This is a genomic window from Tellurirhabdus bombi (genome assembly GCF_021484805.1).
Taxonomy (GTDB): domain Bacteria; phylum Bacteroidota; class Bacteroidia; order Cytophagales; family Spirosomataceae; genus Tellurirhabdus; species Tellurirhabdus bombi.
This window is the reverse complement of the sequence record NZ_CP090557.1, coordinates 3632375-3690045: the sequence shown is the minus strand read 5'-3', so window position 1 is coordinate 3690045 and position 57671 is coordinate 3632375. Positions and strand designations below refer to the sequence as shown.

Here is a 57671-nt window from a genome sequence, read left to right as displayed (position 1 = left end):
CGGGCTTTTATGCTCACCTGACGCACCAGTTTATTGATCGTTTTCCACTGAATGATGCCAATACCATTAATTCCTCGGTAGCCCGTTTGCTGAATACAACCGTTGGGTTTCGGAAAATGATTGCCAGACGCTGGACACTGGATGCGTTTGTTAGCGGTGACAACCTGCTGGACGAAACCTATGTTACAGGCTATGATTTGAATGCGTTCGGCGGACGTTATTACAATGCATCACCACGTCGGAATTTTACCGGGGGTGTGCGGGTAGCCGTGAAATGGTAGTGAATAAATCACTCTGGTAAACAGAGTGTTAAAAAGCACTAATTGACATGAATTACCGAAACTATTACGGCGAAAACAAAGGAGCGGCAACCTTATTGCTGCGGTTAGGACTAGGAATTGACCTGGGTATGCACGGGCTGGTCAGGTTGCCGAAGCTCAGTAAATTTGCCGATAAAATGGTCGCCGATTTTTCGGCGACCATTTTGCCAGACCTGGTAGTGCGCTTATTTGGTTTAACCCTGCCTTTTGTGGAGCTAACCATTGGCATTTTGCTCTTCATGGGCGGACGATTCCTGAACTGGGGCGCCATCTTGGGTGGAATAACCATGTCAGCCCTTATTTTTGGCTCGGCGCTTCGTGAAGAGTGGGCAGCGGTGAACATTCAGTTGCTGCACCTGCTGGCCTTTTATTTTCTGCTCCGCGATACAGAACGGCCCTAGTCTTACAACTCAAAACGTTCTTCCTGCTCCTCAAAAAACAGGTAGTTGAGGTAATCGCAGTAGGGTTTAATGAGCAGACAACCTTGCACCACCTCATCGACGAAGCCCGGTTTCAGAACTTCCTTGTCCGTATAGCGATGCATGAAAAAAAGCTCTTTCCGGCGCAGTAACTCAATTTCCGGGTGGTCAGCTGAATAGCCTTTGGGGCTGGTTTTCATCTTTTCCCCCGATATTTCTGGATAATAGTCCTTGAATTTTGGCGCTTCAATAATGCTTTTCAACTCATCGACATTGTAATCAATTTCTTGCCGAAACTTCGCCAGTTGGGGAGGCGTGGGTTGCCACATACCCGCACCCAGGAACGATTCATTACCGGGCTGAATGTGCAGGTAATAGTCGATTCGGCCAGAATGGCGACCGCCTGGCCCCACCGCAGCGGCCAGATGCCGTTTGTACGGAGCCTTATCTTTGGAAAAGCGTATATCGCGGTTAATGCGAAAAATGCAGTCTTTTATTTCCGTATTCGGGAGCGGCTGAAAGGTTTCAATACCCCGCAGCAATTGGCCAACAAACTGCTCAAACTCTGCTTTGAGCGCGTCGTATCGAGGACGATTTGCCGCAAACCATTCCCGGTTGTTGTTTTGAGCCAGATCGCGCATGAAATCAAGGGTCTGCGCCGTTAATTGCCCGTTAGTGACGGGTTTATTTTTCATAATGAAGCCGCAGTTGAGATGCGTATATAGATTAGGTTATTGTTTTCCAATTGAAATCATATTGGCGAAGAGCCGATACGCGCCCGGAACGCCCGCCGGTAACTCGCGGAAGAAAACCAGACCTGTATACATAAAGTGACCTTTGCCATACTTCGCGTAAATTAAACTGCCTTGTTTAGGCGCTTCTCCCGTGTCATTCGCCGAAAAAACTGGCTCGTAAGCTTTGTCCCAATCCACGGCGAAATAAAGTCCTCGCTCCTGAACCCAGCCGGTAAAATCATTCTGGGTGATTTTATTGGGCGTATTCAACAAAGGATGCTGGGGATTCAGAAAAGTCATTTTCGCGTCTTCTTCGGTCACCCGATCCCGGTCAATTTTGAAAGGATAAGGTCCCATGGGTGTCCGTACGCCGGGAGTGACATATTGCACAATGGCGGTGCCGCCTTCTTTGACATAATCCATCAGCCGAGCTTGGTAATTGCGCAACCATTCTTCGGTATTGTACGCCCGAATACCCACCACAATTGCATCGTATTGGCTCAGGTCTTTGGCCAGATCATTAGGTCCCAGCAAAGTCACGGTGCAACCCATTTGCCGGAGCGCAATCGGTACTTCATCGCCCGCCCCCATGATGTAGCCAATCTGTTTCGCGGTTACTTTTACGTCTAGTTTAACCAGTCGAGCCTCAGCAGGAGGGAAGTACGTCTGTGCCGGAATGTGTTTGTATGAGATGGTTCGAATAGCGGTCGAAAATGTACCGTTGCTGGTTTTTAATACGGCGCGAATAGTGCCTTCGCTAGCCGCCGCCGCAGGATAAACCTTGACCATCGCGCGGGTTTCCTGGTATTTATCCTGAATTGAAAAAGGCACGGAGGTCGGTTCTACCCGCCAACCCGCCGGAACCTCCAGAGTCATGGAACCTGAAACGGCGGTTCGGTTGGCTTTCAGGATGATCTCTACTGTTTTGGGCTGGTTATCCGCAAAAACGTATACCTTCTCCGCCAAGTTGGCCGTCACTTCCGGACGAATCTCAAAGGGACGGTAGACTTCTCCGTCGACTGGATCAACAACTTTGTGGCTCCAGGGCCGCGTAAACGTAAATGCCTCCCCATCAATTTCGAACGTAAACTCGGCTGTTTCAGCAGGTGGATTTTCTGGTAAGCCAATCAGTTGCTGGTCATCCACCTGGAAGAACCCTTTCTGAATGGGTTTAGCCAGCCAGTAAGGCTGCGTTATTTTTTGCGATTTTGGAATTGTAACGCTAACAGGAACAAGTTGTAAATCATTGGCTTTCAGCGCTAGGTTTAAGCTAGTGTCTTTGCCAACCTGCGGAAGTTTCAAGTGCGTCCACCGCACCGGAACGCCTGACGACCGGCTAACGGCACTGAGGTTGACGCGCAATCCTTCGCCGGGAGCGGCCGCATAATCCGTCGGATTGGCTTCAAACCACAAGCCCAGACACTGCTGAATCAGTTGTTCCACTTCGCTTTTCTTTAGCACTACGTACGGGTTAGCCGTCCCTATTTTTTGCAGTTCGCGGTAGAGCGTCACCAAGGTTGGAACCGAAGCCGCCGGATTTTCAGGTTTGAAGGTCCCAATGGCCTGGTTAACCAGTTCCTGAACGCGGTTGCTGCCCGGCACGCGCTTCCAGCTCAGATCAACACCGTCGAATGGGTCTTGCGCCGCTAAATCGCCATTTTTCTGCAACAGGTAATCTATGCGCTCCCCGCGATTGGCGGCAGAACCGAAGCCCTGGCTTTTGTGCTGGGTTCGGCTTTCGGCGGCTAGTTCTCCGTATGATTTTCCTAGCAAAGAATTATAAAGCTGGGTTTCAACGCTCAGCATATTTCCCGCTTCGTCGGGACGCTTGTTGCTGCCGAAGGCATTGGGAATGAATACGTTCCAGAAGATGCGTTTGGCTTTCCAAGGCTTCACAAAAGCGAGCTGTTCCGGGAATTTGGTGGCGTCGCCTGAAATCTTGAAAGCTTCTTCGGCCAGATAACCCGAAGCGCTATGGTGACCGTGACCGGCGCGCGCATCGGGCGGAAAGCGGGTAATGATCACGTCGGGTTGGTATTTCCGAATCATCCAGACCACATCGGCCAGAATTTTATCCTGCCCCCAGGTCCGAACCGCTTCGTCGGTTGACTTGGAAAAGCCAAAATCGATGGCGCGGCTGAAAGCCTGCTCAGGACCATCAATCCGCCGGGCGGCCAGCAATTCCTGCGTGCGAATCAGCCCAATCTCAACCCCTTGTTCGGTGCCAATTAGGTTTTGGCCGCCATCCCCGCGCGTTAAGGCCAGATAAGCCGTGCGGACTTTCCGCTCGTTAGCCAGATAGGTCAGCATCAGGGTGTTTTCATCGTCTGGGTGGGCGGCTACATAGAGCGCCGTTCCGACTACATTCAACTTCTTTAAATTTTGGAGAATTTGTCCCGGATGCGGTGGTTTAGCCGATTGAGCGTGCCCCGTGAAGGACGTCCCGATAACCAATAGGAAGGTATAAAAAGCGATTTTATTCATCTTGAAAAGTGAAAAGCGAGCTGTAGCCAGTAAGCAAAAATAGCTAAGCAACCTCACTTTCGGGTAACTGTTTGGGAGAAATCTGGGGGAACATAAGAAGTTAATTACAACCTATTTTAAAATATAATCTTATTGATAAAAAATTTCAATTAAGCTATTCGGTGCGCTTTGTTTTTAAGAGGCAACGTCTATCTTTGAGCGTTCACGTTCCAACTTAACCTTTTAATTTACACATGGATAATAGTCTTTACCTTGTTCCCCTCTTGGGCTTAGTGGGTCTGGTGGTGATGTATACTAAATTTCGGTGGGTTTCGCGACAGGAAGCAGGTGACGCGCGCATGCAGGAAATTTCGACATACATTGCCGACGGGGCCATTGCCTTCCTAAAAGCCGAATGGCGTGTGCTGATTGTTTTTGGTCTGGTAGTTGCCGTGTTGTTGGGCTATTCCGGAACCCTGGTCGAAAATTCTGATTGGGTTATCGGCGTGGCTTTTGCCATTGGTGCCTTTATCTCCGCCCTAGCTGGCTATATCGGAATGAAAATTGCTACCAAAGCAAACGTTCGGACAGCCCATGCGGCGCGAACGAGCCTGACCCGGGCCCTGGACGTATCCTTTACAGGCGGTTCCGTAATGGGCATTGGCGTTGCTGGATTAGCCGTTTTAGGTTTGAGTTTACTTTTTATTCTTTTCTACAATATGTACGTGGCCGGGCAGGGCGAAGTCGATGGGCTGCTGCCGGTTAACGGAGTTCCTATGGAAAAGGCGCTGGAAGTGCTGGCGGGCTTTTCGCTGGGTGCCGAATCCATTGCACTTTTTGCCCGCGTTGGCGGAGGAATTTATACGAAAGCGGCCGATGTGGGGGCCGATCTGGTGGGGAAAGTGGAAGCCGGAATCCCGGAAGACGATCCACGCAACCCGGCTACCATTGCGGATAACGTAGGGGATAACGTGGGTGACGTTGCTGGTATGGGTGCTGACTTGTTCGGGTCTTACGTAGCCACGATTTTGGCAACCATGGTCCTGGGTCGGGAGATTATCATTCCGGCGGGAGACTCCGACATCATTGGCCATGCGCCCATTGTGTTGCCCATGGTTATTGCTGGATTAGGGCTGATTTTCTCTATTCTGGCGACCTATTTAGTGCGGGTGAAAGATGACAATGGCAACGTACAGGGGGCCTTGAATTTAGGTAACTGGGGCTCTATTGTCATGACGCTTATTGCCTGCTATTTCCTGGTAAACGCCATGCTGCCCGTAGGGACGTTCGAGATTCGGGGCGTTGAGTTTGAACGCATAGATGTTTTTTACGCCATTGTAACCGGTCTGGTCGTTGGCGCCTTAATGTCGGTCATTACGGAATATTATACTTCCATGGGGCGCCGTCCGGTCTTGTCCATCATCCGGCAATCGTCCACGGGTCACGCGACAAACATTATTGGCGGTCTGGCCGTCGGTATGGAATCCACAGTATTGCCGATTCTGGTGCTGGCAACGGGAATTTTTGTTTCCTATAAATTTGCTGGCCTGTATGGGGTGGCTATTTCAGCCGCCGGAATGATGGCCACCACAGCGATGCAGTTAGCCATTGACGCATTTGGTCCGATTGCAGACAATGCGGGAGGAATTGCCGAAATGAGCCACCTGCCGGAAGAAGTCCGGGGACGCACCGACATTCTTGATGCGGTCGGCAACACGACCGCAGCGACCGGAAAAGGGTTTGCCATTGCTTCTGCCGCACTGACTTCCCTGGCCTTGTTTGCGGCTTTTGTCGGCATTTCGGGCATCACGGCCATTGATATTTACAAAGCTGATGTGTTGTCCGGTTTATTTGTTGGGGGGATGATTCCTTTTATTTTCTCGTCGCTGGCCATTGCTGCCGTGGGGCGGGCCGCCATGAAAATGGTAGAGGAGGTGCGTCGGCAATTCCGTGAAATTCCGGGAATTCTGGAAGGAACGGCAAAACCGGAATACGAAAAGTGCGTAGCTATTTCCACCCAGGCATCCATTCGGGAAATGGTACTGCCGGGAGCCATTGCGTTGGTGGTACCCGTGCTGGTTGGTTTTCTGTTTGGGCCAGAAGTGCTCGGTGGCCTGTTAGCAGGGGTGACGGTCTCGGGCGTACTGATGGGGATTTTCCAGAACAACGCTGGTGGGGCCTGGGATAACGCCAAGAAGTCGTTTGAGAAAGGCGTTGAGATCAACGGGCAGATTTATTACAAAAAATCAGAACCGCACAAAGCGTCCGTAACGGGTGATACGGTTGGTGATCCGTTCAAAGACACATCCGGGCCATCCATGAACATTTTGATCAAGCTCATGTCTATTGTGTCTTTAGTGATTGCCCCGCATATCGCCGTAGAGTCGACCGAAGTAGGCGCTAAACACCGTCCCAAGACGGAAAAAGTCGCCGTGGTCAATCAGGCAGGGATGTCGGCAAAAGCTGAAGTTACCCATAAATAAACCAAGTACTATAAAGCAAACGAGCCAGCCCAATGGGCTGGCTCGTTTTGTATAATCTATTAGCCAAAGGAATACTGCAAGGCTTATTTGCCCCGCATAGAGCGTGGAATTTCGATAGACGCAATCGGGTTTGATGGGCTATCCAAAATATCAACTCCTTCAACTGTAACCTGACCTACTTTAATGGTTTTACCCAGATCCAGGTTTGTAATATCAACATCAACGTAATCAGGGATGTTCTCGGCTGCACCTTTCAGTTTCAGCTTACGAATTTTCTGAATCAGTTTACCCCCTTTTTGTACCCCTGGAGCTACGCCAACGAAACGAACAGGGACGTTGATTTTCAATGGTTTACCGTCAACGATTTGCAGGAAATCGGCATGCAACAGCATGTCGCTAACCGGGTGGAATTGAGTTTCCTGAAGAATCGCTTTGTACTCATCGCCTTCAATGTTCAGTGTTACTTCGTAAGCATCAGGCGTACTCAGTAATTGACGGAACAGAATGGTTGGTGCATAGAAATGGACTTGCTCGCCGTTTCCGTAAAGCACAGATGGGATGTAACCCTCGGCGCGCAGAGTTGCTGACTCACTGCGACCGAGATTCGCTCTTTTATACCCTACAATCTCGTGTTTTTTCATTTTTTTAGAATTTAATAATGACAAACTAGTGAATCGGATGATGGACTCACTGATTATTTATGAACAGTGAACTAATAGATTCGTGGTCACGGATACGGCCAATGGCTTTGGCGAATAATTCAGCCACGGTCAGCACCCGAATTTTGTCGTTGGGCTGGCGCATCGGAATGGTATCCGAAACAACCAGTTCTTCCAGCACAGAATTGTAAATATTTTCGTGAGCGGCTCCCGACATAACCGGGTGCGTACAAACCGCCCGAACGGACTTGGCTCCCCGGTCCAGGATAATCTGGGCCGCCTTGCACAAGGTGCCCCCCGTATCGATCAAGTCATCGATCAGCACAACATTGGCACCTTCAACATCCCCGATCACCTGCATCGAGGCAATTTCATTCGCCCGCTTACGGTGTTTATCGCAAAGGACGATTTCGGCGTTGAAATACTTGGCGAAATTACGCGCTCTGGCCGCTCCACCAACGTCCGGCGAGGCAATTACCAGGTTGTCGAGCTGGAGGCTTTGGATGTACGGTACAAAGACCGACGTGCCCTCCAAATGGTCAACCGGAAAATCGAAAAAGCCCTGGATCTGTCCGGCGTGCAGGTCAATCGTCATCAAGCGATTAACGCCCGCTGCTGCCAGCATATTGGCCACCAGCTTAGCCGCAATAGCCACCCGTGGTTTGTCTTTCCGATCCTGGCGGGCATAGCCAAAATACGGAATAACCACCGTTACGTAGTGCGCTGAAGCCCGGCGAGCCGCGTCGACCATCAGGAGCAACTCCATCAAATTGTCGGCGGGCGGCATGGTCGATTGAATCAAAAAGACGTCACAACCCCGAACCGATTCTTCAAAACTGGGTGACATCTCGCCATCGGCAAAATGACGCAGGGTGTATCCACCCAGATCTTTTCCGTAGTAGCGGGCAATTTTTTCGGCTAGATAACGGGACTGGCTACCTGAGAAGATTTTAACCGTGTTAAGAGAGGCCATTAGTACTCTAAAATTTGCGCAAAGGTACGGAAATTGTTGTTAAGTTGGGTCAATGCGGCAAACTTTCAGCCGAAAAATAGTTGCGCCAATTCGCTCAGTCAAGCCTTCGTGAAAGCTATTTTAGTCGAGATTGGCTTTAACGGCCTTTAGGACAACTAAGTAGGCCTGGCTGTAACGCTTCAGGCCTTTGGGATATTTAACTTTTTCGTCAAACGAATCAACCAGGAGTTTATACGCTTTGAGAGCATCTTCCCGATTATAGAAGGTGGCTACCCACTCTTCCGGCAGCCCTTTTTCAGAAGTAAGGCCAATGCCGCCGCTGTAGAATCGAAAGGGATTCTGCAAAAAAGGAGGTTCGAAGGTCTTTTGTCCTTTTTTTTCGTTGGTCTCGAAATAGTCAATGGTGTAGTTAACCATGTCAATGACCCGCTTTTTGATCTGGATTGCACTCTCGGGAGCGCGTGGTTTTTGCCGCCACTGGTTCCGGGATGGGTGCAACAAATCGATGTCTTCATAAGCGTAGAGGGGAGCTAACGACATCGACAGCAGCAGGTCAGACTCCTGATTTTGCGCGTTCAGGACGGAATACGTTGCTTGTTGGGGGCTTTTGTCGAGCAGTTGGATGCTGTATCCCTCCCCGAAAGGAGCACCGCTAAGAATATAATGGTCCTGCGAGACGGAATACGCCCAGCGATTGATGGAATACCCCAACTTTCGGTGCCAGACAACTAGCGTATGGTCGGGATAAAAACGAAGAAAACCACCCCGTAGGGAGACCGTTATTTGCTTTGCCGTAGCGTCTGGCAAAAGGGTGCTGGTGGAGCTAGCTACATACCCGTCCACCCGCCAGCACCCATTCAGCTGATGGTCGGTTTCCTGGCAGCACAAGCAGCAGGTAAGAAGAATCAGCCCAACGAAAAGCCTTTTAAAAATCAGAAACATACCTAAATTTTTGACTTAGCGTGGCGAAGCGGGCCTGGCCGCTTTCTGATAAACCAACCAGCAGATAATGGCCATGGAAACCCCAATGCCCGTCCCTGCCAAAACATCCAGCGGATAGTGCGCGCCAACGTAAATCCGGCTGTAACTAACCAGCCCCGCCGCCAGAAACGTCCAGCGAAAAACCGGGTACCGTTTGCCATAAAGCAACCACATGCTCATGGCAAGGGCAAAAAAGGTGGCCGCGTGCGAGGAGGCAAAGCTATATTTTCCGCCGCATTCCAGAACGGGATTGATCAGTTTCTGTAACGCTATTTCGTGGCACGGGCGCAGCCGAAGGGTCAACGGTTTCAGCACCGCCGAGGTGATCTGGTCACTCGTCGCAACGGCGGCCACGATGGTCAACAAGATACCAAGTGCTTTTTGGCGGTACTGATAAACCGTCCAGCCGATCAGGACCACATACAACGGAATCCACGTATTTCGGGCCGTAATAAGCACCATAATTGGGTCCAGCCAGGGAGCGTTCAGGCCGTTCAGCCAGAGAAAAAGATTGGTGTCGAGTTGATTAAGCGATTCGCGCATACAAAATAGAAGCGTTAACAGGTACGCCGGGATGGCCTGGGTAATTAATTAAAACCTAATTGCTCCCGAACCCGCGCAATGGTTTTTGACGCGACCGCGCGGGCTTTCTCTTCACCCCGTTGCAGTTCCGCTTCGAGTGCGTCTGGATTTTCGAGGAAATAATAGTTGAAGACTCGACGCGGCTCCGCAAAAATCTCCACAATTAACTCATAAAGTGCTTTTTTAGCATGCCCATACCCGTAGTTGCCGCGCAGGTAATTTTGCCGCATCTCGTCCAACTGGGCGTCGGTGGCCAGGAGCGAATACAGCTGATACGTGACATCTGTATCTGGGTTTTTGGGCTCTTCCAGTGGCGTCGAATCGCTCTTTATTTTCTTGATAACCTTGTACAGTTCGTTATCAGGCAGGAAAATATCGACATAATTGTTGTACGATTTGCTCATTTTCTGCCCATCAACACCCGGAATGGTCATCAACTTTTCGTCGATTCGAGCGTCGGGCAACACAAAAATGGGCTCTCCGCAGAAGTTGTTCACCGCGCTGGCAATGTCGCGGGTCATTTCGAGGTGTTGCTTCTGGTCTTTTCCCACGGGCACAATATTGGCGTCGTACAGCAAAATGTCAGCGGCCTGTAAAACCGGGTAGGTGAACAAGCCCGCATTGACCGAAGACGCGAATTTTTCCGATTTATCTTTAAACGAAGTGGCATTGTTCAGCATCGGAACGGGCGTGAAGCAGTTCAGATACCACGCCAACTCGGTATGTTCGGCCACCCGCGATTGCCGCCAGAACGTATTTTTTTCGGTATCCAGCCCAAAAGCCAGCCAGGTGGCGGCTACGGCCCGGATGTATTCGCGACGTGCGGCCCCGTCCTTGATGGTTGTCAGGGAATGCAGATCGGCGATAAAAAAAAAGGATTCGTTATCAGGAAGTTTTGAAAGTTCAACAGCGGGGCGAATGGCTCCCAGGATGTTGCCCAGGTGGGGCCGTCCACTGCTTTGAATACCGGTAAGAATGCGTGCCATTTTTTGGTTTCTTGTTTACGGCGTAACGAAGCGACCAGTGTCTGGTCAAACGTTAAGCCCGTCCTTGCTGCAAACTTCGCCATTTCTGGATAACTTTGAAACTAATTATCACTTCACACATCGTCACTTTCCTGTACGCCATGCGTAAACTAATTCCTTATGTAGGTCTCGCCCTGAGTGGATTCTTTTTTCTGAATGCTCATACCCCCCAAACCAACCGATTTGCGGCACCCGATAGTCTGGTCATAAACGGCAAGGCACTCACCCGGCACGTTCAGACGTTGGCTTCGGATGCGTTTGAAGGCCGCCGTCCCTTCACGGCTGGCGAGGAAAAAACCATTCAGTACTTAAAAACGGAATTTAGTAAGCTAGGCTTGCAGCCGGGCAACGGGAAAAGCTATTTTCAGGATGTTCCGATGGTCAATATCGCTTCGAAACCAGCCGGACCGATGGTGCTGAAAGGGAAGAACGGCAGCCTCTCGCTCACCTCCCTGGACGATTTTGTGGCGACAACGCCGCACGTACAGAGCCAGGTGAAAGTCGACAATTCGGAGGTGATTTTTGTCGGCTATGGCATTGTCGCCCCCGAATACGGCTGGAATGATTACGCGGGTCTGGACGTAAAAGGTAAAACCGTAGTGGTGATGGTCAACGATCCGGGCTTGGTCGATAGCACCCTGTTCAAGGGCACCAACATGACTTACTACGGACGGTGGACGTATAAGTACGAAGAGGCCGCCCGGCAGGGGGCCGCTGGCGTTTTGATCGTCCACGAATCGCGGGCGGCGAGCTACGGCTGGGCCGTGGTGCGGGGAAGCTTCGCCAAATCCAAACTCTACCTACAGACTGCCGATAACAACCAGTCACGCGCCAAAGTAGAAGGGTGGCTAACGCAGGATTCCGCCAAAAAACTGTTTCAATTGGCGGGCGTTTCACCCGAGCTGTTTCGCGAGGCGGGTAAAAAAGGGTTTAAACCCGTAAAACTGGGAATAACGGCTTCACTGACTATCAATACAGAAACTAAAAAATCGGTATCTCATAACGTAATGGCATTACTCCCCGGCACCGACCGTAAAAATGAGTACGTCATCTACACGGCTCACTGGGACCATCTGGGCAAGGGCGAACCCGTAAAAGGCGACTCTATTTTCAACGGAGCCGTAGACAACGCCACCGGAACGGCCTCGCTGCTGGAACTGGCCGAGGCGTTTACGAAAGGAAAGAAACCGTCCCGCTCGCTGGTGTTTCTAGCCGTGACGGCGGAAGAGCAAGGCTTGCTGGGATCGGAATATTACGCGACCCATCCCGTTTTTCCGCTGACCAAAACCGTGGCAACCATCAACATCGACGCCCTCCATCCGCTGGGCCGGACAAAAGACGTGGTGATTGTGGGTAAGGGCCAGTCGGAACTGGACGAATACATTGAAGCCGTGGCCAAAAAACAGGGGCGTTACACCCGGGCCGAACTGAACCCATCGGGTGGGTCTTATTACCGTTCCGATCATTTCAATTTTGCCAAAGTCGGCGTGCCTTCGCTGTATATTTCAACGGGGATCGACTCGCGTGAGCACGGCGAAAAATGGGGGAAATCGCAGTTGGAAGCCTATAATCTGAATCACTACCACGCGCCATCGGACGAATATTCTGCCTCCTGGGATTTGTCGGGCGTTATCGAAGACCTGAACCTTTTGTTTGCCGTGGGCAATCGGCTGAGCAACGAAACCAGCTACCCCAACTGGAAAACCGGTTCTGAATTTAAGGCCATTCGGGAAAAGAGTTTAGGGCGTAAATAACAGAATACTGAAAACAGACTTGTTTTGTCCGACTAAAAGCATGTGGCAAATCTGGATTGACACGGGCGGTACGTTTACCGACGGCATGGCGAAGGACCCTGCCGGACACCTTTACCGAACCAAAGTTTTAAGCAGTAGTTTTTTGCGGGGCCGTCTGACGGACGATTTTCGGGTAATAGCTCCCTGGCTAACGGCTCCCATTTTCGACGGGTATGGGCTTCGCATTGTCGAGACGGGCGAAACAGCAACGGTGGTGTCACTATCGAAAGAAGGGACTTTAATGTTAGACCGTACCTTAGAATCCCCTTTGCCGGTCACGATTGAACTCTCAACCGGCGAAGAGGCTCCCGTGCTGGCCACCCGATTGCTAACGCAGACGCCTCTGCACCAAGCTTTTCCGCCTCTGGAATTGCGGCTGGGAACAACGCGGGGAACAAACGCCCTGCTGGAACGCAAAGGCGCCCGTGTGGCGCTGCTGGTGACGAAAGGATTCAAGGATCTACTGACCATTGGCACGCAACAACGCCCCAATCTGTTTCAACTGGCTATTCCGGCGGCAGAGGTGCTGTATGATGAAGTGCTGGAAGTGGAGGAGCGAATCGGAGCGAAAGGCGAGGTGCTGACCGTCCTGACGCCCGAAACGATGGACAAGCTAAAGCAGCGTTTGCTGGAATCCGAGCCCCATGCGGTGGCGATTTCGCTAATGAATGCGTACAAAAATCCGACCCACGAAAAGGCATTGAGCCAAACCTTGCGGGAAGCGGGTTTGGTGGTATCGACCGGTTCGGAACTCTCGCCGTTGCCGCATTACCTGCCCCGCACGCAAACCACGGTGATTGATGCCTACCTAACGCCAGTGCTGAGGGCTTACCTCAGCAATCTGATTGATCAATTAGGGACTGACGCGACAGTGCGGGTCATGACTAGTGCCGGTGGTCTAGTGAAAGCCGATTTATTTCGCCCGAAAGATAGCCTGCTGAGTGGACCGGCGGGGGGCGTTATTGGCTCCGCGGCGGTAGCCGAGGGGGTTGGTAAAAGCGTTGCGGATGGCGCTGAACCTGCGCTTCCCGGGCGCATTCTGACGCTGGACATGGGCGGCACCAGTACCGATTCGGCCCGGTACGATGGGCAGGTCGATTACCGATTTACAACTAAAATAGGTCCGTTCGAATTGCAGTTACCTTCGTTGTCCATCGAGACGGTGGCGGCGGGTGGCGGCTCGGTTTGCTGGTTCGATGGGGTGCAGTTGCGCGTTGGTCCGCAGAGTGCTGGGGCTTCGCCTGGTCCCGCCTGCTACGGGGCCAATGGCCCATTAACCATCACGGATGTGAATTTACTCCTAGGCAAATTGCACGCCGCGCAGTTTAACATCCCCGTATTTCCCGAAAAAGCGCAAGTGGCTTTGGAAAAGATTGTAAATCAGATCGAAGCGGCTACGCAGACCTCGCCAGATATAGCACAGTTACTCCGTGGTTTCGAGCGAATTGCCGACGAAGCGATGGCGGGAGCCATTCGTAAAATTTCGGTAGCTAGGGGTTTTGATCCGAAAGATTATTCCCTGCTGGTTTTTGGCGGTGCCGGTGGGCTGCACGGTTGCTCCGTTGCGCAATTATTGGGAATATCGAGCTTGATTTTTCCGTTTGATGGGGGCTTGTTGAGCGCCTATGGCATTGGGCACGCCCGGCTGGAACGGATGGCAACCCGCACGGTTTTGCAGCCCCTAACGGCTTTTGAACCGTTGGCTCAGGAGACGTTACAGGAACTTATCGATCAGGCAACGGACGAATTGAGGCAGGAAGCAGGGGCGGAACCCCAAACCGAGGCAACTGCTTTGCTCCTTTATCTGCGTTTGCAGGGGCAGGAATCGAGTGTGGAGGTGCCTTTTAGTCAACAACTGGAAGCTGATTTTTGGGTTCGTTACCAACAATTATACGGCCATTACCCCGCCGATCGTGCCATTGAGGTGGAAAGCGTACGGGTAGTAGTCAGTACAACTGCTTCGGAAGCTAAGCCGGAAAATAACCGATCCACTGCGCGACAAGTTGAGCCCCATTTTCAGGAAGGAAACTATCCGGTGTATGACTGGACGCGATTGCAGGAAGGCGATACGTTCGCTGGCCCAGCCTTGCTGTTGAATAATACGTCTTCGGTATTCCTGGAACCTCATTGGAGCCTGACAATCGGTCGCGACCGAAATGCGCTGGCTCATTATGAATCGTCTGGCCAAACTGTCAAAGAAACGGCACCGACCATAGATTCAGAAGTTGTCCAGACAGAACTGTTCACCCGCCGTTTTGCGGCGATTGCCGAAGAGATGGGCGCGCAATTGCAGCGAACGGCCTTTTCAGTGAACGTGAAAGAGCGCCTTGATTTCTCGTGCGCTTTGCTGGATGCAGATGCCGAATTGCTGGTCAATGCGCCGCACATCCCGGTGCACCTGGGAAGTTTAGGCGTCTGTGCGAGGCTGGTGTTGGAAAAATTACCGCTCCGTCCCGGCGATGTCATTATTACCAATCATCCCAAATACGGCGGTTCGCACCTGCCCGATGTGACGTTGTTGAGCGGTGTTTTTACCGATCAGGACGAACTGATTGGCTACGTTATCAACCGGGCGCACCATGCTGAAATTGGTGGAAAGGTACCGGGCTCCATGCCGCCCGATGCGCGTCGGCTGGTGGAAGAAGGTGTCGTCTTGGAGCCGCAGTATGTGGTTAAGGAAGGTGTCTTTTTGTGGGAGAATCTAGAAAAGCGCTTTACGGAAGCGCCGTATCCAAGTCGGGCGCTGGCGGAAAATCGGGCTGATATAGAAGCCGCTCTGGCATCGCTTCGGGCAGGCGAAATGGCCTTGCAGAATTTGGTGAAACAACACGGTTTGGGGAATGTCCGGCATTTTATGCAACGCATCAAGCAGACGGCTATGCAGGCGTTGCAAAGCGTGCTAAAGCCGCTGGAAGGCCAACAGTTCTCGGCAGAAGAAGCCCTGGACGATGGACATTTGATTCGCGTTCAGATCAGGATTGAAGCGCAGCGCATTCGGGTGGACTTCAGTGGCACGTCGCCCACGCATCCCCACAACCTGAACGCCAATCAAGCCATATTAAACAGTGCCCTGCTTTATGTGCTGCGACTGTGGTGCGGATTAAGTTTAGATGAGCGCAATGCCGAAATCCCTCTGAATGAAGGATTACTGACACCAGTTGACTTGATTTTGCCGCCTTCGTCGTTCCTGAATCCTCTTTTTTCGGATGATCCGATGGAATGCCCGGCGGTGGTGGGCGGCAATACGGAGGTAAGCCAGCGGCTGGTCGATACGCTGCTCAAGGCGTTGGGACTGGCGGCCTGTAGCCAGGGAACAATGAATAATTTCCTGTTTGGAAACAGCCGATTCGGGTATTACGAAACCATTGGCGGCGGAACCGGCGCGGTAGAGGGGGCCGTCGGGCGGTCGGCGGTGCACCAGCACATGACCAATACCAAAATGACCGATCCCGAAGAGTTTGAGCGGCGGTATCCGGTTCGTTTGCACCGATTTGCCATCCGCGAAAATTCTGGCGGCAACGGCCAGTGGCGTGGGGGCGATGGTATTGTGCGGGAGGTTGAATTTCTGGAACCCGTGCAGGTTACGTTGCTGAGTCAGCATCGGTCTATCGCGCCGTATGGCCTGAATGGGGGCGGGGCGGGCCTGATCGGTCAGCAAACGCTAATTCACGTCGATGGGCAGGAAGAACGCTTAGCCGGTATTTTTACCCGACCGTTACAAGCGGGAGAGCGGATAAAAATCGAAACACCCGGTGGTGGTGGTTTCGGGCAATAAAGTCGCTTTTCTGAGAGTGATTTTAGAAAAGAAGTAGAAAAAAAGAGATAGAAAGGCGGTTCGGTTTAGTTGTTGAAAATTATGCGTTATTATTACGGGACTCCTAACTTCATCGAACCGTAACGACTGTGCCTAAATCGATTACTCTACGTTCTGGCCTAAGTAGTGTCTTATTCTGGTCCATTATATCAGCGGCGTTTATTGGCCCTGGTTCCGTAACCACCTGCGCCATTGCGGGCTCCAAATACGGCCTGGATTTGCTCTGGTCCCTAACCTTTGCTACGCTCGGCACCATCTGGTTGCAGGAACCGGCCGCACGCATCACCATTGCTTCGGGCTTGCACCTGGGCGAGGTCATTACCCGCATGTTTGCCACTCGCAGCCGCCTGGTGTTACCGATTTTGTTTGGAGCGGTGACATTGGGTTGTGCGGCCTACCAGGCCGGTAACATTCTGGGAGCCGTAGCCGGACTTTCCTTACTCACTGGCTGGTCGACCACCTGGCTAACGGTAGCGGTGGGGCTGGCCTGCGTCGCCTTACTCTGGGGCGGAACGACTTCACAGCTAGCTAATTTCTTGGGAATTATTGTATTGGCGATGGGCGTAGCTTTCGTGTACGTGGCCGTGGATGCGCCCGTATCACCCGTGGACGTAAGCGTGGCACTGGTAAAACCGCTCTTTCCTGTCGGTTCGCTCGTACTAATTAATGGGTTAATTGGAACAACCATTGTCCCGTACAATCTTTTCCTGGGTTCGGGAATTGGGCAAGGCCAGTCGTTGACGGAAATGCGGCTGGGCATTTGGCTGGCCGTCATCATTGGGGGAATTATCTCCGTGGCGTTATTACTCTCGGGCCTATTGATTGTCGGGGATTTCAGTTACGAAAAAATGGCTGCCGTGCTGAGTGGTCGCGTGGGCCCTTGGGGAAAAGGGCTTTTTGCGTTTGGTCTTTTTGCCGCCGGATTTGCCTCGTCCCTAACGGCACCACTGGCGGCCTCGGTAACGGCCCGCAGTTTGCTGGGCTGGAAAACTAACTCGGTGGCTTACCGCGCCGTGTGGTTGTCTGTTCTGGCCACCGGCATGTTGTTTGGATTAGCTGAGGCTGAGCCAATTCCGGTTATTGTTGCGGTGCAGGCCATCAACGGAGTCTTGCTTCCGTTCGTCACGGTATTTTTGTTTTTGGCGGTAAATAATCGCAGCTTGCTTCCCGAAAAGTATTGCAATAGCGTTTTGCAGAATCTAGCCATGATCTCGATCATTGGAGCTACCACTTTTCTAGGTTTGCGCAATGTAATGCTGGTGCTGCTTACAACGGTTTCGGGCCAAAAAGGATCAATCTATTGGGAGGTTTACGTGCCGATGATTGTTACTTTACTTATTGTAGGCTGGCTGGTAGCGCGCCTTGTTCGGGTACGCTAAGGCGCTGTTATATACGGGTTAACCCAAGTAATTAACCATGACAAATGCGAACAACTATGAAACTGTTTACTTCTCTTCGTGATGCGTCAAAAAAAGTAGCTCTGATGGCGGTTGGGCTGGGACTGCTGGCTAGCTGTGCTCCGAGAGTCTACCAAGTCAAACCGGTTTCGGGGGATGTAGCTTGGATAGAAGGCCGTCCGGTAACAAAAGACGAGAAAAGCGGAATTACCGTGGTTGCTTCGTATGAGCGTTTGGACATGCAGTACGTTGCGCTGGATATCGAAATTAAGAATAATACCGATCGTGCTTTAGAAATCAATCCGGCTGATTTTCAATACGCCGCTTTAGATAAGGCAAAAGATACATTACGAAATCAGTATAATGGCTATGTCGTTTATGCGGCCGCCGATCCGACCAAGGAGGCCGACCGCGTAGCTGCGAACCAGATTCGGGAAGAAAAAAGAATAAAGCGAGCCAAAGTGATTAATACCGTGCTGATGGTGGCGGCTATCGCGAGTGACGTGGCTTCGTCCAGCTCTGGCCAGACTCGTAAATCGGCGGAGCGGTGGGTAAACAATCGGGTGACGCATAACAACATCTACACGGCGATTCAGGCCAAGCGCATGATTGACCACGGTACTTTTGCCGACCGAATGGAGCGCTACGATTACGAAAGATACCGCTGGAAAGAGCTGGCGCTCAAGCGGACAACCGTTCCCGCAGGGGAGTCGGCGCGGGGACTCGTTTATCTGCCCCTGAAGAAGGAAGCGGCCTATTTACAGGTTAGTTATCCGGTGCTGGAGAGCGATCCCGTCGAAGTAGTGTTCCAGCAGGACTGGGTAAAACGGGAGCGTAAGCGCAGGCAATGAATTTACTTAAAGAGTTGAATAGCTTTTTAATCGTTTAGAGCGTAAAATGCAGACTCCCGCTTCAAAACCTGTTGATTCCCAGACGCTCAATCAGCGCCTTCGTGCCTTGTATTCTAGCCAACTTCCAGAAATTCAGCGGTTAATAACGAATAATAGTCCAACGATTGAGCATATTCATGGACCGTTCATGATGCATGTGTATCCTGAGTATGTTCAAGCGCCAAAAAAACTGCTGTTCGTGGGAATGGAAACGTATGGATGGGCACCGTTCCGGACTGATGAGGCGGCAGAAGAAACGTACAGGCGTTTGACGGAAGCGTATACAAACTTTACCGAACAGGAACACGCGCAGTACGCTGGGCGCAAGTCACCCTACTGGCGATTCATGGAAATGTTGAGCCAAGCATATGGCGTCGAGAATTTTCTAAAGGCAACGCTTCGCACCAATTTGTCAAAAATCGATGTGAATAAAGGTCGCCCAAGCGGTAAGTTATACGATAATACGATGCAAGCGTTCCTAGCGCTTCTTTGTCAGGAAATAGAGGTCATACAACCAGACATGGTCATTATTTTAACTACTGATCCAAACTACTGCTGGCATTTGAACGAGCAATTTGGTTTCTGGAAAGATGGAAATGGTCGGCGGAGCGAAATCATAGCCAAACGTTTATTCCGGTTGGAGAGTCCAAAATTGCCCGTCCCAACCTACCAAATGTGCCACCCCAATCGGCTGCGCTTCTTACGGGGTGGCTTTAAAAATAATGCCGACGAGATTATTCAGGAGATCGTTCTGGAGATGAGCTAGTTGCTTTTTTAATGCTTTTTTTAGCTTGGTTCTCGCCTTATCTGCCTATTTTTACAAAGGAACTCTCCTAGAAATTTAGTGTAGATAATGCAATTCTCTCACCTCCACTGCCACACCCAATATTCGCTGCTCGATGGTCAGGCTGAAATTAAGAAGCTGATTAAGAAAGCGAAATCTGATAATATGCCCGCCGTTGCCATCACGGATCATGGCAATATGTTCGGCGTTTTTGAGTTTGTATCCGAAGCGGCCAAGCAGGGAATCAAACCCATTGTGGGCTGTGAGTTTTACGTCGTTGAGGACCATCATAAGAAACAATTCACCAAAGAACAAAAAGACGTTCGCTATCACCAGTTGCTGTTGGCGAAGAACGCGACAGGGTATAAAAACCTGTCGAAGCTTTGCTCGCTGGGCTACATGGAAGGCCTGTATGGCAAGTATCCCCGTATTACTAAAGCACTGATTGAGAAATATAAGGAAGGACTCATTGCGACAACCTGTTGCATTGGGGCCATTGTTCCGAAAACGATCCTTAAAAAAGGCGAAGAAGCGGGTGAGCAGGAACTGAAATGGTGGGTAGATCGCTTCGGGGAGGATTATTACGTGGAACTGCAACGCCACGAGATTCCCGACCAGATTAAGGTCAATCAGTCGCTGGTGAAGCTGGCGCGCAAGCACAACCTGAAAATCATTGCGTCCAACGATTCGCACTACGTAGACCGCGACGACTGGGTGGCGCACGACATTCTGCTTTGTGTGAACACGGGCGAGAAAATGAGTACGCCTTCCGCGAAGGAATTCAACGATGATGAAGGGTTTCCGAAAGGCACGCGGTTTGCGTTCTTCAACGACCAGTTTTACTTCAAGAATACGCAGGAAATGTCAACGCTGTTCAAGGATTTGCCGGAAGCGATTGACAACACCAATGATATTGTCGGCAAGGTTGAAACGCTTAAATTAAAGCGCGATATTCTGTTGCCTAACTTCCCGATTCCCAAAGAGTTTCAGCTTCACGATGACGATGTACTGAACCAATGGGAATACCTGAAACACCTAACCTACACAGGAGCCAAGGAACGGTACGGCGAGATTGAATCGCACGTACAGGAACGACTTGACTTTGAGCTGTTTACCATCAAAACGATGGGTTTTGCGGGGTACTTCCTGATCGTCTCAGACTTCATCAAGGCCGGGCGTGACCTGGGCGTTATGATTGGGCCGGGGCGGGGCTCGGCGGCAGGTTCGGCGGTGGCCTACTGCATCGGAATTACCAACATTGACCCCATTAAATACAACCTGCTGTTTGAGCGTTTTCTGAATCCCGACCGGAAGTCAATGCCCGATATTGATACGGATTTTGACGACGAAGGGCGGCAGAAAGTGATCGATTATGTCGTACAGAAATACGGTCGGAACCAGGTCGCGCAGATCGTGACGTACGGTACCATGGCCGCTAAATCAGCCATTAAGGACGTTGCCCGGGTAATGGAATTACCCCTGGCTGACTCCAACGCGCTGGCTAAACTGGTGCCCGACAAGCCGACCTACAACATGACGCTTCGGAAAATTTTCGAAGATCCAATCGATACGCTGGGGCAGATGATTCAGCCGGAAGAGGTCGATAACGTCAGGAAAATGCGGTTGCTGGAGAGCGGCGATGACCGGACGGTTCGAGAAATGAAATTCATGGCCGATTCGGCCAAGATTTCCCACGTCCTCAAGCAGGCCCGAAAACTAGAAGGAACGGTCCGTAATACGGGTATTCACGCCGCCGGGATCATCATTGCCCCGGACGATTTGTCTACTATTTTACCCGTCTCGACCTCCAAAGAATCGGAACTGCTGATTACGCAGTACGAAGGGAAAATCATTGAAGACGCGGGCGTAATCAAGATGGACTTTCTGGGGTTGCGCAACCTAACGATCATTAAGGAATGCCTTCGGCTAATTAAGCAAAACCACGGCGGGCTGTTGATTGATGGCGTGGAAACAGAGATTGACGACATTCCGCTAGACGATCCAAAAACGTACGAATTATTCCAACGGGGCGAAACAAACGCGATCTTCCAGTTTGAATCCGACGGGATGAAAAAGTACATGAAGGACCTCAAACCCGACCGTTTTGAGGACCTCATTGCCATGAACGCCCTGTACCGTCCCGGCCCGATTGCCTATATCCCGACGTTCATCAACCGAAAGCACGGGCGCGAGGAAGTGAAATACGATTTGCCCGAAATGGAAGAGTACCTGGGTGATACGTACGGGATTAACGTATACCAGGAACAAATCATGCTCTTGTCGCAGAAACTGGGCGGCTTTACCAAGGGCGATGCCGACGTGTTGCGGAAAGCCATGGGGAAAAAAGACCGGGCCACGCTGGACAAGATGAAGGGCAAGTTCATGGAAGGTTGCGGCAAAAACGGACTTAGCCTGAAAACCTGCGAAAAAGTCTGGACGGACTGGGAAGCGTTTGCTTCGTATGCCTTCAACAAATCGCACTCGACCTGCTACGCTTTTGTGGCCTACCAGACGGCCTACCTGAAGTCGCACTACAAGTCGGAGTACATGGCCGCCGTCTTGACGAGCTGCTTGGGAAACATCGAGAAGATTACGTTCTTTTTGGAAGAGAGCAAAGCCATTGGTATTCCGGTACTTGGCCCGGATGTAAATGAGTCGGAGCGCTTTTTCGGGGTTAATCAGAAAGGCGAAATTCGGTTTGGACTGGGTGGAATTAAAGGAACCGGCGACGCGGCGGTTGAATCGATTATTGAAGAGCGCAAAAAAGGCGGGCAGTTTAAGGATCTTTTCGATTTCATGATCCGAATTAACCTGCGGACTGTCAATAAGAAAACGCTCGAATCGCTGGCCTACGCGGGGGCGTTCGACAACATCAGCGAGTACCACCGGGCGCAGTTTTTCGATGTGCCACCGGGTGAGCAGGGAACCTTTATCGAACGACTAATCAAATTCGCCAATAACTACCACGCGGAAAAGTCCGCCGCTCAGCAGTCGTTGTTTGGGGCGATGAATGGCGGTGAGCCGACCATCCCGCGTCCGAAAGCGCCGAATGTGCAAACCTGGAGCGAAATCGATAAGCTGAAGTTTGAGAAAGACGTGGTTGGTTTTTACATCACGGGTCACCCGCTCGATGAATTCCGCCTCGAACTCGAAAGCTTCTGCACGTGCACGCTTGAGAAAGTGCTCGACGATGCCAACAAAGGCCGCGAAATTTCGGTGGGCGGGATTGTTACGAGTTCACAAATTCGGCAGTCGCGAAATGGAAATCCATTCATTATCTTCAAAATGGAAGATTACAACGGCTCGATGGAAATGAGTTTATTTGGCGAAGATTACGTTCGGCTGGGAAACTACATTGAAATTGGCCATTTCCTGCACATCAAAGGCAAAGTTCAGAACCGCTGGAATTCCGACCAATACGAATTTCGTCCGTCGGCCATGCAGCTTTTGACCGAAGTCCGGCAAAAATACAGCAAGGAATTATGCGTCAGACTAGACCTGCAAATCGTAAATGATGAGTTTGTGACCAAAATCGCAGATTTGGTAAAAGCCTATCCGGGAAGCTGCAACCTGTTGTTGTCCATTCGCGACCGGGAGGAGCCGGTCGAGGTGAGTTTGATGTCGCGTCCGTTTAAAGTGGCTCCCGTCAATGAGTTATTGCGGGCGCTGGAAGCAATTGATGGCGTCAGTTGCCGGTTGAATTAAATAATTAGCTATATGCTTAACACGCTTTTGCAGGAAAATATAGATACTATTCGGACAATAGCTCAACGGCACAAAGTGAGCAGGCTATATGCATTTGGTTCCGTTTGTACCGAGCATTTTTCTGAGGATAGTGATGTAGATTTTCTGCTTAGTTTTGATCGGAGTCGTATTCCTTTAGAAGAATATGCAGACAACTACTTTAATTTGGCTGAAGAGCTAGAAACCTTGTTAGGGAAACCCGTTGAACTGGTTGAGGAAAGTACCTTACAGAACCCCTACTTTATCCAATCGGTCAATCGGACAAAAACGCCAATTCTTGAATGAGTGAAGAATTGAAAAAATATCTATTAGACGTACTGATAGCTGTCCAATCAATAGAAGAATATCTAGCGGGTCAACATTCATTTTCTGTTTATCAAAACAATAAAATGCTGCGACGTGCTGTAGAACGGGAACTTGAGATTATCGGTGAAGCAATAAATAGAGCCTTGAAAGTTCAGGCTGATTTACCAATTGCCCATGCGCGCCGGATTGTAGATACCCGAAATCGGATTATACATGCCTATGACGCGGTTAATGACACAGTAATCTGGTCGATATTAATTAGGCATTTACCCTTACTTAAGAAGGAAATAGAAAATATACTTAATAAAACCACTTCCTAATAAGAATAAAAAAGTGAAACTTTTTCGGGTTTGAAAGCATTGTACCGGTATAATGAATTGAGTTATATACCGAACATTTTTTTTACGAACATGGGAAAAGCGATTGAAATAACCGACGCTAACTTTGCAGAAATTATAAATTCTGATAAACCAGTATTGGTGGATTTTTGGGCAGAGTGGTGCGGACCTTGTAAAATGATTGGGCCAGTTGTTGAGCAGTTGGCAGGTGAATACGAAGGCCGGGCCGTTGTTGCGAAAATGGATGTGGATATGAATGCCCAAGTGCCCGCGCAATTTGGTATCCGTAGCATTCCAACCCTGATGGTTTTCAAAAATGGCCAGCTGGTTGACAAAGTAATCGGTGCTGTACCAAAAACGGTATTGGAGCAGAAGTTAGTTGCACAACTGTAATTTAACAGAGCGCATTTTAGATAAAGCAAAAGCCGGACAACTTGTCCGGCTTTTGTATTTCTGGGATAAGACTTTTATTGATCAGAATCCGTACGAATAGCATTGAAAACCAGGCGAATATCTCCGTAAGAAACGTCTTCGCCAAGGGCCATTTTGACGGCAGTCATGGAGGTCGGCTGGTATTCGTCCAAGTAGGTACGAATTAGCGTTATTTTTTCGGCAGGCAGTGCCTCTTCAATGGCTAATTCGCCCGAGCTAACGGCATGAGCCAGGTGGTTTTCGATGGTACTGAGTGCCATATTCCGCTCCGTGGCAATTTCTGACGGCGTTTTACCCTGCCGAAGCAACGCCAAACTGATCGCGGAGGAAGGAATTTTAGGCTCTTTCTTTTTGGGCGTCACCACACGTTCTTTCGAAATGCGTTGACTATCGCAATACGTTCGGATAATGGCCAGCACTTCATTGCCAATCTGTTTAACCTTGGTTTTTCCAAAACCTTTTACCGTCAGCAACTCTTCAGAAGTGGTAGGCAGTATGCGCACGAGCTCAAGAAGCGTTTTTCGGGGTAAAACCATGTAACCGGAAACGTCATTTTCACCCGCCAGATCGTCCCGCCATTTAGCCAGGGCTTTGTATAACGTTTTGTGAGTCGAGCCCGTATCATCGAAGGAATCTGTCTCTTTGCCAACCTTAGCCGTCTGAAAATCAAGCTCGGCCCGGTTGCGGGCTTTCAGATAGGCCAGTGCCTCAAAGCCTTCTTTACTGCATTCAAAGCAACGCAGTTTGCTGAATAATTCTTTCTCAAAATCAACAATTGCTTCGGTTAAAATACTGCGAACCTGTTTGTTATCACAATCGGTTGGGCAGTTCTGAAGCGCTGGAAGTAACTCATTTTGAAGCAGCATCTGGAAATACGCTCCCGCTTTACGCACCCGTTCCTGCAAGATTTGATTCTCTTCGGGTAAGCTGTCATCGGCAAAATAAGCTGGCAATTGCTGCAAAAAACGGTAGGTCATTTTGCTGGCTTTCTCCCGCAAAAGCTCCTGGAGCTGCTCAAGCGCAGGGTTTAGGCCGTCATCCAGACTACCACTGTTTTCCCGCGCCACGCGCCCGCATTTGGCAATCAGGTAATCGGCCCGCTCAAAACTGAATAATTCCTGAAGCAAGGCTTCCTGGTTGGTGCGGCGGGAATCGTGCAATTCCTGCGCGGTGGGAATTTGCTGCTGAACCTGCTCGTGGAAATTTTCCAGCCGCAGCTCCGTTTTTATGCTATGCGAAGGAATCGGCGCACGCAGTACAATGCCTTCCAGGCTCTTACAGCGGCTCAAGGCTACATAAACCTGTCCGTGAGCAAACGCCGCCGAAGCGTCAATGATGGCCTTTTCAAACGTCAAGCCTTGGCTTTTGTGAATGGTAATGGCCCAGGCGAGCCGCAAAGGATATTGCAGAAAACGTCCAATGGGTTCACTCTTAATCTCTTTGGTTTCCGGGTCCAGACTATACCGAATGTTGCTCCATTCCGCTGGGCTTACGGCAATCTCATCTCGCTCGTTGGTGCCTTTTACGTAAATAAAATCGTTGTCAACGGCGGTAATACGGCCAATCTTACCATTGTAGTAAAGCTTCTCGCGGGAAATATCATTTTTGATAAACATCACCTGCGCCCCCACTTTCAATTCCAGACTGGCTTCGGTGGGGTAGGCGTGGGTCGGAAATTCACCCTCAATAACGGCTTCAAATTGATGAAGACGGGTTGTAAGCGATTGAAGTTTCTGGCTGTTGATCTGCTGCGCTGCCGAATTGTGGGTAGAAAGTGTGATGTATCCTTCCGCGTCGTCGGGCGCAAATTCAGGGATATACCGCCGATTCAGCTCATCTAACTGACTTCGTGTTACGGTCTTTTCCCGTATGCCATTCAAAATATTGATAAATCGTTCGTCGGACTGGCGGTAAATATGCGTCAGTTCGATGGAAATATAAGGCGTATCTTGCAAAGCCCTACTCCCAAAAAAATAGCCTGTTTCATAATGGGGTTGCAACAAACTCCAGTCTTCATCTTTAATGACGGGCGGTAATTGCTGCATGTCGCCAATCAGCAGGAGCTGAACGCCGCCAAACGGCTCCGAGCGGTGTCGGTATCGGCGCAGCACCTCGTCGATACCATCCAACACATCCGCCCGAACCATGCTGATTTCGTCGATAATCAGCAGGTCTAGGGTGCGCAGAAGGTTGATCTTCTCTTTATTGAATTTCTTGCTCTCGCGCTGGGTAGATCCGGGCGTCAACGGTCCAAAGGGCAATTGAAAAAGGGAATGAATCGTAACCCCTCCGGCATTGATCGCGGCTACACCCGTGGGGGCCACCACTGCGAGTCGCTTGGAGGCAGTCTGTTTGATCTGGTGCAGAAAAGTGGTTTTTCCTGTTCCGGCCTTTCCCGTCAGAAAGACGTTCCGGGAAGTATGCAACACAAAATTGTAGGCAAGTTCAAGCTTTTCGTTTACGGCGGACATGAATCATTACTTAAGAAAAACAAGCAAAGAAGGTTTAATTCCAGATCTGATTGGACTCCGTCAGAACAACGGGTTTGCCGTCAGTAATCAGAATGGTATGTTCATGTTGCGCGACAAAGCTACCGTCGCCCGTAACATACGTCCATCCATCGCCTTTTTCGCGCGCGTAAGTGGCTCGGGTAGAGATAAATGTTTCAATGGCCACAACCGAGTTTTTGCGAAAACGTTTCGTATTGAAGCGGTCATAATAGCAGGGGATTTCTGAGGGTTCCTCGTGCAGGCTTCGTCCAACGCCGTGACCAACCAGATTTCGAATGACTTTATAGCCCGATTTTTTGGCTTCCATCTCGATCAACCGGCCAATGTCGGCGATCCGTACACCGCCTTTGATCTGGTTAATGGCTTTGAACAAAATCTGCTTTGACTTTTCGACCAGTGGATTGTGGTTGTTAATATCCTGCCCCAATACGAACGAACCGCCATTATCGGCCCAGAAACCGTCCAGTTCGGCGGAAACATCCACATTCACCAGATCGCCTTCCTGAAGTATCTTTTTGGCGGAAGGAATGCCGTGCGCAATTTCGTTATTGAGACTAATGCAGGTCCAACCCGGAAAACCATAAGTTAGTTTTGGTGCCGACTTCGCGCCTAAACTCTTCAGGATTTCGCCGCCAAAATCATCTAATTCTTTCGTAGACATGCCAGGTTTGGCAAATTCACGCATTTCTTTCAGCGTGGTCCCAACGGCTTCACTAATTTTTTGAATACCGGCAAGTTCAATAGCGGAGGTAATTGACATGGTGGGCGTTGTTATTGATTGGTAAAATTTGGTTTTAAGTTCGGTAAATTGGTCGGTCCAGCAATGTTTTTTCCGTTCAATTTAGCCAAATCTATTGTTTTAACGTCATTTATTGGTGGGCCAGTTCATCGGTTTCACTGAAAATCAGTTGCTTTTTGCGCTGTTTTCAATGGCATCCAGGATTGCCGCACAGGCCAACCGAATTTCATCTTCTGTGATAACCAGCGGCGGAGCAATGCGCATGGAATTATCGCAGAAAAGAAACCAGTCGGTCAAGACGCCTATTTTGTCGCTGGCAATAGCCCGGTCAATGACTGCTTTCAGGACCTCAAACGACTCAAACTCGGCGGCCAGCATCAAGCCTTTGCCGCGAATTTCCCGGATGGCGGGATGCGTTAACAGTTGCCGGAACAATTGCCCTTTTTCTTCGGCTTTCTCATAGAGTTTTTCCGCCTGGATGACCTGCAAGGTAGCCAGTGAAGCCGCGCAACTAACAGGATGGCCACCGAAAGTTGTGATGTGTCCTAAAATCGGGTTGGTCTTGAAAACGCCCATAATTTCCGGCGAACTAATAAAAGCGCCAATGGGCATCCCACCACCCATACCCTTGGCACAGAGCAGAATATCAGGCACTACGCTAAAGCTTTCAAAGGCCCAGAAAGTCCCTGTCCGGCCAAAACCAGTCTGAATTTCGTCAAAAACAAGCAGCGCACCGACTTCCGTACAGCGTTGGCGCACCGCTTGCAAGTAGGCTGGATCGGGGACGCGAACGCCCGCCTCTCCCTGGACAACTTCCATAAAAACGGCTGCTGTCTGCTCGGTGATTTGTGCGAGATGGTCCAGTTTACCGTGTTGAATGTGACGGATGCCGGGTAGTAGTGGTCGAAAGCTCTGCTTGAACCATTCGCCACCCGATAGCGAAAGGGCGCCCTGGGTGGCTCCGTGGTATGCGTTAAAGCACGAAATGATTTCCCGGCGGCCGGTATAGCGTTTGGCGAGTTTCATAGCTCCCTCAACCGCTTCGGTGCCTGAGTTGGTAAAATAGACGCTGGACAGCGTTTCGGGTAGGGTTTGGGCGAGGGCCTGCGCTAGCTGTACCTGTGGCGTTTGCACAAATTCGCCGTACACCATCAGGTGCATGTATTTTTCCAACTGCTCCTGAATGGCGGCTACCACGTTAGGATGTCGGTGACCAACGTTGCTGACCCCAATGCCAGAAATCAAATCAATATAGCGTTGACCGTTGGAGCCATGTAAATAGATGCCTTCGGCTTTTTCAATTTCCAGAGCAAGTGGAAAATCAGAGGTTTGCGCGACGTGTTGAAAAAAAAGTTGTCGGGGCGTTAAAATCGTATTCAAGTCAGTACCGGAAAATTAGAATTACAAAAATACAACGGTTAAGTAGTTGAGTGGGTTCGTGAACTTCACTATCTTTCGAATGGACTCGTAAATGGCAGCATATGAAGCAATTGTACTCCCTGATGGTGATGTGGTTGATGGTATCGGTGGCTTGGGGACAGGATGTTTACTACGAGCCCGTTCGGTCGATGATTCCCGGAACGTATAACTTTCAACTAAAAGACGGTTCGCAATTACGCGGGCAACTTCTCAAAAACGACAGCGCTACTTATTTCATTCGGACCTTTGAAGGCATCGATCGAGTAATGCCCATTCATGATATTGTGCGGGCGGATCTGATCGGAGGTACCTTTCGGAACGTACCCAGTTACCAGAACGGATTTCCTTTTCGGTTGTTGTTTATGCCCACCGCAGTGCCCCTGGAACGCCGCCGGCTCTACTACCAGAACAGTTATTTCATCATGAGCCGTTTTGACGTTGGGTTGACGAAGCATTGGAGTATGGGCGTAGGATTTCATAACCTAAATCCGAAAAGTTTTTACACGCTGGCCACCAAGCTAGGTGCGCGCATAACGCCCAAAATGCACGTCGGAGTCACGGCACAATACCTGGGAATGCAACTGACCGAGTCAATTCCTGCCCATTTCGCGCTGGTGCAAGGCATTGTAACCGTTGGAACAGCGGAGCGAAACGTAACGATTGGGGCGGGAACTACCTTTGCGGGCAGGCAATTTGGGTCGTCGGGGATCGTGACGATTGGGTTTGTCAAAAAAATCGCGCCCGACCTGACGTTTATCAATCAGAACAATATTTTGATTGGGGAACGCATCGATCCCGGTTATGTTTCCCTGACGGGCATTACGACGGCGGGGCTTCGGTTCGACCGCCGCCGCCACGCGTTTGATTTGGCGGCTTTGCTGCCGATTTACAGTCACCAGCGACTCATTCGGACGTCAGTGCTGCCCTACGGGAGCTACCAAATTCGGTTTGGAAAATGACGAAATTGAGACGTTAAAAAGCCCCGACTGGTCGGGGCTTTTTTTAGACAGCTAAGCTATTCTCGAAAAAACTTACGGTGCCGCCCACCCAATCGAAGTTTTTGTTGAAGTTTACGCCGATCATTTCGCCCCGGCTCAGACGCGCTAAATTAGTCAGCAGCGTTGGACGAGGGTCTTTCTCGTGCCAGACGTAGAGCAGCCGAATTTCGCATTTCACCAGGCCATCGGGCGACTGAATAACGGGCTCGTATTTGACTTTTCGCTGAAGCAAATAGTTTTGTTTATCCGAAATTGCATCCAGTTCGTCTTTCGTGATGGACAGCTTAACGCCACTGCCCGCAAAGGAAAACAAGGGCTTGAGGACGTAGTTTTCCAGATCGGCAGGATATTCTCCCAATTGATCCAGGTAAAAACTTGGCGGCACATAAGGACTATTGAGCAGCGGAAGCGTGTATTTACTGATGCGGAAGAACCAGTTAGGGTGCGCAACCCACTCTACGTCAACATCGTCGGTCAGGGAGAAGGCTGTATTCAGGTGATTAAGCTGATCCAGCTCGTCAAAAATCAAGCGGTTGTAAATCCGGTGAATGTGGTAGCGCTGCCCGTCTTTTTCGTAATATAATTTTCGGCCTTCCTTTTGAATTTTGGTCAAACAGACAGACTGAATGCCAAGCAAGTCTTCTGTAATGGCGAAGTCAAGCCGGGTTTTTTGCTTTTCTGGAAAAATTTCGAGCAGAATTACGTTTTCTGGCTGGTGTAGCCCTACAATCAGACGGCGCAGGTGCTGCCGGTAGGTTTCGTCAGAATCGACGTGGAAGAGGTGCGAAACCGAATCTGGAATGGGATAAAAGTCTCGAAACTGGTTTGCCAGGTAAGATTGATACCCATACAGCGAAGGAAAGCCCTGTAATTCAATTAATTGGGGAATCAAGGTTCCCGTTTCATCCCGGCAGATAGCAAAATCAATAGCCAGAAATGACGTGTGCTCGTTTTCGTGCGGAACCCGCTGGTGGGCGGGAATAGCTCCTTCCGTCAATTCTTTAAAGTTCTCGGCAGTAATGACATCAATGATGGATTCACTGGCTTCGACTAGCTTATCTTTTAACGCACTAGGCACAAAAACCGGCGTTTCGGCCACCCGAAAGTCAAGTTTACCCGGATACTCCTGTTCAATACGATCTAAAAAAGCCCGGTAGCGTTCCGGGCTAAAGGCTTCATTATAAGCCTGACGAATAGCGTGAATCATACGCTTAGTTTTTAACTACTTCTGAACTACCAATGGTTACTTGAATCGCCTTTCGTAAAAAAGTCGGAATAATGATTGATTCGGTCAGGCTGATTTTATCCGGATCGCGGAGGGAACTAACCATTTCATCATATTTGTCCTGCCCGTGATTTTCAATGATTTGCACTCTTTTTTCTTCCTTCTCGAAATAGCGTAACATGCCTTCTGCGTCCGCTTCGGGGTGAAACTGCGTTCCGAAAATTTCGTTGGTAAACCGAATGGCCATAACCGCCCGATCCAAAGGAACGTGTGGTCGAATTTTCTCAAGGCATACGATCTTGGCCCCAATCTCCTCCAGGCGTTTCCAGGCCGGTTGGATCAATTGGTAGTCCCGCGAATCGACGGCGTAGAACGGGGTTGGCAAATCCTGAAAAAAGGGTTCCGAGTAGCCGTCGTCCGTTTTATGGATCGGAAAAATTCCGAACGAGGTAGAGCGGCGTTTGCTAATCGTTCCTAGCCCTAAATGGCGGGCAACCAGTTGAAAAGAATGGCAAATCAGCAAAACGTGTTTTTTCTGCCGATGAGTCCGGTTATACGCAAAAAGTTGGTCGATTAGGAAGAAATAATGTTTCTCCCAAGACTCTTCGGAAGGGAGCGGACTGCCCGGCCCCCCCGAAGAAATATAGACATCAAAATCAAGTCCAGGCAATTCATTTTTTGCCCGGACGTTGAAAACCTGGATCGTAAAATTTAGCTGTTCTTGCTGCTCGACCTTCCGGACCTGTTGTAAAATGCAACGCATTCCTTCGTTAGGCGCGTTGTTGTTCATGTCCAGGATCGCAATTCTTACTTCAGTCATATCTGTTACGGAAAGATTTCAATTTCAGTACTTTACTAACTACTTGTAGTAAATATAACTAGCGAATTCCGTAACTAGTTTCCTCAACGATGTAATCAACTACTGCATTCAGGCTATTTGTCTCGTTAAAGACGGCCAACTGTCGGTCGGCACCGGTTCCGCGTTGAAGGATGGTATTGATGTACTCGATTTCGTGGCGGCTGCCTAAATCATCAACAACATCGTCGACAAAATCCAGTAATTCCTGCGCCAGCGTGGCGTATGGAACTTCGATTTGCTTGCCAAAATCAATTAGTTGACTTTCAATGCCGTAGCGGGCCGCTCGCCATTTGTTCTCATTGATCAGGAGCCGTCGGTAAGGCCGGAAATTTAGGTTTTGCCGGTGCAGCTTATCAATTTTCGCCACCAGCGCCTGCATCAACGCCGCCAGGCAAATGGTTTCGTCAACCCGCATGGGAACGTCGCAGATTCGGAATTCAATTGTGTCGAAGTAAGGATGCAAGCGAATATCCCACCAGATTTTTTTGCCATCGTCGATGCACCCCGTTTTAACCAGCAGATTGATGTAATCGTCGTATTCGGCCGCCGAGTTAAAATAATCGGGAATACCCGTGCGCGGAAACTTATCAAAAACCTTCGAACGGTACGATTTAAAGCCGGTATTACGGCCGCACCAGAAGGGCGAATTGGTCGACAGGGCATAAATATGGGGCAGAAAATACCGGACGGCGTTCATGATTTGGAGCCCCTCATTGCGGTTGGTAATCCCGACGTGCACGTGCAGACCAAAAATCAAGTTAGACCGGGCCACATCGCGCATTTCTTCGATCAACTTGTCGTACCGTTCGTTGGGTGTAATCAACTGGGCCTGCCAATCGGAGAAGGGATGGGTACCCGCCGCCGCTATTTTCAGGTTTTGCCGATCCGCCAGATCGACAATCATCTGGCGAAGATACGTCACTTCCCGGCGCGCTTCCTCAATGTTGGTGCAGATGTTGGTACCTACTTCTACCACAGCCTGGTGCATCTCCGCTTTAACGCGTTCGTGCAAGACAATCTGCCCGCCTTCCACAATCTTCGACATGTGCGAACGCAAGTCGCGTGTTTCCGGGTCAATCGTTTGAAATTCCTCTTCGATTCCTAAAGTGAACGTAGGCATTGTCAATGAAGATGAGTTAGTTATGGGTAGTTATGCCTTCGACTTCTTGGTGCTTTTCTTCGCTTCTTGCTCAGTCTTTGGTTCGCTTTCTGTTTTCTTTTTGGGTTTTTTCTCCGCAACCGGGACCGGGGCGGTGGTTTCCAGCGTTTCTTCCGGAGCCAGCGTATGGCCTTTGATGGAGCTTTGAACGTACGAACCCCACGTCAGGTTATCCTGCCCGAATTTCTGGGCTTTGGCGCGCTCAATGGCCATGTTAGCCGCCGCTTCCACTACCCAGTCAAAGTTTTCCTGTCCAACGGAGTTAATGTCTGCATCGGGGGCGGGGTTACAGAAATCAATAGCGTACGGAATCCCGTCGCGAACGGCAAACTCAACCGTATTGAAATCGTATCCAAGGGCCTTATTCAGCGCCAACACGTAGTTTCTTATGGTCGTCAGGAGCTTCTGATAGGCTTCTCCCGTCGTTTTTGGCTCGGTTGCGTAGCGGAGGTGGTGCGGGTTGCGCGGTTCGTACGGCATAATCCGAACGTCTTTGCCACCAATGCAATAGCAACGGAAATAATCGTCGAAAATAATTTCTTCCTGCAAGAGCATCACGAGTTGGCCGGTTTCGTCGTATTTCCGCCACAGATCTGCTGCATCGTGGATTTTATAGACGTTTTTCCAGCCACCTCCCGAATGCGGTTTCATGTAGGCCGGAAAACCGATGTACTTGAAAATAGCGTCCCAATCCATCATTTGCAGGTTTCGGAAGGAACGGTCCGTGGTGTCATCCGGGCGCTGCTTCGACGGCAGTAGAACGGTATTGGGCAGGGGGATGCCGAGCTGTTTTGCCAGACAGTTATTGAAAAACTTTTCGTCAGCACTCCACCAGAACGGGTTGTTAATAACGGCTGTGCCGGTCAGGGCGGCGTTTTTCAGGTAAGCACGGTAGAAAGGTACATCCTGCGAAATCCGGTCGATGATAACGGCGTATTCGGTGGCTTCCCCCTGAATAACTTTGTCGATAGACACGGCTTCAGCAACGATTTCTTTGCCGTCTTTTTCGTTCACGCGGTCAATAAAGGCTTGCGGAAACGTATTCTCCATGCCAAACAATATTCCGACTTTTTTCATAATTACGTTGTATGTGTGTGCTAAATGAGGCCTGATTTGTTAAAAGTAACTCTACTTTGGGCAATTGGTTATAATTGCGAAATATAATGCGGGAACATTTCACGCCAGACAGGCCAGTCATGTTTGCCCCACGGACGAACGTCGAGCCAGTGGTGAATGCCTTTTCGATTCAAAATACCGGACATTTCGTAATTAGCCGGTTTGCAGAAATCATGCTCCGATGTGCCCAGAATAATTCGCATCTGATAAAAATGATCGTTGTGGGCATTGGGAATATAATCGGGGGGATTATTGAAATAAACGTTGTCGTCATAATACCCGTCCATAAACGATTTAATGTCGAATTTGGCCCCCATTGACCAGAGATGAGCCACCTTTTCGGGATGACGGAAGGCGAAGTTCAGGGCCTGGAAGCCGCCAAAACTACAGCCACCCACCGCAATTTTGTCTACGCTACACTCGCGCTGAATCATCGGAATCAGCTCTTCATTGGTCATCCGGTCGTACCACATATGGTTTTTTATCCGAACAGAAGGATGAAGGTGCTTGGCGTACCAACTATCGCGGTCAATGCTGTCGATGCAGTAGATTTTAACTTTACCGCTATTGATAAACCCCTGCGCCGATTCAATTAATTTAAAATCCTGGGCTTCATAATAGCGGCCCATAGTCGTGGGAAAAAGAAGGATGGGGTATCCCCAATGGCCATAGACCATCATTTCAATATCGCGACCAAGATGGTGCGAATACCATTTTCTGTATTGTTGTTGCAAAGTGTACCTGTTTTTGGTAAATAATTCAGTAGAATCTTTGCCAGAAAGATAACCATATTTCCTGTTTGGCAAGGAAGGTTACTTATTTTTTGCAAACTTTGTTATTCATCTTTTCGGGAAGATGCGTCTTATTGGTCTAATTTTATTGTTTTTAGGAATGTCATTTTCTAGTGATGCATCCAGCTTTACCACCGTAACCATTCAGCGGGATGAAACGTTAACGTCTGTTTATTTGAATCGTACGCTGCGGTTAGACATCGTTTTGCCGCCTGATTACGAGAACTCCAAGGCCACTTATCCGGTGTTATACCTGAATGATGGGCAGGATTTAGAGCGTTTGCGTTTGAAATCTATCCTCGACTCACTCTACCAACAAGGGGATATTCGGCCTTTTATTTTAGTGGCGATACACTGCGGCGACCGGATTCAGGAGTATGGTACGGCCGCCCGGGCCGATTACATGGGGCGTGGCGCGAAAGCCGGGGACTATGATCAGTTTGTCGTAAAGGAATTATTACCGCATATCCAGCATCATTACCGCGCTTCCCGCGAAGCGAGCCAGGCTGCCTTTGCCGGCTTTTCGTTGGGTGGCCTCTCAGCGTTCGACCTGGTTTGGAATCACCCGGAGCTATTCAGCAAGGCAGGTGCTTTTTCGGGCTCTTTCTGGTGGCGAAGCAAACCGTTCGACCAGTCTTATTCTGATTCGGACCGCATCATGCAGGCGCTCATACGCGAAGGGAAACACAAACCCGGACTGAAGTTCTGGCTGCAAACCGGGACACTGGACGAAACCGACGACCGCGACAACGACGGGGTTATTGACTCCATCGATGATACACTAGACCTGATTGCCGAGCTGGAACGCAAGCGTTACCGCTGGGGCAAAGACATTGCTTACGTAGAAGTAGAAGGGGGCCACCACGATCAGGAAACCTGGAGTGCAATCATGCCGCAGTTTTTGACCTGGGCCTTTGGAAAATAGTTGTGAAATTTATTGGTTATATAGTCCGCCTTCTTGTCTTTACTGATCAACAAGCAATCTGACCATGTTCCGAACCCTTTTTTGCGGCCTTGCGCTCTCTGTTTTTTGTGCCTGCCGAATGGCCACCCCGGAGAACGATCCTCCAGCCAAACGAAAGCTTGTCTGGGCCGATGAATTTGACCAAGCCGGATTGCCCGATCCAAAAAAGTGGAAATACGACTTGGGCGGGAACGGCTTCGGCAATAACGAATTGCAGTATTACCTGGGTCCTCGCACCGAGAATGCGCGCATTGAAAAGGGCATTCTGATTATTGAAGCCCACCGGGAAAAGCACGAAAATAGGGAGTATACGTCCGCTAAGCTAATCACCAAAGGCATTGCGGAGTGGAAATATGGGCGAATTGAAGTGCGTGCTAAAATACCCGCCGGACGAGGAACATGGCCTGCCATCTGGATGTTGGGAAGCAACTTGGGAAAAACGCCCTGGCCTCGCTGCGGCGAAATCGACATTATGGAGCATGTCGGTTATAACGAGGGCGTCGTGCATGGCTCACTGCATACCGAAGCCTACAACCACGTTAAAGGTACCCAAAAGACAGGCACCCTTCCGGTGCCCAAGGCTACCGCTGATTTTAATACCTATGCGGTAGAGTGGAGTACCGACCAGCTTGACTTTTTTATCAACGATCAGAAATATTACAGCGTCACCAAAAAAGAGTTGGGTTCGGAAGAGGCGCAATGGCCACTGGACCAGCCTTATTATTTAATTCTAAATTTAGCCGTTGGGGGAAATTGGGGTGGCCAGAAAGGTGTTGATGAAACCATCTGGCCCCGGCGTATGGAAGTAGATTATGTACGGGTCTATCAGTAAAGCGCTTAAGAGCTAAGCAATTATAGCTCAAGCTCCTAACTCCTTCAAAAAAGCCATCGTGTCGATTCCGTCCGCGTAGTCAGTAAGCGTAGGGCGTTGGGTCTGGCCAAAGGGAACGCTTCCCGGATACCAGCCTTTCGAGGCGGCAATCGCCTGAATTTTGGACGCGTAAAGACTTAGTTTTTCCGTTAAATCAGCTTCGGTTTGGTAGGTCTGGAAATAGACTACCGAAATGGGGGAGACCAGGCTTTCATTTTCGGTCAAAAGCAAAAAGCCACTATCCAGGTGTGGAACGCCGTTGACCAGATAAATCGATTTATTGTAATCGTAATTGTTGACGTATTTGTGATGATTGGCAAACGTGGTCCCCATGGGAGCAAGCAGATCGAGCAAATGCGTAAAATTGTAATACTCAGGAACGAACAACGTCGATGCATTCCGGCAGCCAAGCCCAAAGTAGTCGAGCAAGTCGTTACCAAGAGCCACCAATTCTTCGTCTGTTTCTGCACCATTTAATATTCCTACGGAAGTACGGTTCTTACGAATGATGTTGGGTTTCTTCGAAAAATAGTACTCAAAATAGCGGGCTGTGTTGTCACTGCCTGTCGCAATGAAGGCGTCTGCTTGGTTCAATCGTTCCGCCACTTGAATGTAATCAGCAAAACGCGGCTCTATTTCCGTGATTTTTTGTATAAAAAATTGAATTAGTACAAAATCTTGTGAACTCAGTTTCGCCATCAACGTATGTCCACTGATGAGTACGCTAAGCAAATCATGGAAACCAACAGCGGGTATATTTCCGGCCATCACAACGCCCACCTTTTTGGCTTCTTTTGGCTCAGAGTTGTACTTCAGCGCCCAGGCTTCGAGTTTTTGGGGAGTTAGAAATTCATCGGCAATGGCAGCTAGAGCCTGTAGCGTATTTTCGGGGGTAAACCAATGATTTTTTGAATAAGCCCTTTGAGCCACTTCCTGCAATTCGGGCTGAGAAGCGGGTTCTCGGAGGAAATTACCTAAGTCGACAAAAGCCTTTATTCGTTCTGGTAATCGCATATAATTTTTTTTGATGGTGAAATACCGTTAAAACAACCCCTAAAAATAAAATTAAGTTTGGGGCCAACCTTTAAATAATTATATTTGTTGTTATGTTTTCGGCTAGTAAAAGTAAGCCTATTTTACGATCTCAAATTCAGTAAGCGGCTGTCTTTCGTGCGAAAGTAAGAAAGCGCTGCTGCTGCGTATATATTTCAGAACAGTTTAAACGTGTACCATATATGGCCATTATAATCACAGACGAGTGTATCAATTGTGGTGCCTGCGAACCCGAATGTCCCAATACAGCCATTTATGAAGGCGGTGTTGAATGGACCTGGAGTGGTGGAACAGCACTTAACGAGGTAGACTTCGGTGATGGTACCATCGTGGATGGAAAAGAATTGCAGGCTCCGGTTTCGAATGAATTTTACTACATTGTTTCCGATAAATGTACGGAGTGTGTTGGTTTTCATGAGGAGCCACAATGTGCCGCAGTATGTCCTGTCGATTGCTGCGTTCCCGATCCAGATGTAGAAGAAGATGAAGAAACCTTACTTGCTAAAAAAGCATGGCTCCATGCCGAAGCAGTTTAAGCTAACGAACAGCGATGCCTAATTGTTGCTAGTATAATATACCATTTTGAAGCCCAGCGCTAGCGCTGGGCTTTTTTTTTGCCCCTCTTTTAAACTATAAAAACTTAAAATAGGATTAAAATAAGAAACAGACTTGACTTTTAAGAAATCAATACTTGATATTTATTTTGCAAAAATAGATGAATCCAAAATAGGCTGGTAAATGAGATAAATAGTGGGTTTTCTGTAAAATAGGTCTAAATTTTAGCACGAACTTGGTGAAATAATGTAAAATTCAGTGAAATAGGATTATTTTTAAGTAAACACTTGCATAATATCTTTCTGAATCTAATATTTGTGACGGTTAAACAATATTCGTTATTCCTCTGCAAAACCAAACAAAATTATGAAAAAGAAAATTTTACTGGCATCTTGTATGCTTGTAGCTTTTTTATCCAAAGCTCAGGATTCAACCTCGGTTGTAACAGCAGTTGAAGAGGCGGATAAAGGCAAGTTTACTTTCTCAGGATATATCGATTCGTATTACAGCGGTAACCTTAATAGCCCAAAATCAAGAAGTAACTTAGGGGCTGCCGGTACTGCCCGCGTTTTTGACCAGCGCTCAGGACAAATTTCATTGGGTTTGGTGCAGACGAGAATTGGTTACAGCACAAATAAGTCGGACGTCGTGATTGACCTGGCTTTCGGCCCGAATGCCGATTTAGGGAACTACGGGAATGTAATTGGGCCATTAGGGGAAGGCTCAACCGCCCTTTCAATCAAACAGGCTTACTTCAACTGGAAAGCGTCCGAAAAATTCACGCTGACGGCTGGTCAATTCGGGACGCATATCGGTTACGAAGTGATCGATGCGCCGGTTAACTTCAACTACTCGCTTTCCAACCTATTTAATAACGGTCCATTCTACCACGTCGGGGTCAAAGGAACCTACGCCTTCAGCGATAAAGCGTCGTTAATGCTAGGGGTGGTTAATGGAGTGGATAATATGAATGACAACAACCGGTCTAAAGGGCTGATCGGCCAGTTGTTTTTAGCGCCTGCTTCAGGCTGGAGCGTTTACCTAAACGGAATTGTCAGTAACGAAGCCAATGACGATGAAAATGGTAACAAAGTTGCCGGTGCCTATTCCGTATTTGATTTAGCGACTACGTATCAGGTTACCGAAAAATTCTTCGTCGGCTTAAACGCCGCTATTGGTTCACAGAAGAAAGATTTCCAAGGTTTTGAGCCACTCAAAACAACCGGTAGCTCGTCATGGGGTGGGGTTGCCCTCTACAGCAACTATGCCATCACCAGCAATTTTGCCCTTGGTGCACGTTACGAATACTTTGACAACACCGATGGAGCTCGGGGACTACGCAACTTCAATGAAATGGGCACCAGTGTGAATGCCTTCACCCTGACTGGTAACATTTCGGCTGCCGATGGCCACCTGCTCATCAAGCCTGAGTTCCGCTTGGATAGCTATGCGAAAGTAAAGGCAACCGGTGCTGAAAATGTGCAGCAGTTCGAAGATAAAAATGGAGAATTCACCAAGTCATCACAGGCAACCGTGGGACTGGCCTTCATCTATAAGTTTTAACACCGTATTTCTTAATCTAATAAAAATCTCTTAGTACTAACAAAACCATCTCTACTCCCATGCAAAAAGCTTCTTATTTTCCGCTTGCCCTCTTGTTGCTGGTTAGCGTATTGGGCGTTCTTTATCCAAGCGTTCCTACGCAAATTGTAACGGAAGGAATCAATGCTGGCGATACAGCCTGGATGCTTGTAGCCGCTGCCCTGGTTTTATTGATGACTCCTGGTCTGGCGTATTTTTACGGCGGAATGGTGAACAACAAAAACGTGATCTCAACGATGCTGCAAAGCTTCATCGCGATGGGTGTCATTAGCGTTCTGTGGGTTGTTTGCGGCTTTAGCCTTGCGTTTGGTGACTCAATCGGCGGCGTCATTGGAAATCCAACTACCTTCTTTATGTTCAAGGGCGTTCTGGATGGCAAGCCCTGGGAATTTGCACCGACCATTCCCCTGGTTGTGTTCGCGTTCTTCCAACTCAAATTTGCGGTTATTACGCCGGCTCTGGTAACGGGTTCAATGGCTGAGCGGATCAACTTCCGGTCGTATGTCCTGTTCATCGTTCTGTTTAGCCTGTTCGTTTACATGCCGTTGGCACACTGGACTTGGCACCCAAATGGTTTCCTGCTGAAAATGGGTGTTCTTGACTTTGCGGGTGGAACGGTTGTTCACATGTCTGCGGGATGGGCTGCTCTAGCCGGTGCTATTTACCTGAAACGTCGGAGATCACAAATTGAATCGAATATTTTCCCGCCAGCAAACATTCCTTTTGTGTTACTGGGTACAGGTCTGCTATGGTTCGGCTGGTTCGGTTTCAACGCTGGTTCAGCGGTAAGTGCTTCCGCGCTGGCTGCTTCTGCCTTCGCAACGACCAATACGGCGGCGGCCGCTGCTGGTTTAGCTTGGGTATTATTTGATGCTGCAAAAGGCAAGAAAGTATCCGCTTTAGGTTTCGCAATCGGGGCCGTTGTCGGTCTGGTTGCCATCACGCCCGCTGCTGGTTTTGTGACAATCCCAACGTCAATTTTCATCGGTACGATTGCCGCTATCGTTAGTAACGTAGTTGCTCACCTGCGCACAAAATCTAGCCTGGATGATACGCTGGATGTATTCCCTTGCCACGGTGTAGGCGGTATGGTTGGTATGGTGATGACGGGTATTTTCGCTAGCAAAGGAGTAAACTCAGCCGTAACGGTTGAAGGTTTGGCCTTCGGTGAAACGGGATTATTTGTTCAGCACATCATCGCACTGGTTGTTGTTTCTGTCTTCGCTTTCGGTATGTCATACTTGCTGCTTGTGGTTACCAACGCAATCCTGCCGCTCCGTGTGACTGAAGAAGACGAAAAAGTTGGTCTGGATGTTAGCCAGCACGACGAATTTCTGGTAGACGCTTAATCATTAAAAATATGAGAACAGAGCCACAGGGGTTGCGGCTTTCGTCAACGACATAAAGTCAGCAGTGCGACTGTGGTTTTGTTGTACTCGATAGAGATGCCTGCCCTTGGTGGGCATCTCTTTTTTTAGGCCAATGAAAGAGGGCCACCTGTGTAGGTGGCCCTCTTTCATCGGGAGCATAAAGATTGTGAACGATCTATCGCATGGTGGTGCCTTCCCGGATGAGCTGCACCCAGCCCTTGACCGACTCCCGGCTGCCCACCCGGCTCGAGCCGCTGAAAAGCACATTGGCCTCGTAGTAGTACAAACCCGACGACAACGCCTGACCCCCGCTGCTGCGACCGTCCCAGCTTACTGCGCCCCCCCGGCTCTCGTACACCTTCGAGCCGTACCGGTTGTAGACCACAAAAACAACCTCTTCCACCTGGCGCGGACAAGCCAGCGCCTGAAACACGTCGTTCTTGCCGTCCCCGTTGGGGGTGAACACGTTCGGCAAGGCAAACCAGGGACAACCCTCCTGACACACCCGGTTCGAGGCCGCGCTGGCCACCCCGCTCCGGGTCACCGCCCGCACGGAGTAACAGCCCCCGTAACCGTCCCCCTTCCGGTGGGCGTACACCTGCTCGGGCGCCGCCACACTCCCCAGCAAACTCGCCGTGCTGTCCTCCCGGTAGCGGCTGTAGTACACCTCGTAGCGCGCAATCCGCAAATCGCAGCCCGAACCGCTGCCCACCTGCCAGCTCAGGTTGTTGATGAACTCACTCTGGTTGCAGCCCGACTCCGCACTCAAAGACCCGCAGGCCAGGGAGTCCAGCCGCAGCACCGGCGCGCAGGGACGCGTCGTGTCGATGGGCGAGGCACAAATCCCCTGCGAGTAGTTCTCCAACACAGGCAGGTTCACCGCCGGATTCACGTACCGACCGACGGTCAGCACCCGGTAGCAGTAGCTGCTGTCGACCGACAAACGCACGCTCACATTCCCGTCGGCCAGCACCTGGTCGGCTCCCGTGTCGGTAAAGCGGTAGCTCCCCCCACCCGTCACGGCCACCCGGGCGATCTCGTTGAAGGGGCCGTTGGGGCCCCGCTGGCTGCGGAAGATGCGGTGCGTCTGGTTGTCGTTGCTCCAGGGCGTAGCCGCCTGCCAGGCGAGTGCGATGGCCCCGCTCTGGCCCACCGCCGCCAGGCGCACGCTGCTGGCCGCCTCGCTCACATCCAGCACCGTGAGCTGGCCCGTGCTCGCCTCGGTGAAGAGAAACTCCACCCGGTAGCGGTAGGCGTTGGCCTCCGTGTTCAGGCCCCGGTCCACAAACACGGTGTCCCCCGCCCCCACCGCCAGGCTCGTCGGTCGGGTCTGAATCAGGCTAAAGTCGGTGCCCGCCAGCCCCGTGGCCCGGTAGAGCCGGTACTGGAAAGGCCCCCCCAGGTCCTGGGGGTTCACCCCGATGGGACGCGTCCAGCGCACGGTGATCCGACCCCCCGTGGTGCTGGTGGTGTCCACCGTGACGTGGGTCATCAGCGGCGTCTGCAGGGGCAGGCTCACGCAGGCCTGGGCCGAGGCCACGCTGGCGCCCCCCCGGGGGCGTTCAAACACGGCCACCAGGCGGTAGCTGTACTGAGCCCCCCGCCGCAGGTTCTGGTTGTCGGTGAAGCTCGTCTGGGTGATGGGCACCTGCCCCACCAGGGTGTAGCCCCCCGCCACCAGGGCCTCGCCCCCGTTGGTGCAGGGGTCCAGGGGCAACGCCTCGCAGCCTTCCCGGCGGTAGACCCGCATCTGGGCTCCGGGCAGGGCGCAGTTGTAGGCCCCCCAGTTCAAAACAATCGAGCGCCCCCCCGGGCTGGTGCCCGCCTGGGCGGTGAGGTTCTGGGGGCCGGGGGCGTAGATGCGGATCTGAAACGAAGCCAGCGTGGCCAGCTGGGTCTGGTTGCGGGGGTAGTCCACCACCCGCAGGATCACGTCGTAGGGCTCATCGCGGATGTGGGCGCAGTTGGTCTGCCAGCGGAAGTTGGCCGTCAGGGGCGCGTTGACGATGCCCCCGGGGGGCGTCAGGGTGGCCGCCGCCGGGGCCACCAGGGCCAGGGGCTGGCCGTCGGGGCCTCTGTTGAAGGGCCCCCCGTAGTAGGTCAGCTCGATGCGGTTGCCATCGGGGTCGGTGGCCGTGATGGGCTGGTTAATCAGGGTGCCCGCCTCCACGCAGAGGTCTTGGGGCACCCGCAGCTCGGGTCGTTTGTTGGTGCCATCGACGACGATGATCTGCATGTCGCGGACGATCTCGCCGATTTTGATGCCGTTGCGGTATTCTTCCACGATGAAGGCGATGTTGTACTGGCCCCGTTCGGCGGGGGCGTCCCAGCAGACGTCGCCGGTGAGGGGGTCCACCGTCAGGGTAGCCGGGGCGGTGCCGGCCTCGGTCCGGGGATTGCCCCCGATGAGTTCGGGACGGGAATACCCCACAACTAAACGGGGCGTGCAATTGTCGGTTATGTTGTTTGGGCGTCCGGCCGGGGTCCAGAGCCGGTAGGAAAGGCTATCGCCGTCGGCATCGTAGGCGGCGGGGTTGTGGCAAAACTTCTGGCCCACGCGGGCGGAGTCCAGGGGCGGGTTGAGCATCACGGGGGTGCTGTTCAACCCCAGCGAAGCATTCACCAGAATTGTCGTCCGCAATTCGAAAGATGTCCCTACGGAGTTGGGAATATTCCGGGTCCCTTCGTTGCGGTTCTGAATTAGGCAGGAAATATTGTAAGTACCAGGACCGGGGTAGGTATAAGTCGTTCGATAGATGTTAATGGTGGTATTGGGGTTGATAAAGCGGCGTTCCGCAACTACCCGTGGAACCTGCCTGGATTCCGTGCCTAAACCAAAACAGAAGAGAACATTATTCTGCTCTCTGGAAGCATCCCTACCGTCTTGTTCATCATAATAAACCGTCAGGGTTATTTCGTACGTATTATTATTGGAGATACGTCGGGTTGTTATTTCACCCGCTCGTACGTGGGTTGCATAACTTTGAGTTGAAAACAACAGGCTTCCGATTAGCCCGATCAATAAAAGTAAAAACCGTCTCATATAGCTAGCGATTACTATATTTCAACGGTTAAGTGTTAATTAGGAATATACCATATCCTAATATTTGTATCTTCTAATTTAATTCTAATTAATGGTGAAGAACAAGCTCATCCAGGTCTTCTACCTCTACGTGACCATCGCTATTGATCTCGGTAAGGCGTACCTGCTTGGTTTCGTTAATCAACAGGGGATCATATTTGGCCGTGACACGAACATAATTTTCCGTAAAGCCCTGCATCAGACCATTTTGGGTATCGGCCCGATCGGCATCTTCTTCAAATAACACGGTAGCTTTCCGGCCTAGTTGGGATTCGTAAAAGGCCCGGCGTTTTTTGTCAGATAAAATATGAAGCATTTTGGACCGATCAGCGCGTAGGTTGCCGGGTACCACTGGTTTAATGGCCAGGGCGTGGGTGTTGGCTCGTTCTGAGTACGTGAAAACGTGCAGGTAAGAGATCTCTAACTCATTTAAAAAGAGATAGGTTTCCTTAAATTCTTCTTCAGTTTCGCCGGGGTGCCCAACGATCACATCCACGCCAATGCACGCGTGGGGCATCAATTCTTTAATTTTAGCAACGCGGTTGGCGTACAGTTCCCGGCGATAGCGGCGACGCATAAAAGCCAAGACTTTATTGCTCCCTGACTGCAAAGGCACGTGGAAATGAGGCACGAAGCGCTTCGATTGAGCCACAAAAGCAATGATTTCGTCAGTCAATAGATTCGGCTCAATGGAAGAAATTCGGAAACGCTCAATGCCTTCAACCTCATCCAACGCTTTAACAAGGTCAAAAAAGGTTTCGACGCGTTGATCATTCTGTAAACCAAAGTCACCGATATTAACCCCCGTCAAAACGATTTCTTTAACGCCTCTTTGCGCAATTTCCTGCGCTGCCCGTACCACATTCGCAACGCTATCGCTCCGGCTGCGGCCACGGGCCAGGGGAATGGTGCAGTACGAACAAGGGTAATCGCAGCCATCCTGCACTTTCAGAAAAGTACGCGTGCGGTCATTCAAGGAGTAGGAGGCGTGGTAATCAATGGCTTCTTCAATTGGTGAGTTGAAAACCCGCGCTCGTCCGGTCGGTTCTTTTTCGAACGTAGGAATCAATTCGTGCAGGCGAAATTTTTCGGCGGCACCCAAAACGACATCGACACCCGGAATTTCAGCGATTTCCTGGGGCTTTAGCTGCGCATAACAACCCAGAATCGCGACGTAGCCATCTGGATTGATTTTTTGGGCTTCACGAACAATTTTCCGGCATTTTTTGTCCGCGTTTTCAGTAACGGAACAGGTGTTTATAATGAATACATCGGGTTGCTGGTTAAATTCCACCCGTTGAAAGCCTTGCTGCTCAAGCAGTCGGGCAATGGTGGAAGTCTCTGAAAAGTTCAGTTTACAACCTAACGTATAGAAGGCAACTTTTTTCATACTGGCGCAATAATTAGGCAAAAATACACCATTCCTGACGTATCTGCTTACCAATCACCGGATGCTTTCGATGGGATTAAAAAAATTTAATGATCCGTTGAAAAACAGGGCCAACTTCTAAAAAATTCCGTCGCTTTGTAAACAATTTCGCAAAGGGTCAGAAAATCTATAACTGTTGTTAAAGTAATTCTTGATTAAGTCCAACGAGTGTTTGTAAATGTTGCGATTTCAAGAATTAGCGGCAAATATTATTTTGAAGCTGTTTTTGGTAAATTCATACTTATGAAGCTAAAAACAGTTAAAAATCGAATTTGTTTTTGCAATTCCGCACATTTTATGTGTAAGTTTGGGTGTAAATTATACAAAAAACTTCAAGCCCGTTCACATGGCTAACTTTCGTTTTAAAGCCCTTGAAATTGCACAAAGCCGTCAGGCGCTGCCGGTAACTCCCCCGGCAGAGCGCGTGGCTGACTTCTATGGTTGCAATACGTTCAACCAGGAAGTTATGCGTTCATTACTTTCTCCAGAAGCATACCTGAAAATTACGCAGGCGATTGATACCGGCGGAAAAATTGACCGGGATATTGCCGATGAGGTCGCCAATGCGATGAAATCATGGGCGGTAAACAAAGGGGCTACTCACTACACCCACTGGTTTCAGCCACTAACGGGCGAAACAGCTGAAAAACACGACGCCTTCTTCGATATTACTCTTGAAGGCAAAGCCATCGAGAAATTCAAAGGCGGCGCGTTGGTACAGCAAGAGCCGGATGCATCATCATTCCCAAATGGTGGTCTACGGAATACGTTTGAAGCCCGGGGTTACACAGGTTGGGACCCTAGCTCACCTGCCTTCCTGATGGACAACGGCGCCGGTGGAAAAACACTTTGCATTCCTTCAGTCTTCATTTCTTACACGGGTGAAGCACTTGATTATAAAACACCATTGTTGAAAGCCCTTTTAGCAGTGGATAAGGCCGCAACGGCCGTTTGCCAATATTTTGATCGGAACGTAACGAAAGTAACGCCAACACTCGGGCCAGAGCAAGAATACTTCCTGATTGACAAAGCGTTGTTCTACGCTCGTCCAGACTTGGTGATGGCGGGCCGGACCGTGTTTGGTCACTCGCCAGCGCGTGGTCAGCAATTGGAAGATCACTATTTCGGAACCATTCCTCCGCGCGTAAATGCCTATATGGTCGACTTCGAATTTGAAGCCATGAAACTGGGAATGCCCGTTCGGACGCGTCACAACGAAGTTGCTCCCGGTCAGTTTGAGGTAGCACCTACTTTTGAAGAAGTTAACCTGGCGATTGACCACAACGCCCTGTTGATGGACTTAATGGAAAAAGTGGCAGAACGCCATAATTTCAAAGTGCTGTTCCACGAAAAACCATTCGCTGGCATCAACGGTAGCGGTAAGCACAACAACTGGTCGATGGGTACAGATACAGGCGTGAACCTGCTGGCACCTAGCTCGAAGCCAAAAGAAAGCCTGCGCTTCCTGACCTTCCTGGTGAACGTGGTGAAGGCTGTGCATGACAACGCCGATCTGTTGCGCGCCAGCATCGCTTCAGCCGGTAACGAACACCGTCTGGGTGCTAACGAGGCACCACCGGCTATCGTATCCGTTTTCTTGGGTGAGTCGTTGACAAAAGCACTGGAAGATCTGGAAACAAAATCAGAAGTAATTGTAAACAAAGGCGATAACGTTTATTACAAACTGGGCCTGAACCGGATTCCTTCGCTGTTGCGTGACAACACGGACCGGAACCGGACTTCGCCGTTTGCTTTCACGGGTAACAAATTTGAATTCCGTGCCGTGGGTGGTGGAGCCAACTCTGCTTCGACCATGACCGTATTGAATACGATTGTTGCCGATCAGCTGATCAAATTTAAGCAGGATCTGGATGCCCGTCTGGCTAATGGCGAGAAGAAAGAACTGGCCATTGTTGACATCCTGAAAGCTTACTACTCAAGCACAAAACGAATCCTGTTCGAAGGAAACGGTTACTCGGATGAGTGGGTTGAAGAAGCCGAAAGACGTGGTCTGTCAAACATCAAATCGTCGCCGGAAGCACTGGGTGTTTACGTGAAACCTGAGTCGATCGAGCTTTTCGAGCGCGTGGGCGTCATGAACCACCGCGAGGTTGAATCACGCTACGAAATCGAGCTGGAAAAATACATCAAAAAAGTGCAGATTGAGTCGCGCGTAATTGGTGATCTGGCCCTGAACCACGTTGTTTCTACTGCATTGAAATACCAGAATAACCTGGCGCAGACAGCTAAAGCACTGGTTGACATTGGTTTAGAAGCGGAAGCGGAACCTGTAAAAGATATTATTCGTGAAATTTCAACGCGCGTTCAGTCGATCAAGAGCGGCGTAGAAGAAATGACCGAAGCCCGCAAGAAAGCCAATAACCTCGGTGATACGGCGGAAACAGCTAAATTGTACGCTACTGAAATCAAGGATTTCTTCGAGAAAATTCGCTACCACGTTGATAAACTGGAGCTTATTATTGATGACGAAGATTGGCCTTTGGTTAAATACCGCGAAATGTTATTTGTGAAGTAATTTTTCCAACCATAGATTACACAAAGCCTGTTCTGCTTAGGACAGGCTTTTGTTTTGGGTTATAGGTATCCATAACTTTATTGCTGTTCACAAAAAGCTTTCTATCCGTGCTATGCCAGTAAACATTGCAATCACTCGGATGAGCTAATTCGACGTACTGGCGGCAATAAAGTCCTGATTCGTATATTTATTGAGACCATTAAGCATACCTTATTAACTAGCTAGTTATGGATTACACCATTCCGGCCAATACCCGAATTGGCCACGTTCATTTGAAAGTTGCCAATCTGGACCGTTCGCTGGCCTTCTATTGCGATTTGCTGGGATTTTCGCTGGTGACAACCTATAGTGCAGATGCTGCTTTTATTTCGGCAGGGGGCTATCACCATCACATTGGCCTGAATACCTGGTATAGCAAAAATGCACCGCCAGCACCCGTGCGTAGTGCCGGATTATTCCACACCGCTATCTTGTACCCGACTCGCAAGGATTTAGCCGTCGCTTTTCGGCGGCTGCGCGAAGCAAACTACCCGATCTCGGGGGCTTCGGATCATGGCGTTTCGGAAGCCATTTACCTGGACGATCCCGACCAGAACGGCGTTGAACTGTATTGGGATCGTCCGCGGGAATTATGGCCTAGCAAACCCGATGGCTCACTGGAAATGTATACCCGCCCGCTAAACTTACAGGGTTTGTTGGGGGAATTACTTTAACTAATTTATGGAGTAATGAGCTTCAGTTTCAGCGCGGTTTGGCCCGGACATACTGCGGCAGCCAGGGAACATCGACGCCCAGTTGATGCGCTGCATGCAAGGGAAAATACGGATCTCGTAACGATTCGCGGGCTAATAAAACGAAGTCCGCCTGCCCGGTTGTAATGATCTCGTTGGCTTGCTCTGCGGTCGTAATCAAGCCAACGGCTCCCGTTAAAATATCGGCCTCTTTTTTAACTTTCTCCGCAAAAGGAACCTGATAGCCAGGGCTTAAAGGGATTTTAGCCTGTGCTACATTACCGCCGGTTGAGCAGTCAATCAGGTCAACCCCTTTGTCTTTGAGAATCGTCGCCAATTGCACAGAATCGTCGGGTGTCCAGGCGCCCTCTGTCCAGTCGGTGGCCGAAATACGGACAAATAGCGGCAAATCGCCCGGCCAAACCGTTTGAACGCGTTCAATAATTTCCAGTAAAAACCGAATCCGATTTTCGAATGAGCCACCGTATTTGTCAGTACGCTGGTTGCTAACGGGGGAGAGGAAGGCGTGAATCAGGTAGCCATGAGCGGCGTGAAGCTCAATAACTTTAAAGCCTGCCTGCAAGGCCCGGTGGGCGGCGGTGCCAAAATCAGCAATTATTTTCTCAATGCCTTCGCTGGTCAAAGCCACCGGCATTGGATCGGTTTCGGCGAAAGGAATAGGGCTGGGAGCCACAGTTTGCCAGCCACGTTCGGCATCGGGTGGGAGGGCTGCTCCACCGTCCCAGGGCCGCTGGTGACTGGCTTTGCGGCCTGCGTGAGCCAATTGAATGCCGGCAACTGCTCCGTGCTGTTCCACGAAAGAAGTAATACGCAACAAACCGGGGATATGTTCGTCTTTCCAGATACCAAGATCATCCGGTGAAATACGCCCTTCTGGTGAAATAGCGGTTGCTTCAGTAATAATAAGCGCCGCACCACCAACCGCTCGACTTCCGAGATGCACCAAATGCCAATCTGTGGAAAATCCATCTTCGCTGGAATATTGGCACATGGGTGAAACGGCAATTCGGTTTTTGAAATGAACACTGCGAATGGTTAGCGGACTAAAAAGATGAGCCATGATCTGGTTACTATAGTGGAATATTAATACTTCTTCTAACCTGATTTGGAAGAGAGAAGTTTCTGAAAAGCGCAAAGCAGACAGGAATCCCGAATTTCCGTTGGCTAGTATTACAACGGTTTGCGGACATATGGAATCATTGTTGTTATATTTCTCTTTGACCGTTACCTTCTATTTTTTGGCAACACATTTCTGCCAAAAATTAACCAATTTGCCCCGCCGCCTGTAGGCGGAAATTAGTTAATTTTTAAAGTATTGATACCCAGTTAAATGCCTATTCTGACCGTATTTTACATTAAATTAGTACTCAATCTGTGCCTCACTGTCGGGGTTTTATTGGCAGTAAAAAAGTCCGGTCTTATTAACCAGTGGCAGCAAACAAACGATAAGTTAGTATTCGGTATTGGCTTTCTGCTACTTCGCTTATTACCTTGGATTGCGGTTTTTTTGGTTGTTAATGAAACGCCTCGTGGCGATGTGCCTTTCTTTTTTTACAAGGCGGAAGGAGCCAAGGCGGGCGGGTTCGTGTACCGCGACTTCTGGTCGTATCACGCTCCCTTGTTTGCGTACATCATTAGCTTGCCCATCTGGCTCTGGCACAATTCCAAAGCCATTGTGTTGTTCATGGTTCTTATGGAAACACTGATCGTGTGGCTGACTTATCAGACATACAAACCGGAAAGGGAAAACGCCTTGCAGGCAACATTAATTTACTGGATGCTGCCTGCATCGTTTATGTACATTCTAATTGATGGGCAAGAAGAAATCTGGTTTTGGGGGCTGGCTCTGCTGATGTGGCGTCACATCAAACGGAAGCCGGATAATTACGAAACTGGGGTTGGAATCATTTTTGCTTTGGCTCTGCTAACCACAAAAGCAACCTTTGTTTTCTTTTTACCGGCCTTACTCGTTATTGTCCGCCGACCAATAAAAATGCTGTTGGTTATGGCGGCCATCGGCTTACCTGTACTGATTTTTCTTTATGCTAAGATTGGCGATTTATTTCTAATGCCTATTCAGCATACGGAGCAGCTCATGACGCCTAATTTGTTTTCGATTGTCAGGCCCTTTACCGAAGTTTTTGTACATATCGATGAAACAAACTCAACAATTGTGAACTGGCTCGGGTTACTAGTAACAATGGGAGTCACTTCTTATATGGCGTTCAGGGGAAGAACCAACGCCATAGGCAAAACTTTTCCTGCGTTATTCATCGCGACATTTGCCTGCATGATGATTTTTCAGGCAAGTGCACCCGGTGCTTATCTCATTGCTTATTTACTAGCAGTTGTTTTTGAAATTTTGGATTTAAGAAAGACGAAGGATGTCGTTATTCTACTAGCATTGAGCTGGTTAACGGTTGTGCAGCCCTTCGTCAATGTGTATATAGGTCAGCCAGATTATACAAATTTTGCCATGTTGACAAAGCCTTTTTATCTTTTTGAACTGATTCTTCAGGTTTTGAATGTGGCTTGTTTTTTCTGGATTGTTGCCAAAGCATACCATAAAATTGTCTCTTCTACAACCAGAGCAGCGTTATGAATATAGTTATCGCTAAGTTGATTATAAGCCTGCTATGCGTCTTTTTGGTGAGCCTGGTGCTTTACAAAAGGACAGGAATTACAGCATGGCTAAAGAATAAAAGTGCTGCTGGAGTACTTGTCGGCGCTTGGGTTTTATTCCGGCTAGTGCCTTTTTTAGGCTTATACGTAGTGGCTGGCTACCAACCCACATCCGATATAGAAGGCTTCTGGGAGGAGTCGAGTAAGGCATTTGCCGGACAAATAGTTTACCGGGATTTCTGGTCGCCTTACTCACCGCTGTACGCTTATTTTCTCGGACTTTGGTTGAATTTCTGGTACAGCTCTAAAATGATTGTCCTGACAATGGCGATCATGGATGGTGTGGCGCTGGCCCTGACATACGAATTCTTTAAAGGAAAGGCAACAAAACAGGAATTGCTTTTTAAAGCGCTTCTATACCTGCTCTTACCGGGGTCGTTGGTATTTTGTGTGGTCGGGGGCCAGGAAGACGTGTGGATGTGGCTCTTTATTGCATTAGCCTTTCTGGTGTATAAACGGAAAGGGGTTATCGCCTACAGCATCGTTATTGCGCTGGGAGTACTGACCACAAAGGCAATCTTTGGCCTGGTGCTGGTTCCGCTATTCCTTCTTGAAAAAGAAAAAATACGATTTTTGATTCCATTGACGTTGATTGGAGCTGTCTCAATTCTGATTCTGTATCCACTGGTCGGTCTGGAATTTTTGCAACCGCTCGGAGAATCCTCTACACTGCGGGCACCTAATGTGCTATCGGTCCTTAACGCCTGGACATTTAACGCCATCGGTGTGAAAGAAAAAATCTGGACCTGGATGGGCTTGTTGTTCACCGTAGGGGCGGCAACCACGGCTGCTTTGCGCATGCGACAGCTAGACTCATCTGTTATGCTCTCGCATTTGTGGGTGGTGCTATACGGCCTTATGATGATTGTGCAGCCTAGTGCCTACAGCAATTATCTTTTCCTCTTTTTGCTGCCTCTCGTTTTTCAGGTGGTCGATTGGTCGAGTCGGCGTCAAATTGTTTTGCTTTTTGTGTTTAACGTCCTGGCGGTTGTTCATCCATCGTACTGGTGGCGGCTCGGGTTGCCTAAATACCTGGTTCCGTCGGATATTGTGGCCAGCACAGCCTTAGCTATTGATTATGGAATGCAACTCACGATTGTCGTGGTTACCAGCTATTTTATCTGGCTGGCCTTTCCTAAAAAAACAAAGAAAAAAGTACCCCAAAGCGTTGTGCCCTACATCAGCCATTGGGATATGGATGAGGCGTCGAAGCAGGCGATTAGCCATTAATTACAGACCTGATTAAGTCCGTGTAGGGGCAGGCGGTAGAAATTCTGTTTTTGATTCTAGTGCTTAATTCGTAACTAGGCCGCTAGATCATCCCGTTTTGTCGGTCTTTTATGCCGTTTCAAATCGAATCCTTTTTGCGCGACTTGACCCGGTTACCTCACCGGGGTGCAGCAACAATTTATGAAAAAGAGGCCATTGACTTGCTGACATCGGTGCTTCGTAGGCAAAAAGCCGACGTTGCGGTTGAGCCTTTTCGGACCCCCCATACGTATATCAATATTGTTTACTGGCTGACGGCGAGTCAGGTCTTTGGTCTTCTGACGCTGCCTTATTTGGGACCGGTTTCGGTTATGGTCACCTGGCTGAGTGTGGTGGGGGCTTGGCTTTATTTTAACTGGCGTTATTCGCCAGTTACGCAGTTGCCGCCCACGACAACTTCTCACAACATAATTGGTCGCTGGAAAGCGGACGAAACCCGGCCTGAGCCAAGCCTGAAACTAATCCTGATGGCTCATTACGATACCGCGCCTATTTCATTATTGTATCAGCCGGGACAGGTGGGATCTTTCAGACTCAGCCTGATTGGCTCGTTAGTTATGATGCTGCTGTCGGGAATCTGGGTAACAGTCAACCTTTTTGATCTCTCAAGCCAGGTACTTACGTACGCGCGTTGGGCTTTTGCGGCCTATTTTGTTCTGTTGGCTATTCTAACGACTTTGGGGTATTGGCTATACGGCTATACAAACGGGGCCAGTGACAATGCAACGGGAGTGGCTGCGGCGTTGGCAACAGCCGAACGGATGCGTCAACACAGCTTGCCGGGCCTCGATTTAGAAGTAGTGCTGACGGGTGCCGAGGAAGTAGGTATGATTGGAGCACGGCATTACCTGGAAAAACACATTCAGGAATGGCCCTTGCACCGAACTGCCGTCATTAATTTTGATACGCTCGGTAACGGAAAACTGCATCTCATTCGCGAGACCGGCACTGTGGAAGCGATTCGCTACACAAACGAGCTTTTTTTGGAAGCGGAAAAATTAATGGCATTACGGGATTTTCGCGAGAATGTAGCCATCGGTGACTGGCATACGGCAGATTTCGACAGCGTTTGGTTCGTTCGGGAAGGAATACCCGTGATTACGTTAACGGCCCTGGATCGAAACGGGCAGATGCCTAATATTCACCGGAAGGAAGACCAACTCATGCGTACCAATCTATCGGCAATTGGCGTAGCGGTTGATTTAGCAGAACAAACGTTGGTCCGTTACTATCAATCACTGGCAACCGCCACGAAGCAGCTTTAAAAAAAATACGATTTATAAATCAATACGGTAGGGAAATCAGTTTAGCGTGTACCATCTTTTTATTGGTATTGCGGTATGGAGTCCGTAGTTTTAACCTTTTGTGAGATAACCAAAAATCGAAAAAAATAAAATGGCTCAGTCGTTTAAGAATGCAGGATACGATCCAAAGGAGATTCAAAACCTAAAGGACGAGGCAAAAAGCGAAGGAAAATCATTCGTGTATATAGAAGATGAAGAGATTGATGCACTAGATTCCGGGGAGTGCGTACACGTTCAATTTGTTGGAAAGCACGAAGGACAGGAAGTGATCTGTGATGCCATTATCTATACGCTTCGGCTCCATCACGGCAGTCTGGTATACGAAATGGCGGTTGATCAGGCTAAAAAAACCTTCCCGAACTACGTCGCTCCGGAAGAACGTCAGGCTAGTTATAAAATCGATCCGGAGTTAGAGGAAGAAATTGAACTGCACATTACGGAGCTAATCGAAGAAATTGAGGAAACTGAAGCCGTTAAGGTTCAGGAACACATTGAAGTAGATACCGATTTTGATTATGGAATTGGGCTGGACGTTTGCCTGAATACGGAAGAGATCACGGATGAGGTCATCGAAACGTTCATCCAAAACTACAATGGTCAAAATCTGTCATTGGATAAGACCCTGTATTCATTCTCTAGTGACGGACAAGAGTAAAGAATGCATCTTTTTTACCAACCTAATGCCAGTAAAGAGCCTTTTCTGAGCGAGGAAGAGTCGCGACACTGTGTCAAGACGCTTCGGCTTGGAAAAGGCGATTCTATTTCCGTAACCGATGGACACGGAAATCAATTTAGTTGCGTTATAGAAACTGCCGACCCGCGCCGTTGTCAGTTTCGGATTGTAGACCAGCACGCGGAAACGCCACGGCCTTATTCCATCCATCTGGCCGTTGCGCCGACCAAAAACCTGGATCGTACGGAGTGGTTTATTGAGAAGGCTGTGGAATTGGGCGTTGATCGGCTCAGTTTTTTTATTGGGCAGCATTCGGAGCGACGGGTTCTAAAAACGGATCGGGTCGAGAAAATTGCGGTAGCGGCTATGAAGCAATCGTTGCAGGCGTACTTGCCGCAAATCGATCCGTTGGTCGCTTTTCAGGAAATACTGGCGCTACCTGCCGATCAGCGCTTTCTGGCGCATTTACCGGAAGGCGAAGAAAAACCAGCGTCCTTGCTTCGGACAGCCAAGCCCACCGGAAAACTGCTCGTGCTGATCGGGCCTGAAGGCGATTTTTCAGAAAAAGAAATCAGTGCCGCTGTGCAGGCTGGTTTTCAAATGGTTACTCTGGGTGCTACGCGGCTTCGGACAGAAACAGCCGCTCTGGCAGCCTGTCATATATTGAATTTATTGCCTATTTTGTAAGCTACTAGCGGAGACACCCATTTATGAAAATATTACTATTCTTTCTGATTATTGCGAGTGGCTTTCTGCCCAATGCCCAGGCGCAGTATTCGTACAAAATTGCTAAGCTTAAATACAACGGTGGGGGAGATTGGTACGCGAATAAGACCTCGCTGCCCAACCTCATCAAATTTGCCAATGCCAATCTTCGAATGAATATTTTTCCGGAAGAAGATATTGTGGAAGTAGGCAGCCCCGAATTGTTTTCCTATCCTTTTGTGCACATGACCGGACACGGCAATGTGCTTTTTACCGATGCGGAAGCGCAGAATTTGCGGCGTTATCTAGTTTCTGGGGGCTTTTTGCATGTTGATGACAATTACGGTCTGGACAAATTCATCCGTCGGGAGATGAAAAAGGTGTTTCCCGAACTTTCATTTATCGAACTACCTTATAATCACCCGGTTTATAGCCAAAAGTTCAAATTCCCGAATGGTTTGCCTAAAGTGCATGAACACGATGCCAAGTCCCCGCAAGGCTACGGTTTGATTTGGGAAGGCCGTCTGGTGTGTTTTTATAGCTACGAATGTGATCTGGGCAACGGGTGGGAAGACCAGAGTGTTTACAACGATCCCGAAGAATTGCGACAGCAGGCGCTCAGAATGGGAGCTAACCTGTTGCAGTATTCAACTACCTCTTATTGAACAATCTTTAAAATTTTATAAAAAAAAGTATACCAAAGCTTGGCTTTTATCGTAATTAAGGCAACTTTGTTTCTTATCTTTGCGTTAGCAAGAAGATCTTTAGTCCCTCACAATAAACCCGATTCACTGTGGTCATTGTATTATTTGTTTTTTTAGCGCACTGGTATTTATCACTTTTCTGCCAGACGTTCTTTCTCCACCGCTACGCAGCTCACAAAATGTTTACGATGAGCAAGGTATGGGAGCGGTTTTTTTATTTCCTAACCTACGTTTCGCAAGGTTCCTCGTATCTGAGTCCGCGGGCTTATGCTGTTCTGCACCGGATGCACCACGCCTTTAGCGATACACCTAAAGATCCACACTCACCGCATAATAGCACGAATGTGTTTACGATGATGTGGAAGACCAAAGACATTTATAATGCCGTTTTGCGCCGCAACCGCACTGTAGAGCCGCAATTTGATCGGAACTATCCAGAATGGACTTTAATTGAGAAGATTGGCGATTCGTGGATCTCGCGGGTTGGCTGGGGTGTTGTTTACTCCCTGTTCTACATTTTCGCGTTTGTTTACCTGGATATGCACTGGGTGTTTTTCTTCCTGCTGCCGATTCACTTCCTGATGGGCCCAATTCACGGTGCTATCGTAAACTGGAGCGGTCACAAATACGGATATTCAAACTTTGATAACCACGATAAGTCTAAAAACTCGTTGATTTTTGACTTGTTGATGATGGGTGAATTGTTCCAGAATAACCACCACAAACGTCCTAATGCCGCCAACTTTGGTGCTCGCTGGTGGGAGTTTGACCCGACTTATCCAATTATTAAATTGTTGTCGGGAGTTGGGATTATCAAGATGCGTCCGGCTAAGATCAGTGTGAACAACAAGGAATTTGAAACGGGCCACGATCGCCGTATTGATATTGCGCCGATTGATACGAACAAATCGAAAGCTACGTTGTAATTCTTATTGAGTATATGAAAAAGCCCCGGTCTGGTAGATCGGGGCTTTTTCGTTTAGATCAAGAATGATTACAGGAGAATTTGGGCAATTTCCCGCCAGCTACGGACGCGTTTGAATCCCTGTTCATCGCGGTTATGGGGAGCGTGAAAAAGAAGGCCTTCTCCCTGAAACGATTGAAGGTTGCGGGGTAAATCATCGATCATAATATCCGCTCGCAAAATGCTTTTATCGCCACAGAAAA

At 49.5% G+C, this 57671-nt stretch carries 48 protein-coding genes (2 of these 48 running past the window's edge); 28 read left to right on the top strand and 20 right to left on the bottom strand.

The window, feature by feature from the left end:
• On the top strand, nt 1–281 hold the 3' end of the coding sequence (locus tag L0Y31_RS15700) for a TonB-dependent receptor (RefSeq protein WP_234734028.1). Its footprint begins 1804 nt before the window's first position; only the last 281 of its 2085 coding nucleotides appear in the window; its start codon lies beyond the left edge, outside the window; the stop codon is at nt 279–281.
• Between the two features lie 47 nt (nt 282–328).
• Nucleotides 329–721: a DoxX family protein gene (locus tag L0Y31_RS15695; RefSeq protein WP_234734027.1), complete on the top strand. Its 393-nt coding sequence runs from the start codon at nt 329–331 to the stop codon at nt 719–721.
• Between the two features lie 2 nt (nt 722–723).
• Here L0Y31_RS15695 and L0Y31_RS15690 read toward each other — a convergent pair whose 3' ends face one another.
• A complete protein-coding gene (locus tag L0Y31_RS15690) occupies nt 724–1434 on the bottom strand; it encodes a DUF2461 domain-containing protein (protein ID WP_234734026.1) in 711 nt (236 codons plus the stop codon).
• Between the two features lie 36 nt (nt 1435–1470).
• Nucleotides 1471–3957 (bottom strand): PIG-L family deacetylase, encoded by a 2487-nt coding sequence (locus L0Y31_RS15685; RefSeq protein ID WP_234734025.1) that lies wholly within the window; start codon nt 3955–3957, stop codon nt 1471–1473.
• Nucleotides 3958–4190: 233 nt separating this feature from the next.
• On the opposite strand from L0Y31_RS15685, the gene L0Y31_RS15680 reads away from it, so the two are divergent.
• Nucleotides 4191–6419 carry a sodium-translocating pyrophosphatase gene (locus tag L0Y31_RS15680; RefSeq protein WP_234734024.1) on the top strand — a complete coding sequence of 743 codons (2229 nt, stop codon included), beginning with the start codon at nt 4191–4193 and terminating at the stop codon, nt 6417–6419.
• A gap of 83 nt (nt 6420–6502) precedes the next feature.
• On the opposite strand, the gene L0Y31_RS15675 is transcribed toward L0Y31_RS15680, so the two are convergent.
• The 5 genes from L0Y31_RS15675 to trpS form a co-directional block, all read right to left on the bottom strand.
• Nucleotides 6503–7060: a 50S ribosomal protein L25/general stress protein Ctc gene (locus L0Y31_RS15675; RefSeq protein ID WP_234734023.1), complete on the bottom strand. Its 558-nt coding sequence runs from the start codon at nt 7058–7060 to the stop codon at nt 6503–6505.
• 46 nt (nt 7061–7106) lie between these two features.
• Nucleotides 7107–8051, bottom strand: a complete 945-nt coding sequence (locus tag L0Y31_RS15670; RefSeq protein WP_234734022.1) for a ribose-phosphate pyrophosphokinase — start codon at nt 8049–8051, stop codon at nt 7107–7109.
• Nucleotides 8052–8171: 120 nt separating this feature from the next.
• Nucleotides 8172–8993, bottom strand: coding sequence for a hypothetical protein (locus tag L0Y31_RS15665; RefSeq protein WP_234734021.1), 822 nt, complete (start codon nt 8991–8993; stop codon nt 8172–8174).
• A gap of 15 nt (nt 8994–9008) precedes the next feature.
• Nucleotides 9009–9575, bottom strand: a complete 567-nt coding sequence (locus L0Y31_RS15660) for a phosphatase PAP2 family protein (protein ID WP_234734020.1) — start codon at nt 9573–9575, stop codon at nt 9009–9011.
• A 44-nt stretch (nt 9576–9619) separates the two neighbouring features.
• On the bottom strand, nt 9620–10600 hold the full coding sequence (gene trpS / locus L0Y31_RS15655) for a tryptophan--tRNA ligase (protein ID WP_234734019.1): 981 nt from the start codon (nt 10598–10600) through the stop codon (nt 9620–9622).
• Between the two features lie 95 nt (nt 10601–10695).
• Between trpS and L0Y31_RS15650 the strand changes: the two genes are divergently transcribed.
• The 9 genes from L0Y31_RS15650 to trxA all read left to right on the top strand — a co-directional run bounded on the left by L0Y31_RS15650 (nt 10696) and on the right by trxA (nt 24098).
• On the top strand, nt 10696–12393 hold the full coding sequence (locus L0Y31_RS15650; protein ID WP_234734018.1) for a M28 family metallopeptidase: 1698 nt from the start codon (nt 10696–10698) through the stop codon (nt 12391–12393).
• 40 nt (nt 12394–12433) lie between these two features.
• Entirely contained in the window at nt 12434–16207 is a 3774-nt protein-coding gene (locus tag L0Y31_RS15645) for a hydantoinase B/oxoprolinase family protein (protein ID WP_234734017.1), read from the top strand.
• A 128-nt stretch (nt 16208–16335) separates the two neighbouring features.
• Nucleotides 16336–17625 (top strand): NRAMP family divalent metal transporter, encoded by a 1290-nt coding sequence (locus tag L0Y31_RS15640; RefSeq protein ID WP_234734016.1) that lies wholly within the window; start codon nt 16336–16338, stop codon nt 17623–17625.
• A 56-nt stretch (nt 17626–17681) separates the two neighbouring features.
• Complete coding sequence (locus L0Y31_RS15635) at nt 17682–18494, top strand: hypothetical protein (protein WP_234734015.1); 813 nt, start codon at nt 17682–17684, stop codon at nt 18492–18494.
• Nucleotides 18495–18540: 46 nt separating this feature from the next.
• On the top strand, nt 18541–19299 hold the full coding sequence (locus L0Y31_RS15630) for a hypothetical protein (protein ID WP_234734014.1): 759 nt from the start codon (nt 18541–18543) through the stop codon (nt 19297–19299).
• An 87-nt stretch (nt 19300–19386) separates the two neighbouring features.
• Complete coding sequence (gene dnaE / locus L0Y31_RS15625; RefSeq protein ID WP_234734013.1) at nt 19387–23022, top strand: DNA polymerase III subunit alpha; 3636 nt, start codon at nt 19387–19389, stop codon at nt 23020–23022.
• 12 nt (nt 23023–23034) lie between these two features.
• The gene (locus tag L0Y31_RS15620) at nt 23035–23346 is read left to right on the top strand and encodes a nucleotidyltransferase family protein (RefSeq protein ID WP_234734012.1); all 312 of its coding nucleotides are present in this window, start codon (nt 23035–23037) and stop codon (nt 23344–23346) included.
• A complete protein-coding gene (locus L0Y31_RS15615; RefSeq protein WP_234734011.1) occupies nt 23343–23687 on the top strand; it encodes a HepT-like ribonuclease domain-containing protein in 345 nt (114 codons plus the stop codon). The genes L0Y31_RS15620 and L0Y31_RS15615 overlap by 4 nt, the downstream gene beginning before the upstream one ends.
• A gap of 90 nt (nt 23688–23777) precedes the next feature.
• Entirely contained in the window at nt 23778–24098 is a 321-nt protein-coding gene (trxA, locus tag L0Y31_RS15610; RefSeq protein WP_234734009.1) for a thioredoxin, read from the top strand.
• A 74-nt stretch (nt 24099–24172) separates the two neighbouring features.
• On the opposite strand, the gene L0Y31_RS15605 is transcribed toward trxA, so the two are convergent.
• The 3 genes from L0Y31_RS15605 to L0Y31_RS15595 all read right to left on the bottom strand — a co-directional run bounded on the left by L0Y31_RS15605 (nt 24173) and on the right by L0Y31_RS15595 (nt 28757).
• The gene (locus L0Y31_RS15605) at nt 24173–26608 is read right to left on the bottom strand and encodes a helix-turn-helix domain-containing protein (RefSeq protein WP_234734008.1); all 2436 of its coding nucleotides are present in this window, start codon (nt 26606–26608) and stop codon (nt 24173–24175) included.
• 34 nt (nt 26609–26642) lie between these two features.
• The gene (gene map, locus L0Y31_RS15600) at nt 26643–27407 is read right to left on the bottom strand and encodes a type I methionyl aminopeptidase (RefSeq protein WP_234734007.1); all 765 of its coding nucleotides are present in this window, start codon (nt 27405–27407) and stop codon (nt 26643–26645) included.
• Nucleotides 27408–27551: 144 nt separating this feature from the next.
• Nucleotides 27552–28757: an aspartate aminotransferase family protein gene (locus L0Y31_RS15595; RefSeq protein ID WP_407084079.1), complete on the bottom strand. Its 1206-nt coding sequence runs from the start codon at nt 28755–28757 to the stop codon at nt 27552–27554.
• A 110-nt stretch (nt 28758–28867) separates the two neighbouring features.
• On the opposite strand from L0Y31_RS15595, the gene L0Y31_RS15590 reads away from it, so the two are divergent.
• Nucleotides 28868–29764, top strand: a complete 897-nt coding sequence (locus L0Y31_RS15590; RefSeq protein WP_234734004.1) for a hypothetical protein — start codon at nt 28868–28870, stop codon at nt 29762–29764.
• A gap of 43 nt (nt 29765–29807) precedes the next feature.
• On the opposite strand, the gene L0Y31_RS15585 is transcribed toward L0Y31_RS15590, so the two are convergent.
• The 5 genes from L0Y31_RS15585 to L0Y31_RS15565 form a co-directional block, all read right to left on the bottom strand.
• The gene (locus L0Y31_RS15585; RefSeq protein WP_234734003.1) at nt 29808–31010 is read right to left on the bottom strand and encodes a hypothetical protein; all 1203 of its coding nucleotides are present in this window, start codon (nt 31008–31010) and stop codon (nt 29808–29810) included.
• A gap of 4 nt (nt 31011–31014) precedes the next feature.
• Nucleotides 31015–31848, bottom strand: coding sequence for a type 1 glutamine amidotransferase (locus L0Y31_RS15580; protein ID WP_234734002.1), 834 nt, complete (start codon nt 31846–31848; stop codon nt 31015–31017).
• Nucleotides 31849–31906: 58 nt separating this feature from the next.
• Nucleotides 31907–33007, bottom strand: coding sequence for a carboxylate-amine ligase (locus tag L0Y31_RS15575; RefSeq protein ID WP_234734001.1), 1101 nt, complete (start codon nt 33005–33007; stop codon nt 31907–31909).
• Nucleotides 33008–33037: 30 nt separating this feature from the next.
• Nucleotides 33038–34123 carry an ATP-grasp domain-containing protein gene (locus L0Y31_RS15570; RefSeq protein ID WP_234734000.1) on the bottom strand — a complete coding sequence of 362 codons (1086 nt, stop codon included), beginning with the start codon at nt 34121–34123 and terminating at the stop codon, nt 33038–33040.
• Between the two features lie 68 nt (nt 34124–34191).
• Nucleotides 34192–34896 carry an esterase family protein gene (locus L0Y31_RS15565; RefSeq protein ID WP_234733999.1) on the bottom strand — a complete coding sequence of 235 codons (705 nt, stop codon included), beginning with the start codon at nt 34894–34896 and terminating at the stop codon, nt 34192–34194.
• Nucleotides 34897–35053: 157 nt separating this feature from the next.
• Between L0Y31_RS15565 and L0Y31_RS15560 the strand changes: the two genes are divergently transcribed.
• Together L0Y31_RS15560 and L0Y31_RS15555 are read left to right on the top strand one after the other, a co-directional pair.
• Entirely contained in the window at nt 35054–35878 is an 825-nt protein-coding gene (locus L0Y31_RS15560; RefSeq protein ID WP_234733998.1) for an alpha/beta hydrolase, read from the top strand.
• 64 nt (nt 35879–35942) lie between these two features.
• Complete coding sequence (locus L0Y31_RS15555; RefSeq protein WP_234733997.1) at nt 35943–36749, top strand: glycoside hydrolase family 16 protein; 807 nt, start codon at nt 35943–35945, stop codon at nt 36747–36749.
• Between the two features lie 27 nt (nt 36750–36776).
• Here the strand turns inward: L0Y31_RS15555 and L0Y31_RS15550 are convergent, their stop codons facing one another.
• Nucleotides 36777–37802 carry an acyl-CoA reductase gene (locus tag L0Y31_RS15550; RefSeq protein ID WP_234733996.1) on the bottom strand — a complete coding sequence of 342 codons (1026 nt, stop codon included), beginning with the start codon at nt 37800–37802 and terminating at the stop codon, nt 36777–36779.
• Nucleotides 37803–38023: 221 nt separating this feature from the next.
• Between L0Y31_RS15550 and L0Y31_RS15545 the strand changes: the two genes are divergently transcribed.
• The 3 genes from L0Y31_RS15545 to L0Y31_RS15535 all read left to right on the top strand — a co-directional run bounded on the left by L0Y31_RS15545 (nt 38024) and on the right by L0Y31_RS15535 (nt 41347).
• Complete coding sequence (locus L0Y31_RS15545) at nt 38024–38377, top strand: 4Fe-4S dicluster domain-containing protein (RefSeq protein WP_234733995.1); 354 nt, start codon at nt 38024–38026, stop codon at nt 38375–38377.
• Nucleotides 38378–38762: 385 nt separating this feature from the next.
• Nucleotides 38763–39959, top strand: coding sequence for a porin (locus L0Y31_RS15540; RefSeq protein WP_234733994.1), 1197 nt, complete (start codon nt 38763–38765; stop codon nt 39957–39959).
• Between the two features lie 59 nt (nt 39960–40018).
• Nucleotides 40019–41347: an ammonium transporter gene (locus tag L0Y31_RS15535; protein WP_234733993.1), complete on the top strand. Its 1329-nt coding sequence runs from the start codon at nt 40019–40021 to the stop codon at nt 41345–41347.
• A gap of 196 nt (nt 41348–41543) precedes the next feature.
• Here L0Y31_RS15535 and L0Y31_RS15530 read toward each other — a convergent pair whose 3' ends face one another.
• Entirely contained in the window at nt 41544–42860 is a 1317-nt protein-coding gene (locus L0Y31_RS15530; RefSeq protein WP_234737183.1) for a T9SS type B sorting domain-containing protein, read from the bottom strand.
• A 1044-nt stretch (nt 42861–43904) separates the two neighbouring features.
• Here L0Y31_RS15530 and L0Y31_RS15525 point away from each other — a divergent pair.
• Complete coding sequence (locus L0Y31_RS15525; protein ID WP_234737218.1) at nt 43905–44072, top strand: hypothetical protein; 168 nt, start codon at nt 43905–43907, stop codon at nt 44070–44072.
• A gap of 427 nt (nt 44073–44499) precedes the next feature.
• Here L0Y31_RS15525 and mtaB read toward each other — a convergent pair whose 3' ends face one another.
• A complete protein-coding gene (mtaB, locus tag L0Y31_RS15520; RefSeq protein WP_234733992.1) occupies nt 44500–45840 on the bottom strand; it encodes a tRNA (N(6)-L-threonylcarbamoyladenosine(37)-C(2))-methylthiotransferase MtaB in 1341 nt (446 codons plus the stop codon).
• Between the two features lie 385 nt (nt 45841–46225).
• Here mtaB and L0Y31_RS15515 point away from each other — a divergent pair, with 385 nt between their 5' ends.
• A complete protein-coding gene (locus tag L0Y31_RS15515) occupies nt 46226–48415 on the top strand; it encodes a glutamine synthetase III family protein (protein WP_234733991.1) in 2190 nt (729 codons plus the stop codon).
• Between the two features lie 227 nt (nt 48416–48642).
• Nucleotides 48643–49128: a VOC family protein gene (locus L0Y31_RS15510; RefSeq protein ID WP_234733990.1), complete on the top strand. Its 486-nt coding sequence runs from the start codon at nt 48643–48645 to the stop codon at nt 49126–49128.
• Between the two features lie 28 nt (nt 49129–49156).
• Here the strand turns inward: L0Y31_RS15510 and namA are convergent, their stop codons facing one another.
• A complete protein-coding gene (gene namA / locus L0Y31_RS15505) occupies nt 49157–50227 on the bottom strand; it encodes an NADPH dehydrogenase NamA (protein WP_234733989.1) in 1071 nt (356 codons plus the stop codon).
• Between the two features lie 633 nt (nt 50228–50860).
• Between namA and L0Y31_RS15500 the strand changes: the two genes are divergently transcribed.
• The 7 genes from L0Y31_RS15500 to L0Y31_RS15470 all read left to right on the top strand — a co-directional run bounded on the left by L0Y31_RS15500 (nt 50861) and on the right by L0Y31_RS15470 (nt 57430).
• Nucleotides 50861–51769, top strand: a complete 909-nt coding sequence (locus L0Y31_RS15500; RefSeq protein WP_234733988.1) for a hypothetical protein — start codon at nt 50861–50863, stop codon at nt 51767–51769.
• Nucleotides 51766–53079, top strand: coding sequence for a hypothetical protein (locus tag L0Y31_RS15495; RefSeq protein ID WP_234733987.1), 1314 nt, complete (start codon nt 51766–51768; stop codon nt 53077–53079). Before L0Y31_RS15500 ends, L0Y31_RS15495 begins: the two co-directional genes overlap by 4 nt.
• A 110-nt stretch (nt 53080–53189) precedes the next feature.
• Nucleotides 53190–54383, top strand: a complete 1194-nt coding sequence (locus L0Y31_RS15490; RefSeq protein ID WP_234733985.1) for a M28 family metallopeptidase — start codon at nt 53190–53192, stop codon at nt 54381–54383.
• A gap of 130 nt (nt 54384–54513) precedes the next feature.
• Nucleotides 54514–55077 (top strand): hypothetical protein, encoded by a 564-nt coding sequence (locus L0Y31_RS15485; RefSeq protein WP_234733984.1) that lies wholly within the window; start codon nt 54514–54516, stop codon nt 55075–55077.
• Between the two features lie 3 nt (nt 55078–55080).
• Nucleotides 55081–55782, top strand: a complete 702-nt coding sequence (locus L0Y31_RS15480; protein ID WP_234733983.1) for a 16S rRNA (uracil(1498)-N(3))-methyltransferase — start codon at nt 55081–55083, stop codon at nt 55780–55782.
• Nucleotides 55783–55805: 23 nt separating this feature from the next.
• Entirely contained in the window at nt 55806–56465 is a 660-nt protein-coding gene (locus L0Y31_RS15475; protein WP_234733982.1) for a DUF4159 domain-containing protein, read from the top strand.
• A gap of 128 nt (nt 56466–56593) precedes the next feature.
• Complete coding sequence (locus L0Y31_RS15470; protein WP_234733981.1) at nt 56594–57430, top strand: acyl-CoA desaturase; 837 nt, start codon at nt 56594–56596, stop codon at nt 57428–57430.
• A 68-nt stretch (nt 57431–57498) separates the two neighbouring features.
• Here the strand turns inward: L0Y31_RS15470 and L0Y31_RS15465 are convergent, their stop codons facing one another.
• Nucleotides 57499–57671 carry the end of a 5' nucleotidase, NT5C type gene (locus tag L0Y31_RS15465; protein WP_234733980.1) on the bottom strand. The gene runs 355 nt beyond the window's last position, so the window shows 173 of its 528 coding nt (coding positions 356–528); the start codon falls outside the window, past its right edge; its stop codon occupies nt 57499–57501.

Excerpts from the sequence above, each read along its gene's own strand:
- L0Y31_RS15695 (WP_234734027.1), top strand. The coding sequence starts at position 329 with ATGAATTACCGAAACTATTACGGCGAAAACAAAGGAGCGGCAACCTTA.
- L0Y31_RS15690 (WP_234734026.1), bottom strand. The coding sequence starts at position 1,434 with ATGAAAAATAAACCCGTCACTAACGGGCAATTAACGGCGCAGACCCTT.
- L0Y31_RS15685 (WP_234734025.1), bottom strand. The coding sequence starts at position 3,957 with ATGAATAAAATCGCTTTTTATACCTTCCTATTGGTTATCGGGACGTCC.
- L0Y31_RS15680 (WP_234734024.1), top strand. The coding sequence starts at position 4,191 with ATGGATAATAGTCTTTACCTTGTTCCCCTCTTGGGCTTAGTGGGTCTG.
- L0Y31_RS15675 (WP_234734023.1), bottom strand. The coding sequence starts at position 7,060 with ATGAAAAAACACGAGATTGTAGGGTATAAAAGAGCGAATCTCGGTCGC.
- L0Y31_RS15670 (WP_234734022.1), bottom strand. The coding sequence starts at position 8,051 with ATGGCCTCTCTTAACACGGTTAAAATCTTCTCAGGTAGCCAGTCCCGT.
- L0Y31_RS15665 (WP_234734021.1), bottom strand. The coding sequence starts at position 8,993 with ATGTTTCTGATTTTTAAAAGGCTTTTCGTTGGGCTGATTCTTCTTACC.
- L0Y31_RS15660 (WP_234734020.1), bottom strand. The coding sequence starts at position 9,575 with ATGCGCGAATCGCTTAATCAACTCGACACCAATCTTTTTCTCTGGCTG.
- trpS (WP_234734019.1), bottom strand. The coding sequence starts at position 10,600 with ATGGCACGCATTCTTACCGGTATTCAAAGCAGTGGACGGCCCCACCTG.
- L0Y31_RS15645 (WP_234734017.1), top strand. The coding sequence starts at position 12,434 with ATGTGGCAAATCTGGATTGACACGGGCGGTACGTTTACCGACGGCATG.
- L0Y31_RS15635 (WP_234734015.1), top strand. The coding sequence starts at position 17,682 with ATGAAACTGTTTACTTCTCTTCGTGATGCGTCAAAAAAAGTAGCTCTG.
- L0Y31_RS15630 (WP_234734014.1), top strand. The coding sequence starts at position 18,541 with ATGCAGACTCCCGCTTCAAAACCTGTTGATTCCCAGACGCTCAATCAG.
- dnaE (WP_234734013.1), top strand. The coding sequence starts at position 19,387 with ATGCAATTCTCTCACCTCCACTGCCACACCCAATATTCGCTGCTCGAT.
- L0Y31_RS15620 (WP_234734012.1), top strand. The coding sequence starts at position 23,035 with ATGCTTAACACGCTTTTGCAGGAAAATATAGATACTATTCGGACAATA.
- L0Y31_RS15615 (WP_234734011.1), top strand. The coding sequence starts at position 23,343 with ATGAGTGAAGAATTGAAAAAATATCTATTAGACGTACTGATAGCTGTC.
- trxA (WP_234734009.1), top strand. The coding sequence starts at position 23,778 with ATGGGAAAAGCGATTGAAATAACCGACGCTAACTTTGCAGAAATTATA.
- L0Y31_RS15605 (WP_234734008.1), bottom strand. The coding sequence starts at position 26,608 with ATGTCCGCCGTAAACGAAAAGCTTGAACTTGCCTACAATTTTGTGTTG.
- map (WP_234734007.1), bottom strand. The coding sequence starts at position 27,407 with ATGTCAATTACCTCCGCTATTGAACTTGCCGGTATTCAAAAAATTAGT.
- L0Y31_RS15590 (WP_234734004.1), top strand. The coding sequence starts at position 28,868 with ATGAAGCAATTGTACTCCCTGATGGTGATGTGGTTGATGGTATCGGTG.
- L0Y31_RS15585 (WP_234734003.1), bottom strand. The coding sequence starts at position 31,010 with ATGATTCACGCTATTCGTCAGGCTTATAATGAAGCCTTTAGCCCGGAA.
- L0Y31_RS15580 (WP_234734002.1), bottom strand. The coding sequence starts at position 31,848 with ATGACTGAAGTAAGAATTGCGATCCTGGACATGAACAACAACGCGCCT.
- L0Y31_RS15575 (WP_234734001.1), bottom strand. The coding sequence starts at position 33,007 with ATGCCTACGTTCACTTTAGGAATCGAAGAGGAATTTCAAACGATTGAC.
- L0Y31_RS15570 (WP_234734000.1), bottom strand. The coding sequence starts at position 34,123 with ATGAAAAAAGTCGGAATATTGTTTGGCATGGAGAATACGTTTCCGCAA.
- L0Y31_RS15560 (WP_234733998.1), top strand. The coding sequence starts at position 35,054 with ATGTCATTTTCTAGTGATGCATCCAGCTTTACCACCGTAACCATTCAG.
- L0Y31_RS15555 (WP_234733997.1), top strand. The coding sequence starts at position 35,943 with ATGTTCCGAACCCTTTTTTGCGGCCTTGCGCTCTCTGTTTTTTGTGCC.
- L0Y31_RS15550 (WP_234733996.1), bottom strand. The coding sequence starts at position 37,802 with ATGCGATTACCAGAACGAATAAAGGCTTTTGTCGACTTAGGTAATTTC.
- L0Y31_RS15545 (WP_234733995.1), top strand. The coding sequence starts at position 38,024 with ATGGCCATTATAATCACAGACGAGTGTATCAATTGTGGTGCCTGCGAA.
- L0Y31_RS15540 (WP_234733994.1), top strand. The coding sequence starts at position 38,763 with ATGAAAAAGAAAATTTTACTGGCATCTTGTATGCTTGTAGCTTTTTTA.
- L0Y31_RS15535 (WP_234733993.1), top strand. The coding sequence starts at position 40,019 with ATGCAAAAAGCTTCTTATTTTCCGCTTGCCCTCTTGTTGCTGGTTAGC.
- L0Y31_RS15530 (WP_234737183.1), bottom strand. The coding sequence starts at position 42,860 with ATGACCCACGTCACGGTGGACACCACCAGCACCACGGGGGGTCGGATC.
- mtaB (WP_234733992.1), bottom strand. The coding sequence starts at position 45,840 with ATGAAAAAAGTTGCCTTCTATACGTTAGGTTGTAAACTGAACTTTTCA.
- L0Y31_RS15515 (WP_234733991.1), top strand. The coding sequence starts at position 46,226 with ATGGCTAACTTTCGTTTTAAAGCCCTTGAAATTGCACAAAGCCGTCAG.
- L0Y31_RS15510 (WP_234733990.1), top strand. The coding sequence starts at position 48,643 with ATGGATTACACCATTCCGGCCAATACCCGAATTGGCCACGTTCATTTG.
- namA (WP_234733989.1), bottom strand. The coding sequence starts at position 50,227 with ATGGCTCATCTTTTTAGTCCGCTAACCATTCGCAGTGTTCATTTCAAA.
- L0Y31_RS15500 (WP_234733988.1), top strand. The coding sequence starts at position 50,861 with ATGGAAACACTGATCGTGTGGCTGACTTATCAGACATACAAACCGGAA.
- L0Y31_RS15495 (WP_234733987.1), top strand. The coding sequence starts at position 51,766 with ATGAATATAGTTATCGCTAAGTTGATTATAAGCCTGCTATGCGTCTTT.
- L0Y31_RS15490 (WP_234733985.1), top strand. The coding sequence starts at position 53,190 with ATGCCGTTTCAAATCGAATCCTTTTTGCGCGACTTGACCCGGTTACCT.
- L0Y31_RS15485 (WP_234733984.1), top strand. The coding sequence starts at position 54,514 with ATGGCTCAGTCGTTTAAGAATGCAGGATACGATCCAAAGGAGATTCAA.
- L0Y31_RS15480 (WP_234733983.1), top strand. The coding sequence starts at position 55,081 with ATGCATCTTTTTTACCAACCTAATGCCAGTAAAGAGCCTTTTCTGAGC.
- L0Y31_RS15475 (WP_234733982.1), top strand. The coding sequence starts at position 55,806 with ATGAAAATATTACTATTCTTTCTGATTATTGCGAGTGGCTTTCTGCCC.